The sequence below is a fragment of the Oenococcus oeni DSM 20252 = AWRIB129 genome (assembly GCF_000372485.1).
Taxonomy (GTDB): domain Bacteria; phylum Bacillota; class Bacilli; order Lactobacillales; family Lactobacillaceae; genus Oenococcus; species Oenococcus oeni.
In genome coordinates, this window is the sequence record NZ_AQVA01000010.1 from 1 (window position 1) to 57,671 (window position 57,671).

General features: G+C 38.7%; 55 protein-coding genes, 1 tRNA gene, 6 pseudogenes and 2 riboswitches. Of the genes and pseudogenes, 48 read left to right on the plus strand and 14 right to left on the minus strand.

Annotated features, from left to right (window positions below; all coding sequences use genetic code 11):
* Positions 1-11: 11 nt before the first annotated feature.
* The 5 genes and pseudogenes from A3G9_RS1000000109955 to A3G9_RS0107175 form a co-directional block, all read right to left on the minus strand.
* A protein-coding gene (locus tag A3G9_RS1000000109955) for an IS5 family transposase (RefSeq protein ID WP_094515910.1) occupies positions 12-799 on the minus strand; the annotation gives its coding sequence in 2 pieces (ribosomal slippage) (positions 12-532 and positions 532-799; 789 coding nt in all).
* Between the two features lie 350 nt (positions 800-1,149).
* A complete protein-coding gene (locus tag A3G9_RS0107155; protein WP_256207103.1) occupies positions 1,150-1,815 on the minus strand; it encodes an NAD(P)-dependent oxidoreductase in 666 nt (221 codons plus the stop codon).
* Positions 1,816-1,942: 127 nt separating this feature from the next.
* Positions 1,943-2,689, minus strand: a complete 747-nt coding sequence (locus tag A3G9_RS0107160) for an amino acid ABC transporter ATP-binding protein (RefSeq protein ID WP_002818620.1) — start codon at positions 2,687-2,689, stop codon at positions 1,943-1,945.
* A complete protein-coding gene (locus A3G9_RS0107165; protein ID WP_002820607.1) occupies positions 2,686-4,293 on the minus strand; it encodes an ABC transporter substrate-binding protein/permease in 1,608 nt (535 codons plus the stop codon). The genes A3G9_RS0107160 and A3G9_RS0107165 overlap by 4 nt, the downstream gene beginning before the upstream one ends.
* 105 nt (positions 4,294-4,398) lie before the next feature.
* Positions 4,399-4,568, minus strand: a riboswitch (Lysine riboswitch).
* Positions 4,569-4,656: 88 nt separating this feature from the next.
* Positions 4,657-5,616 (minus strand): annotated as a pseudogene (locus A3G9_RS0107175) (ketopantoate reductase family protein).
* A gap of 206 nt (positions 5,617-5,822) precedes the next feature.
* On the opposite strand from A3G9_RS0107175, the gene A3G9_RS0107180 reads away from it, so the two are divergent.
* On the plus strand, positions 5,823-6,719 hold the full coding sequence (locus A3G9_RS0107180; RefSeq protein WP_071444257.1) for a YczE/YyaS/YitT family protein: 897 nt from the start codon (positions 5,823-5,825) through the stop codon (positions 6,717-6,719).
* Between the two features lie 2 nt (positions 6,720-6,721).
* On the opposite strand, the gene A3G9_RS0107185 is transcribed toward A3G9_RS0107180, so the two are convergent.
* Positions 6,722-7,819 (minus strand): helix-turn-helix domain-containing protein, encoded by a 1,098-nt coding sequence (locus A3G9_RS0107185; protein ID WP_002817371.1) that lies wholly within the window; start codon positions 7,817-7,819, stop codon positions 6,722-6,724.
* A gap of 179 nt (positions 7,820-7,998) precedes the next feature.
* On the opposite strand from A3G9_RS0107185, the gene A3G9_RS0107190 reads away from it, so the two are divergent.
* The 3 genes from A3G9_RS0107190 to A3G9_RS0107200 all read left to right on the plus strand — a co-directional run bounded on the left by A3G9_RS0107190 (position 7,999) and on the right by A3G9_RS0107200 (position 10,965).
* The gene (locus A3G9_RS0107190; RefSeq protein ID WP_002817368.1) at positions 7,999-8,736 is read left to right on the plus strand and encodes a nitroreductase family protein; all 738 of its coding nucleotides are present in this window, start codon (positions 7,999-8,001) and stop codon (positions 8,734-8,736) included.
* 148 nt (positions 8,737-8,884) lie between these two features.
* Positions 8,885-9,880 (plus strand): YeiH family protein, encoded by a 996-nt coding sequence (locus A3G9_RS0107195; RefSeq protein ID WP_002818628.1) that lies wholly within the window; start codon positions 8,885-8,887, stop codon positions 9,878-9,880.
* Positions 9,881-10,116: 236 nt separating this feature from the next.
* Complete coding sequence (locus tag A3G9_RS0107200; protein ID WP_002818630.1) at positions 10,117-10,965, plus strand: oxidoreductase; 849 nt, start codon at positions 10,117-10,119, stop codon at positions 10,963-10,965.
* Positions 10,966-11,077: 112 nt separating this feature from the next.
* On the opposite strand, the gene A3G9_RS0107205 is transcribed toward A3G9_RS0107200, so the two are convergent.
* Positions 11,078-11,659, minus strand: coding sequence for a TetR/AcrR family transcriptional regulator (locus tag A3G9_RS0107205; protein WP_002818632.1), 582 nt, complete (start codon positions 11,657-11,659; stop codon positions 11,078-11,080).
* A gap of 161 nt (positions 11,660-11,820) precedes the next feature.
* On the opposite strand from A3G9_RS0107205, the gene A3G9_RS01000000109560 reads away from it, so the two are divergent.
* The 10 genes and pseudogenes from A3G9_RS01000000109560 to A3G9_RS0107270 all read left to right on the plus strand — a co-directional run bounded on the left by A3G9_RS01000000109560 (position 11,821) and on the right by A3G9_RS0107270 (position 21,885).
* Positions 11,821-13,485: an MFS transporter gene (locus tag A3G9_RS01000000109560; RefSeq protein WP_002821462.1), complete on the plus strand. Its 1,665-nt coding sequence runs from the start codon at positions 11,821-11,823 to the stop codon at positions 13,483-13,485.
* Entirely contained in the window at positions 13,479-13,664 is a 186-nt protein-coding gene (locus A3G9_RS1000000110510; protein WP_002818635.1) for a hypothetical protein, read from the plus strand. The genes A3G9_RS01000000109560 and A3G9_RS1000000110510 overlap by 7 nt, the downstream gene beginning before the upstream one ends.
* A complete protein-coding gene (locus tag A3G9_RS0107215) occupies positions 13,657-14,148 on the plus strand; it encodes an ABC transporter permease (protein ID WP_002817363.1) in 492 nt (163 codons plus the stop codon). Before A3G9_RS1000000110510 ends, A3G9_RS0107215 begins: the two co-directional genes overlap by 8 nt.
* Positions 14,148-14,757 (plus strand): annotated as a pseudogene (locus tag A3G9_RS1000000109975) (response regulator transcription factor). The gene A3G9_RS0107215 and the pseudogene A3G9_RS1000000109975 overlap by 1 nt, the downstream one beginning before the upstream one ends.
* Positions 14,758-15,140: 383 nt before the next feature.
* Positions 15,141-16,264 (plus strand): annotated as a pseudogene (locus A3G9_RS01000000109565) (5-methyltetrahydropteroyltriglutamate--homocysteine S-methyltransferase).
* Positions 16,265-16,267: 3 nt separating this feature from the next.
* Positions 16,268-17,377, plus strand: a pseudogene (locus tag A3G9_RS01000000109570) (trans-sulfuration enzyme family protein).
* Positions 17,374-18,510 (plus strand): trans-sulfuration enzyme family protein, encoded by a 1,137-nt coding sequence (locus tag A3G9_RS0107255; protein WP_002818646.1) that lies wholly within the window; start codon positions 17,374-17,376, stop codon positions 18,508-18,510. The pseudogene A3G9_RS01000000109570 and the gene A3G9_RS0107255 overlap by 4 nt, the downstream one beginning before the upstream one ends.
* Position 18,511: 1 nt before the next feature.
* The gene (locus A3G9_RS0107260) at positions 18,512-19,324 is read left to right on the plus strand and encodes a homoserine O-succinyltransferase (protein ID WP_002818647.1); all 813 of its coding nucleotides are present in this window, start codon (positions 18,512-18,514) and stop codon (positions 19,322-19,324) included.
* 93 nt (positions 19,325-19,417) lie between these two features.
* Complete coding sequence (locus A3G9_RS0107265) at positions 19,418-20,140, plus strand: YebC/PmpR family DNA-binding transcriptional regulator (protein WP_002818648.1); 723 nt, start codon at positions 19,418-19,420, stop codon at positions 20,138-20,140.
* A gap of 83 nt (positions 20,141-20,223) precedes the next feature.
* On the plus strand, positions 20,224-21,885 hold the full coding sequence (locus tag A3G9_RS0107270; protein ID WP_002817357.1) for a formate--tetrahydrofolate ligase: 1,662 nt from the start codon (positions 20,224-20,226) through the stop codon (positions 21,883-21,885).
* Between the two features lie 63 nt (positions 21,886-21,948).
* Here A3G9_RS0107270 and rpmF read toward each other — a convergent pair whose 3' ends face one another.
* Positions 21,949-22,131 (minus strand): 50S ribosomal protein L32, encoded by a 183-nt coding sequence (rpmF, locus tag A3G9_RS0107275; RefSeq protein ID WP_002817356.1) that lies wholly within the window; start codon positions 22,129-22,131, stop codon positions 21,949-21,951.
* Positions 22,132-22,250: 119 nt separating this feature from the next.
* A riboswitch (Lysine riboswitch) is annotated at positions 22,251-22,422 on the plus strand.
* A gap of 55 nt (positions 22,423-22,477) precedes the next feature.
* Here rpmF and lysA point away from each other — a divergent pair.
* The 9 genes from lysA (at position 22,478) to A3G9_RS0107320 (ending at position 31,422) form a co-directional block, all read left to right on the plus strand.
* Positions 22,478-23,761, plus strand: a complete 1,284-nt coding sequence (lysA, locus tag A3G9_RS0107280; protein ID WP_002818650.1) for a diaminopimelate decarboxylase — start codon at positions 22,478-22,480, stop codon at positions 23,759-23,761.
* A complete protein-coding gene (gene dapD, locus A3G9_RS0107285; RefSeq protein WP_002817353.1) occupies positions 23,754-24,455 on the plus strand; it encodes a 2,3,4,5-tetrahydropyridine-2,6-dicarboxylate N-acetyltransferase in 702 nt (233 codons plus the stop codon). The genes lysA and dapD overlap by 8 nt, the downstream gene beginning before the upstream one ends.
* A complete protein-coding gene (locus tag A3G9_RS0107290) occupies positions 24,455-25,603 on the plus strand; it encodes an N-acetyldiaminopimelate deacetylase (protein ID WP_002818652.1) in 1,149 nt (382 codons plus the stop codon). The genes dapD and A3G9_RS0107290 overlap by 1 nt, the downstream gene beginning before the upstream one ends.
* Complete coding sequence (gene dapA, locus A3G9_RS0107295; protein ID WP_002817351.1) at positions 25,600-26,478, plus strand: 4-hydroxy-tetrahydrodipicolinate synthase; 879 nt, start codon at positions 25,600-25,602, stop codon at positions 26,476-26,478. Before A3G9_RS0107290 ends, dapA begins: the two co-directional genes overlap by 4 nt.
* Positions 26,475-27,233 (plus strand): 4-hydroxy-tetrahydrodipicolinate reductase, encoded by a 759-nt coding sequence (dapB, locus tag A3G9_RS0107300; protein ID WP_002818653.1) that lies wholly within the window; start codon positions 26,475-26,477, stop codon positions 27,231-27,233. Before dapA ends, dapB begins: the two co-directional genes overlap by 4 nt.
* Positions 27,234-27,238: 5 nt before the next feature.
* Complete coding sequence (locus A3G9_RS0107305) at positions 27,239-28,339, plus strand: aspartate-semialdehyde dehydrogenase (RefSeq protein WP_002817349.1); 1,101 nt, start codon at positions 27,239-27,241, stop codon at positions 28,337-28,339.
* Positions 28,339-29,511: an aminotransferase class I/II-fold pyridoxal phosphate-dependent enzyme gene (locus A3G9_RS0107310; protein ID WP_002820601.1), complete on the plus strand. Its 1,173-nt coding sequence runs from the start codon at positions 28,339-28,341 to the stop codon at positions 29,509-29,511. Before A3G9_RS0107305 ends, A3G9_RS0107310 begins: the two co-directional genes overlap by 1 nt.
* A gap of 104 nt (positions 29,512-29,615) precedes the next feature.
* Positions 29,616-30,860: a serine hydroxymethyltransferase gene (gene glyA / locus A3G9_RS0107315; protein WP_002818655.1), complete on the plus strand. Its 1,245-nt coding sequence runs from the start codon at positions 29,616-29,618 to the stop codon at positions 30,858-30,860.
* Between the two features lie 13 nt (positions 30,861-30,873).
* Positions 30,874-31,422, plus strand: a complete 549-nt coding sequence (locus A3G9_RS0107320) for a 5-formyltetrahydrofolate cyclo-ligase (RefSeq protein WP_002817346.1) — start codon at positions 30,874-30,876, stop codon at positions 31,420-31,422.
* On the opposite strand, the gene A3G9_RS0107325 is transcribed toward A3G9_RS0107320, so the two are convergent.
* From A3G9_RS0107325 to A3G9_RS0107340, 4 genes are all read right to left on the minus strand, one after another.
* A complete protein-coding gene (locus A3G9_RS0107325) occupies positions 31,405-32,286 on the minus strand; it encodes a YitT family protein (RefSeq protein WP_002818662.1) in 882 nt (293 codons plus the stop codon). The genes A3G9_RS0107320 and A3G9_RS0107325 overlap by 18 nt on opposite strands.
* 26 nt (positions 32,287-32,312) lie before the next feature.
* A tRNA-Gly gene (locus A3G9_RS0107330) sits at positions 32,313-32,384 on the minus strand.
* A gap of 34 nt (positions 32,385-32,418) precedes the next feature.
* Positions 32,419-33,378 carry a thymidylate synthase gene (locus A3G9_RS0107335; RefSeq protein WP_002818663.1) on the minus strand — a complete coding sequence of 320 codons (960 nt, stop codon included), beginning with the start codon at positions 33,376-33,378 and terminating at the stop codon, positions 32,419-32,421.
* Positions 33,379-33,509: 131 nt separating this feature from the next.
* Positions 33,510-34,805 (minus strand): NCS2 family permease, encoded by a 1,296-nt coding sequence (locus A3G9_RS0107340; protein ID WP_002817343.1) that lies wholly within the window; start codon positions 34,803-34,805, stop codon positions 33,510-33,512.
* 114 nt (positions 34,806-34,919) lie between these two features.
* Between A3G9_RS0107340 and A3G9_RS0107345 the strand changes: the two genes are divergently transcribed.
* From A3G9_RS0107345 to A3G9_RS1000000110515, 13 genes are all read left to right on the plus strand, one after another.
* The gene (locus A3G9_RS0107345; RefSeq protein WP_002820598.1) at positions 34,920-35,534 is read left to right on the plus strand and encodes a metallophosphoesterase; all 615 of its coding nucleotides are present in this window, start codon (positions 34,920-34,922) and stop codon (positions 35,532-35,534) included.
* Positions 35,535-35,539: 5 nt separating this feature from the next.
* Positions 35,540-36,883 (plus strand): bifunctional metallophosphatase/5'-nucleotidase, encoded by a 1,344-nt coding sequence (locus A3G9_RS0107350; RefSeq protein ID WP_002817341.1) that lies wholly within the window; start codon positions 35,540-35,542, stop codon positions 36,881-36,883.
* Entirely contained in the window at positions 36,880-39,291 is a 2,412-nt protein-coding gene (gene priA, locus A3G9_RS0107355; protein ID WP_002818667.1) for a primosomal protein N', read from the plus strand. The genes A3G9_RS0107350 and priA overlap by 4 nt, the downstream gene beginning before the upstream one ends.
* Entirely contained in the window at positions 39,291-40,241 is a 951-nt protein-coding gene (gene fmt / locus A3G9_RS0107360; protein WP_002818668.1) for a methionyl-tRNA formyltransferase, read from the plus strand. Before priA ends, fmt begins: the two co-directional genes overlap by 1 nt.
* A 26-nt stretch (positions 40,242-40,267) precedes the next feature.
* Positions 40,268-41,011: a protein phosphatase 2C domain-containing protein gene (locus A3G9_RS0107365; RefSeq protein WP_002821464.1), complete on the plus strand. Its 744-nt coding sequence runs from the start codon at positions 40,268-40,270 to the stop codon at positions 41,009-41,011.
* Complete coding sequence (pknB, locus tag A3G9_RS0107370) at positions 41,011-42,855, plus strand: Stk1 family PASTA domain-containing Ser/Thr kinase (protein ID WP_002818671.1); 1,845 nt, start codon at positions 41,011-41,013, stop codon at positions 42,853-42,855. The genes A3G9_RS0107365 and pknB overlap by 1 nt, the downstream gene beginning before the upstream one ends.
* A gap of 47 nt (positions 42,856-42,902) precedes the next feature.
* Entirely contained in the window at positions 42,903-43,574 is a 672-nt protein-coding gene (gene rpe / locus A3G9_RS0107375) for a ribulose-phosphate 3-epimerase (protein WP_002817337.1), read from the plus strand.
* Positions 43,561-44,223, plus strand: a complete 663-nt coding sequence (locus A3G9_RS0107380; protein WP_002818672.1) for a thiamine diphosphokinase — start codon at positions 43,561-43,563, stop codon at positions 44,221-44,223. The genes rpe and A3G9_RS0107380 overlap by 14 nt, the downstream gene beginning before the upstream one ends.
* A 159-nt stretch (positions 44,224-44,382) precedes the next feature.
* Positions 44,383-45,573 carry an elongation factor Tu gene (gene tuf / locus A3G9_RS0107385; protein ID WP_002818673.1) on the plus strand — a complete coding sequence of 397 codons (1,191 nt, stop codon included), beginning with the start codon at positions 44,383-44,385 and terminating at the stop codon, positions 45,571-45,573.
* 131 nt (positions 45,574-45,704) lie between these two features.
* Positions 45,705-46,553, plus strand: a complete 849-nt coding sequence (locus A3G9_RS0107390; RefSeq protein ID WP_002818674.1) for a helix-turn-helix domain-containing protein — start codon at positions 45,705-45,707, stop codon at positions 46,551-46,553.
* Positions 46,554-46,630: 77 nt separating this feature from the next.
* Positions 46,631-47,926: a Y-family DNA polymerase gene (locus A3G9_RS0107395; RefSeq protein ID WP_002818675.1), complete on the plus strand. Its 1,296-nt coding sequence runs from the start codon at positions 46,631-46,633 to the stop codon at positions 47,924-47,926.
* On the plus strand, positions 47,919-48,296 hold the full coding sequence (locus A3G9_RS0107400) for a hypothetical protein (protein ID WP_002818676.1): 378 nt from the start codon (positions 47,919-47,921) through the stop codon (positions 48,294-48,296). The genes A3G9_RS0107395 and A3G9_RS0107400 overlap by 8 nt, the downstream gene beginning before the upstream one ends.
* A 241-nt stretch (positions 48,297-48,537) precedes the next feature.
* Complete coding sequence (locus A3G9_RS1000000110515; RefSeq protein ID WP_235043487.1) at positions 48,538-48,690, plus strand: hypothetical protein; 153 nt, start codon at positions 48,538-48,540, stop codon at positions 48,688-48,690.
* A gap of 63 nt (positions 48,691-48,753) precedes the next feature.
* Here the strand turns inward: A3G9_RS1000000110515 and A3G9_RS1000000110520 are convergent.
* Positions 48,754-48,942, minus strand: a pseudogene (locus A3G9_RS1000000110520) (prepilin peptidase); the annotation flags it as partial.
* A gap of 39 nt (positions 48,943-48,981) precedes the next feature.
* Here A3G9_RS1000000110520 and A3G9_RS0107410 point away from each other — a divergent pair.
* The 11 genes and pseudogenes from A3G9_RS0107410 (at position 48,982) to A3G9_RS0107460 (ending at position 55,079) form a co-directional block, all read left to right on the plus strand.
* Positions 48,982-49,899: a DUF3114 domain-containing protein gene (locus A3G9_RS0107410; protein WP_002818681.1), complete on the plus strand. Its 918-nt coding sequence runs from the start codon at positions 48,982-48,984 to the stop codon at positions 49,897-49,899.
* Between the two features lie 64 nt (positions 49,900-49,963).
* Positions 49,964-50,254, plus strand: a complete 291-nt coding sequence (gene rpsP / locus A3G9_RS0107415; protein WP_002821466.1) for a 30S ribosomal protein S16 — start codon at positions 49,964-49,966, stop codon at positions 50,252-50,254.
* A 40-nt stretch (positions 50,255-50,294) separates the two neighbouring features.
* Complete coding sequence (locus tag A3G9_RS0107420; RefSeq protein ID WP_002818684.1) at positions 50,295-50,798, plus strand: methylated-DNA--[protein]-cysteine S-methyltransferase; 504 nt, start codon at positions 50,295-50,297, stop codon at positions 50,796-50,798.
* Positions 50,795-51,295 carry a ribosome maturation factor RimM gene (gene rimM, locus A3G9_RS0107425; RefSeq protein ID WP_002818686.1) on the plus strand — a complete coding sequence of 167 codons (501 nt, stop codon included), beginning with the start codon at positions 50,795-50,797 and terminating at the stop codon, positions 51,293-51,295. The genes A3G9_RS0107420 and rimM overlap by 4 nt, the downstream gene beginning before the upstream one ends.
* Positions 51,285-52,034, plus strand: a complete 750-nt coding sequence (trmD, locus tag A3G9_RS0107430) for a tRNA (guanosine(37)-N1)-methyltransferase TrmD (RefSeq protein WP_002818687.1) — start codon at positions 51,285-51,287, stop codon at positions 52,032-52,034. The genes rimM and trmD overlap by 11 nt, the downstream gene beginning before the upstream one ends.
* A gap of 98 nt (positions 52,035-52,132) precedes the next feature.
* Complete coding sequence (gene rplS, locus A3G9_RS0107435; RefSeq protein WP_002818691.1) at positions 52,133-52,519, plus strand: 50S ribosomal protein L19; 387 nt, start codon at positions 52,133-52,135, stop codon at positions 52,517-52,519.
* A 147-nt stretch (positions 52,520-52,666) separates the two neighbouring features.
* Positions 52,667-53,178: pseudogene (locus tag A3G9_RS1000000110525) on the plus strand (YitT family protein); the annotation flags it as partial.
* A 24-nt stretch (positions 53,179-53,202) separates the two neighbouring features.
* On the plus strand, positions 53,203-53,367 hold the full coding sequence (locus A3G9_RS1000000110530) for a DUF2179 domain-containing protein (RefSeq protein WP_235043642.1): 165 nt from the start codon (positions 53,203-53,205) through the stop codon (positions 53,365-53,367).
* The gene (locus tag A3G9_RS1000000110535; RefSeq protein ID WP_018025281.1) at positions 53,342-53,494 is read left to right on the plus strand and encodes a DUF2179 domain-containing protein; all 153 of its coding nucleotides are present in this window, start codon (positions 53,342-53,344) and stop codon (positions 53,492-53,494) included. Before A3G9_RS1000000110530 ends, A3G9_RS1000000110535 begins: the two co-directional genes overlap by 26 nt.
* Positions 53,475-53,660 carry a 2-hydroxymuconate tautomerase gene (locus A3G9_RS0107455; RefSeq protein ID WP_002818695.1) on the plus strand — a complete coding sequence of 62 codons (186 nt, stop codon included), beginning with the start codon at positions 53,475-53,477 and terminating at the stop codon, positions 53,658-53,660. Before A3G9_RS1000000110535 ends, A3G9_RS0107455 begins: the two co-directional genes overlap by 20 nt.
* Before the next feature lie 225 nt (positions 53,661-53,885).
* A complete protein-coding gene (locus A3G9_RS0107460; RefSeq protein WP_002820592.1) occupies positions 53,886-55,079 on the plus strand; it encodes a LysM peptidoglycan-binding domain-containing C40 family peptidase in 1,194 nt (397 codons plus the stop codon).
* A 74-nt stretch (positions 55,080-55,153) separates the two neighbouring features.
* Here the strand turns inward: A3G9_RS0107460 and def are convergent, their stop codons facing one another.
* On the minus strand, positions 55,154-55,711 hold the full coding sequence (gene def, locus A3G9_RS0107465) for a peptide deformylase (protein WP_002821467.1): 558 nt from the start codon (positions 55,709-55,711) through the stop codon (positions 55,154-55,156).
* A gap of 108 nt (positions 55,712-55,819) precedes the next feature.
* Between def and typA the strand changes: the two genes are divergently transcribed.
* Positions 55,820-57,655: a translational GTPase TypA gene (typA, locus tag A3G9_RS0107470; RefSeq protein WP_002818698.1), complete on the plus strand. Its 1,836-nt coding sequence runs from the start codon at positions 55,820-55,822 to the stop codon at positions 57,653-57,655.
* Positions 57,656-57,671: the final 16 nt, after the last annotated feature.

Genomic DNA, 57,671 nt, shown 5'->3' on the forward strand with positions numbered 1-57,671 from the left:
TAAGAACCTGTCTAGTATCTTTTAAGAACTATCTTCAGGAAGGCCAATACAACCATTTGAAGACTGCTGTTAAGGGCACGTTCACAGTTTTTCCAAAGTCGCCGACATTTGTCTAGCCAACTCCATGAACGTTCAACGATCCATCGTTGCGGTAACACCGTGAACATATGCAACTCGTTGCGTTTAGCTACCGTCGTCTTAGCATTCAAAATGAGCTTCACCTGATCCGCAAAGTCATTGCCAGTGTAGCCACCATCAACCATGACATGCTGAACCAGCTCTAAATTTTGGCTAGCCAAACTAAACATAGCCAATGCACCTGAACGATCTGATACATTAGCTCGTGTCACGAGAATGGCTTGTGGTAAACCATTAATATCAACCGCCATATGACGCTTAATCCCTGAAATCTTTTTGCCGCCATCGTAGCCACTATTTTTCGTTAAATCAGTGGTTTTAACACTTTGAGCATCAACAATCACAAACGACGTTCGGGCCGATCGGCCCTGTGCAAAGCGATAGGAAGCAACAGTTTTTTTAAAAGCCTTTCTAATAGCGAATCAGCTGTCGGGTCTGGTTTATCTCGCCACATATCGTAATAGCGGTAGACAGTGTGCCATTCCGGGAAATCGTGCGGTAATTCACGCCATTGACACCCTGTAGTAAGCGAGTAAAGGATGGCATTGAATACGTCATAAAGATCATAACGACGCGGTCTTGTATGCTTGCGGAAGTTTTCTAAATCAGGTTGTATTAACGCAAATTGCGCTCGAGAAATATTGCTTGGATAATCTGGCATGACAAACTCCTCAGTCGGTTTTCCACAATTCTACCAGATTCAGCAGATACTAGACAGGTTCTTAAATAGACTGTGTCCATTAAATCTCTCCATAGAAATAAAATTAAGAGTCTTAAAAAGTAAAAAACTCTTTCTGATTAATCATCGAACTTTTAAAGAAAAATGTCAGGATATTTCTATAGAAAAGAGAAAGAAAATATCAATTAAAATGGTCTTTCTAAAAGATGGATGAACAATGAAGATGGAAAATCTTTTTAAGAGTACATATTCCGATCCCACAAATAATTAACTGAATTTTGACCGCTTTAAAAAATGGCGTATAATTCCGAGATTAAAATAATGATCTTTATTTAGTTAATTCCATCTGCAACCGTAAAACGCACTTGTCTGTGCACTGGTTTTTCAATTTCATCCAAAACTGCTTGCACCATTGTCCCAGAAGATGTTTCTGATTTTCCATTTTCGTTAAACAATAAATCTTCTTTTCCTTTTAAAACAGATTTGGCTTTGCCAGCATGGAATGAAGCAGCCGGGGAAATGCCAACCCAATTGACGTTGTCGACCTCTTTTAAGAAATTAAATTCTTTCAATTGATTTTGGGGGACAGCGATAAAAGATTTGTTTTTTGGATCTTTTTCCATATCTTTAACTAGCAAATGATGGTCAGTTCCGGTGTGAAGACTGCCGGCACCTAGGATAAATACTAGTCTTGGAGTTTCTGTTTCTCTAAAGAAGGAAATTAATTTTGCTGCCAGATCAACATGCAGGTAGGCTTTTTCTGGACGAACAGAAAAGGCGTTTACGATTACGTCGACCGATGATAATTCTTCTTTGCTCAACTGGAAGACATCCTTAACCAATAGTTTGATTCCTGGATTCATTTTTCTTAATTCTTTCAATCTGTCTTCCGAACGAGCGAGGGCAATTACTTTATGTCCTCGGTTACTTGCGGCTTGGACAATTTCCGAACCGGCCATTCCAGTTGCGCCGATGATTAAAATTTTCATCGTATTGATCTCACTTTCTTTTAATTTAAAATTTATTCTTACTTACATTAGTATAGTCGCTTTATTTTTCATCTTTTTTGCTCTGTTTTTAATTAAAAACAGTTCCTAAAAGGAACTGTTAATAATAAATCAAGTTTTAAATTCGATTAAGGTATCGTTTTAAAAACTCTTGGGTTCTTGGATTTTCCGGTTCACCAAAAATCTTTTCGGCGGTCCCTTTTTCGGCAATCACTCCGTTATCCATGAAAACGACATGGTCCGATACATCTCGCGCGAAACCCATTTCATGCGTTACAAGAATCATTGTTAATCCTGTATGAGCCAGATCCTTCATGATATCAAGTATTCCATCAACCATTTCCGGATCCAACGCACTAGTTGGTTCATCGAAAAGAATTAAGTCGGGCGACATTGCCAAAGAACGGGCAATTGCGACTCTTTGTTTTTGACCGCCAGATAATTGTGCTGGTTTTGCTTTAACATATGGGGCCATTCCAACACGCTCAAGTTGTTTTAAGGCCGCTTTTTTTGCCGAATCCCTGTCTTTTTTTAAAACCGTTGTCTGAGCAACAATGCAATTATCTAAAACATTTAGATTATTGAATAAATTGAATTGTTGAAAAACCATCCCAACCTTAGCTCGATACTGAATTCGGTCGAAGTTAGGATCGAGAATATTCTGTTGCTGATAAATTATTTGCCCACTAGTTGGCTCTTCTAAAAGATTCAAACAGCGCAGTAACGTTGATTTACCGGATCCTGAGGAACCGATAATTGTTAAAACTTCGCCATTTTCGATGTCTAGATCTATATCTTTTAAGACCTCGTGTTGACCAAAAGATTTTTTTAAATGATTAATTTTTAGGATATAATCTTTTTTCATTCTTCTTTTTCACTTCCTATTTTTGGTGTGTCAACTTGAAATTCGTTGGTCATTAAATCATAGTTTTTCGGTCCGTCAAGATGTTTTTCAATCATGCGGAAGATTCGTGTAATTGTGAAAGTCAATACTAAATAGATCAGTGAAATTGTGAGATAAGTGTGGAAGAATTGGAAATTTTGCCCGGCAATTGTCGATCCGGTGAAAAATAATTCGGAAACGGAAATTATACTGAGCACAGAAGTGTCTTTGATATTGACGATGAATTCATTTGTTACCGCGGGAATACTATTGCGAACTGCCTGTGGCAAAACAATTTTCTCCATTTGTTGGAAATGGGTCATTCCCAAAGCACTGGCTGCTTCGAACTGCCCTTGATCAATAGAAATTATTCCACCACGGATAATTTCGGCCAGATAGGCACCGGTATTGATTGAAACGATAATCAAAGCGGAAGTCGTTCTATCCAAATTAATATTAAAGGCCTGAGCGGCTCCATAATAAAAGACTGCGGCTTGGACAATCATTGGCGTTCCTCGGAAAATTTCAATATAAACCGATAAAAGCCAATTAACAAAGTTAATCAGATACCGTCTCGGTCTTTTTTTGGCTTTGGGAATCGTTCTAACAATCCCGATTAATAGGCCGATAATAAAGCCGACAACCGTTCCGACGATTGATAGTAGTAGTGTCATTCCAATACCACGAAGCAACATGTTTCCGTATTGTTTCCAAATATTAATAAACCAATTTCCTTGGGTTGTTGCCTGCGGTTGATTCAAAACGGCATCATGCATTAATTTAGTTCGAGTCTTAAGTGAAATACCACTCAAAATTTGATTAATCTTAGTTTCGTTTGGATCATTTTTTCTTAAGCCAATTGCTTCTTGAGATTCAGTTGAATTGAGTTTAAAACCTTTTTTTCCTGATAACTCAACATAAGTTGCGTTTGGATCGGCAACGGCCATGCTCAAACCTTCGGGAAGTTCGGCGACATACCCGTCGATTGTCTTCGATTCCAAGGCAACGCGCATTGAGGCAAAATCCTTCATTGCCGGTTCTTTGATGACACCTTTGATCTGCTTGATCAAACTATATTGGACAGTGCTCAGTTGAGCCGTTAGTTTAGCACCCTTGAAGTCACTTAAAGTTTTAGCTTTAGCGTATTTGCTGTTTTTATTGACAACGATAATCTGTTTGGAATTGTAGTAGGGTTTGGTGAAATCAATTGTTTTTTCTCTTTCAGGCGTAGGGGTCATCCCGGCAATGATTGCATCAATTTTTTTAGAAGTTAAAGCCGGCAAAAGTCCGTCCCACTCGGTTTTGACAACCACAACTCTTTTTCCTAGTTTTTTGGCAATTTTTTTGGCTATTTGAACATCGTAGCCATTTGCATAAAGGTTTGACCCTTGGATTGGGACAGCACCATGCTTTTTATTTTGTTGAGTCCAATTAAACGGTGGGTAGTTTGCCTCCATCCCGACTAAAAAGACTTTATCGTCTTTTTTTGCGGCCGCTGCTTTCTCGGTTGGAAACACCGAAAAAATAAGCAATATGCCAGCCAAAATACTTATTGAAAGCATCAATAGATATTTTCTTAAATGCATCTTTCTCTCCTCCAAATTCAATCCAACCAAATAAAAAACCTCCATTAATCGTTAACAGAGATTAATAGAGGTAAAAAGGCAATTTAAGTAAAGAAGATAAAATTCCCAATTAATAGCACTCCCCGGATTGACCGAGACAGTCCATGCGGTTTTTCCACATGTCCCAACAAAGATTATATGCATTTATAATCTCGTTTCGGCGATAACCCTTAGGACTGCTTCATCGTGAATACACACTCAGCAGTTTTTGTGATGATCGCGCCTCTATTTTATTGCGGTTATTAGATTTCGAAAAAAGTATATTATTCATTCGTTAACAAGTCAAATTCAAACTGAATTTCGAAAGTTGAATACCTATAAAAATTATTTTTTAAACTGACGCATTGCTTCTGCCAAATGCACCATATTTTGAACAATTCGTTGATTTTTGGCTTCGGTTCCTTCTCGATCAGCTAAATCAGCGATCCAACCGTTGATATAGTCGACCTCGGTTTTCCGTCCATTTGAAAAATCCTGATACATGGAAGGGTAGTGCAATGGATTGGCAATTTTTGAAACTTATTCAACTTGTGCTACCATTTCGTCCCGCGATTCAAGTAATTTGTAACCGGCTGCCTCGGCAGCATCATAAGCTTCGTCGATTAATGGACGAGCAATACCTTCCAGGAAATTATCATAAGAAAGCAGTTCTCCCATGCGCGATTGAAACATTGTTACGATTGAATTTTCAACCGAATTGAAGAAGACCTTCGTTAACAAGGTTCCCATAAAATTTTCTGTTATTTTTGGATTCAAATTTGCAGCCTGAAAATCTTTTTTAATTTTTTGAATCGTTTCTGAATCCTTTTCGGTTAAATTGGCGTATACCGATGTTCCGGCACCCTCAGCACCCATGAAATCAACATCTCCATAATCGTTTAGAACAGTTGCGATCATTGCGGTTCCGCCAATGATCCGATCATCGGAAAAATATTGCTGTAGTTTTTCGATATGCCCCATTCCATTCATTGCCGCAAGTGCCGTTTGATGTGTTTTAATTTTCGGAGCTAAGCGCTCGAGTGCATTCTGAAGTTGCATTTGTTTCATAAAGAAAATCCAAACATCGGGATTTCCTTGGTATTCCTCAGGTGAATAAACTCTAGTTTTGACTAAATGGCGGTTTTTGTGATCACGACTCTTCCAAACTTGATCGCCTTGAGCGTGAATTTTTTCAAGGCTGGCTTCTGTCGGTTCAATATAATCAACTTCGACTCCGGCATTGTATTGTAACAAGATACCATAGCGAAGGCCCATCGCTCCTGCACCGACAACTGCGTATTTCATAATTATTAATCTCCTTTAATATAAATTTCACATAGTATACAACTATGGAATATTATTAACAAGGAAATTCTTGAGAATATTTTTTAATAATATAAATTCCAAAATTTTTCATAAATAAGTTGCTTAAATCTTAAAATTTGGTTATTTAACATTTTTCTTGTAAAATAAATACTTTATTAGAAATGTTTTATAAACGTTTATTAAATATGAAAAAAACAAATTATCTTGAAATCTTCTTAAAAGTTGTTCTTTCTTTTATCGGTATTGCAATTCTTTCCGCTGGCGCAAGCTTCTGTCGTATTAGTGGTTTTGGTCTTGACCCATTTACATCGGTAAATTTGGGTATTGCAAATCATCTGGGAATTTCTTTAGGCACTTATCAGCTAACGATTAATTTCGTTATTTTGATTTTTGTCTTTTGGCTCGATAAGGGAAAAATTGGAATTGGAACAGTTTTAAATATGGTTGGCGTCGGATTTTTGATTGATATATTTACAAAACTGTTTATCAATCTCTGGGGAAAAGAAAGCAGCACCTGGATGAGTCTTGGTTATTTGATTATTGGTTTGATCCTCTTCACGCTTGGCAGTTCTTTATATATGTCGACCGATATGGGTGTTGCTCCTTATGACGCAATTGCACCGATTGCTACTAAAATTACTCATTTGAAATATAAAGTCTGTCGTGTAACTCAAGATATTTCTTTTATAATTGTTGGCTTCTTTGTTGGTGGCTCGGTTGGCTTGGCATCGATCATTATTGCATTTTTCACTGGTCCTCTAATTGTTTTTTGGAATCAGAAAATTAGTTTTCCGATTAATCATGCAATTTCGGAATTTGCTCGGCAGCCTTCGGGCAAAATAGTTTCTCATGGTTTCATCAATATTGCTCAGTTCACTTATCGCCTTGTTGCTCGCGGTTATGATCAAACAATTCAAATGCAGCAGCAGCTTTCCAAATACTCGAATGCAGAAATCGAAACTAAAAAGAAAGACGCTCACCATACGATTGAAAATAGTAGGAATCTTTTGTCAAATGCCGAGAAACAATTGAGCATGTTGAAAAAAGAGGAGCTCAAAAGAGGCAAGAGCAATGAACGATAATTTTAAATTGTATTATTGTTCTTTCTTTGGAAATTTTTTGGCGTGAAGCCGGTTATTTGTCTAAAAGTTTGCACAAAGTAGCTTTTGCTGCTGAATGATAAAAATTTAGAAATATCCTCTAGATTTAATATATTTGCCCGCAAAAGCTCTTTTGCTTTGCAAATTTTTTTGTTACGAATGTATTGGTTGATTGTGATCGAATATTTTGCTTCGAAAGCTTTGTTTAAAGTTTGTTTTGGAGTATTTAAAGCAGAAGAAATCCCACTTAAAGTTATTTTTTCACGAATATGATTCTGAATATAGTTGCTGGTTCTTTCCGAGATTGAGGAAACAGCTTTTTTTCGATGGTCCAGGAGCTGATTATAGAAAATCCAAACGATTTCTTGGATTACCTCTGTGAATAACGGCAGCGTCGGCCTGAGCTCGATCGCCTGGATTAGAGAATCTTCCAATTCATAAGCTTCTTTGGCTGGTAGCCCGGACATAACGACTGTTTGCGTTAGTGATGCGATAAAACTGATTAATGTATCTTTTTCGCCACGGATTAAGTTATTGTTTGCAAAGATTTCGCCAATAATTTGAACGTGAGTGAGTCCTCTAAGAGCTTCTTTGACGGACTTTCGATCAAGTTTTGAAATCGAATCCAGGATCAATGATTCGTTTTTAAAAAGTAATTCTGGCGAAATGACCGTCTTTTGGCTTGTTTGCCTGCCTATTGATGAATTTTGTTCAGTATTTTTGAAGGTTATAAAAGAATACGGACAATCCTGACCGGTATATAATTTGTAAACGAATTCACCGGTTTGGCGGACAGAGAGCAGGCTTTCAACTGAACTGAGATTGAAAGCTTTTATTTTTGAATTGTGCTTTATTTCGATGTAAATCAGAATATTTTTTGGGCAGGGAACTATCAAAGCATGTTCTGATTCGTGTTTGATTAGGGTGAAAGTATTCGTTTTCGCAAAAGCGAGTAACTTTATTATTAAAGCACGATTTCCATTGATATTATTTTTATTGACCAGATATAAATGATTGTTTTTCCATATGTAAATCTTTTGATTAATTATTTCTGAGAAAAGCTCCAAGTCTTTTACTTTCATTATCGAACCTCATAGGTTTCATTCTATCGGAGGATGGCCAATATTAAACATGTTCGAAACATGTTCGAAGATAGATAACCTCTTTTAATTTTATAAATTTTATTCTGTATTTTTTATTTTAAAGCTTTAGCATCTTTTAAAGTTTAAAATACTTATATTGAGTAAGTAAGGAGGAATTAATGAATGACCTTTTAAAAGTGATTCACAACCGTGCTTCGATTCGTAAATTTACCGGTGAACATATTCCGGAATCCGATATGGAACAGATTATGTCGGCAGCGCAGTCAGTGCCGAGTATTAATAATTATCAGCCAGTGACCTATGTTGAAATTACGGATCAATCAGTCAAAGATCAGGCCGCCGATTTGGTTAATATGCCCTATGTCGCCAGTTCGGATCGTTTTTTTGTGATTCTTGCCGATTATCATAAATTGCTGGTTGGTTTTGAAGGAAAAGAACGCGAAATAGCCCAAACTAATTTAAGTGCCTATAACATAGCCGAAGGGGCAGCTTTGTCTGCCGGCGTTTCGGCCTATGCGGCTATCATAGCAGCCGAATCTTTAGGCTACGGTGGTGTTACAATGGCCGGACCGGTTAGAGCCTTTCAAATTTATGAAAACTATTTGGATTTACCAGAAATGACTAAAGTTGTTTTCACATTGGCCTTGGGAGTTCCTGACGGACACCCGGGAGTTAAACCAAAACTGCCTTTGTCAACTTTTTGGCAAAAAGATTCTTATGATACGAATGTAATCGATCAAGGGATTGCTGATTATAACAAAACGATGCGTAGTTATTACGAGAGCAGAAATATCGATGAGAATTGGACGGAACATAACAAAAAAGCTTTAACGAAGGCTAAGGATACGACTGCTTTGACCGAATATGCCAAGAGAAAAGGTTTCAATCTAAAATAATTAGATCTTTTTTAAAAATCATCACTTTTGTTTTATGAGTGATGATTTTTATTTTTTATTTTTTTATTTATATTCTTAATAGTAAATATTAAAAACATTTATTTAACAAATTATTATTCCGTGATTAAATAGTATCATTGGGGTTTTGATGAAAATTAAAAAAAATATGATTAAAGGAATTCTTTTAACAACTATAGTGTCCTTTCTGGCAAAAATAGCGGCTGATTATCTGCCAAGTCTTGGCGGTGAAGCGATTGCGATGTTATTGGGGATTCTGATTGGAAACACGGTTTTCAAGGATGAAAAATGGATGCCCGGAATTAAATGGGCCGAAAAGTTCCCGATTGAAATCGGGATTGCTTTAATGGGACTCACGGTAACTTTACGAACCATCTCGTCTCTTAAAATTCAAGGAGTAATCTTCATCCTTTTTCAAATGATGGCTACGATTCTTTTCGTCCTTTGGGTTGGAAGACGTTTTATTAAGGTACCATCCGAATCTGCGATGCTGATGGCTAGTGGAAACGCTGTTTGTGGTTCAAGCGCGATCGCTGCTGTTGCTCCGGCAATCAGGGCAAGCGATGATCAACGCCGAACAGCGGTTGCAACTGTCTCTTTAAGTGGTGTCGTATTACTATTTCTTTTGCCTGTAATTGGTCCAAATATTTTTCATGGTAATAACTTGTTGATCGGTGCTTTAATCGGAGGAACTGTTCAATCAGTTGGCCAGGTGGTCGGAACCGCTTCTTTAGTAAATCAGGCAGTTGTTACCTATGCGACTTTGTTCAAAATGCTGAGAGTTATTCTTTTGTCTGTAGTTGTTTTTGTTTTTGCCCGTTTTGCTGATCGAACAAGGGCCGATGAAATTAAGACCGACAGTAAGAAAGTTGCAGTTCCTTGGTTTGTGATCGTTTTTATAATTTTTGTATTTATTAATTCTTTTTTTAATCTATCAAATACTGTTAACACGGGGGCTAAATCAATTGCTAATTTCTTTGGGATTGTTAATTTAGCCGGAATCGGTTTGAACCTTAAATGGCAAACGGTTAAAAATTCCGGACAAAAGTTTATGATTTACGGATTGGTTACAGTTTGTTTCCAAATTTTGTTTGCAGTTCTGATGATCAACGTTCTATTTGGATAAAATAAAAGAATCGGACAGGCAATGATTAAGTTTCCATTAAAGCAAATAAAGGAATTTCCAATTCCTAATTGTTCATAGAAGCGATAATAATTGTGTTTCTTACATATAATTAGTAAAATATCGACTGCCAAATTATTTTTTGTTCTTTTGAAATAGTCGTAACACTCAAATTGTAATAATTATCTTCATAAATCTCGAATATAATTTAGGTGCATACTTTAGAAAAGAGGCAGTTTATGTCGGAAAAAATATGGTTTGTTACTGGGACCAGTTCTGGCTTCGGTCAGGCATTGGTTAATGAATTAATCGCACAAAAACAAAAGATTGTTGCAACGGCCCGGCATCTTGATCAGATTGTTCACTGGCAAAAAGAATATAAAAATGTTTATACAACCAGTTTGGATGTGACTAATCATGATGATGTTGTTAGAGCAGTCAATGAAGCAATCAAGCATTTTGGAAAGATTGATATTCTAGTTAACAATGCCGGCTGGGGATATTTTGGTTCCGTAGAAGAATCAGATGAATCAACCGTTAGGGAAATGATGGATACAAATTTTTGGGGAGCTGCCGATGTGACACGTACGGTTTTACCATTTTTCCGTAAACAACGTTCTGGTCGGATTATCAATATAACTTCGGTTGGTGGACTAGTCAGCTCCCCGGCTTTTGGTTTTTATAATGCAAGCAAATTTGCCTTAGAAGGCTTGTCTTCTGCCTTGGCCAAAGAAGTCGCTCCTTTGGAGATCTATGTTACAAATATTGAACCCGGTCCTTACAGAACCAAATGGGCTGGCTCTTCACATAAAGCAGCTATTGAAACAATTGACGATTATCAAAAAACGGCTCATGCAAATGCTAATAATACCGAATCAATATCTGGAAAACAGGATGGATCTCCGGAATTAGCTGCCAAAGCCATTTTTAAATTGGCCAATATGACAGAACCACCATTCCATTTCTTAACCGGAATAAATGCTTATCAGCGCGGGACGGCACTTTATCAGGAAACTTTGACCGAATTTAAAAATAACGAAGCCGATAGTACTCATTTAAATTATGGGGATGAGGATTATTGGAAATAGTATTTAAGTTAAACTTTAAATTTACGCTCAATAGATATTGAGCGTTTTTTATTTGGCTGATTTTTTTCGGAACAAAATTATCTGTTAATTTATATTTGTTCTCCAGACTAATTTAATTTTTTTGTGGATTAAGACTGTCGGCCAACTGACGAGCAGCCAAAAGCATGAGATCTTTAATTTTTTCTGGTGCTTCAGGGCTATCTTGTCCCAGCCACAATCTTAGGATATTAGTGAAACCTCCCAACTGAAAAGCCATTACATAAGCAACTTGTTTGGGAGTTCCTTTAACATGCCAAGGAGCAGCAAATTGGTTGTAACGAGGAACTGCTTTTTTTTGCCAAATTTCATTCATATGATCGAAGAGACCCTGTTGAATCAATAAACGAATAATCGATCTTTGCTGCCACCAAAAATTCAAAAATATATCAAAAGTTGTATTAAGCATTGCTTCACCGATTTGTGGTTCCTGTTTCACTAGCTTTTGAAAATATTGATCAAATAATTGGTCGCACAAGTAATTAATAACCGCCTCTTTATTTTTAAAAGAATGATAGAAGGTTTTGCGAGAAAGTTCTGCCTTTTGAGCAATTTCAGTAATTGAAATATCCTGGTAATCTTTTGTCTTCATCAATTCAATTAGTGCTTCGCTTAACCATTGTTTAGATTGTTCAACCATTCGTTGCTTACCATTCATTCCGTTTCTCCCTGAAGATCAGTTACATATCATGGCAATCTGTATCACTTGTCAAGAAATGATTGTCTTTGCGATTAGCTTTGATTATACTAGAAAACGCATCAAAGGGTAACAAATGTATACAAAAGAAACATTTGTTACCGGAAAGAGGGGATTATTAAATGTCGCGTTTTGTTAAAGGCATCAGTTTTATTGGATTAACTATTGCCATGTTTATGGGAACATTGGATAGTACGATTGTTAACATTGCTTTGCCTAAAATTATGACGTATTTCAATGCGAGTCTTACCGATGCTAGCTGGGTGGCAACCATTTACACCTTGGCTTTAGCAGTCTTTATGATTACGGGATCTAAAATTGCTGACCGTTATGGACGCAAAAAAATTATGCTTTTGGGATTAGCATTATTTGGCGGTTTTTCAGCTGCCTGCATGCTGGCTAATTCGTTGACGGAATTGATTGTTTTTCGTTTTTTTCAAGGTTTAGGCGGTGCCATTATTACACCAATCGTTTTGCCAATGGGAATTGAAATTTTCGGCAAAGAAAAAATGTCCAAAGTTGCTAGTGTTGTGGGGGCAGTGACCGCTTTAGCGGCAGCCGGGGGTCCGCCAATCGGTGGAATAATTCTTGAATACGCTTCTTGGCGCTGGGTTTTTGGGATTAATGTGCCCTTAACAATCGTTTCATTCTTCATTGCTGCAGTTTGGATAAAAGAGTCTTATGACGAAACTTTGGCTGGTAAAATCGATTTACCCGGAACGTTACTTTTAACACTGAGTTTAGGCGGTCTGACTTTCGGTTTGCTGGAGGGTCGCCAGTACGGATGGAATTCCGGAATTATCTTAGGATCACTTGTTGTTGGCTTATTAGCTATTATTCTGTTTATTTTTGTGGAAACCAGGGTCAAAAATCCATTATTGGAATTAAAATTATTTCGTGAAAAAACTTTGACAGCTTCTAGTTTTGTTTATTTTTTAACTGGCTTTGCGTTGGTTAGTTCAACTCTTATACTGAATTACTTTTTACAGGATGTTTTGAACTATACAGCTCTGCACGCAGCATTGATCATTGTTCCGGTTTCCTTGACGATTATGGTAGCGATGCCGTTAGGGACTAAATTATTTGATCAGGTTGGGGCTGTGCCTGTCACTTTTATCGGTATATTAACAATGGCTATCAGCTTATTACTCTTATCTTTTATTAAAACAAATACTCCAAAAGATGTGATGGTTGTTTTTTTAATCATCAATGGAATTGGTTTTGGCTTTTCTTCAGTTTCTTTGGTAGCCTCTGTTAAACATCTTCCTAAAAATAAAAGTGGTATTGGATCAGGTATTGTTAATGCTGCTCGTCAGATTGGAACATGCTTAGGAATTGCTATTTTGGTAACAGTACTCAATAACAACGTTAATACTGCTAAACAGAATATCCACCAAAACGCAACTGGGATTATTAATCAAGAAAAATTGTCACCGCGCGTTAAAACTACGGCACGGCAGCAATTTAATAAAGTATTTGCAATTAGTGGCTCGACGAAGTTAACAAGCAAAAACAAAGAGGCGAATTTGAAGCGCGCTCTTAAAAGTGCTGCTAAATCAAAAAAAGATTTGCCCCAACCTAAAAGAGGGACTGATCTTTATCGGGCATATCAAGCTGAAAGCAAGCTAAATTCAGCAAATCAAATGATTGTAAAAAATAATCAAAAAATAGCAACCACTTTGGCTGTCCTTGGTAAAGAAAATGATGCCATGGCGAAAATAGCATCATCTTCCAAACAATTGAGCGAAGGAAATCAAAGGGTTGAGCAAGGACAAAAAAGTTGCTAATTGCTGTTAAACAATTAGCTCAAAAAGATACTTTATTGACGGCTTTGAAAAAGATTAAGCATGAAAAAAATAAGCAGCTTGCTCAAGCCTTCAGCCATACTTATCTTTTAGCTGCTTTGTTGGTTTTATTGTTCTCTCCAATTGCTTTTTTTACTGATTATAAACAGATAAATGATTAATCACGTTCTGTTTAGTTTACGTGAATTTATTTTCATGTTGTTTTGGCTTTTGTTTGCCAGCCTGCCGATCGCTTTAGTCGGTCTGATGATTTCGATGATTTCTAATGAAAATAATCGAGAAGTTTTTTCAAATTTATTAGCTTTTCCCTTGATTATTGTGAGCGGACTGTGGTGGCCGCTTGACCAAATGCCGATCTTTCTGCGCTGGATTGGCCACTTTTCTCCGGTTTATGTGCTTAACATTGGTGGACAAAGGTTGTCTGATGGTGAAAATATAAAAATTATTTGTATAGTTAATTTGTTTATTTGGTTTTTTATTATTAATTGCAAAGGCATCGGTTTCGATAAAGGGAAAGCGCGTTCAACGGTTCACGGGCTAACTGGTATCAAAGAAAGATTAGCTGCTGTAGGTGGAAAATTTAAAATTAAGAGTGGTCGGAACGGAACCGTTGCAACAATTGAATTATTCGACCAGGGAGATTAATAATGCGGGTATTTATAGCAGAAAATCAAACTATGCTGAAAACGGCTCTAACCGGTATTTTGAATCTTGAAGATGATATTGAGGTGATTGACAGCGCCGAAGATGGCCGAACAGCCTTGACGAAAATTCGTAATTTGCAGCCGGATATTGCAATTTTGGATATCTAAATGCCGAAAATGTCCGGACTTGATGTTGCCGAGGAACTTTTTCGGGATAAAAAATCAATAAGTAAGATTGTTATTTTGACGACTTTTGCCAAAGCCGACTACTTTCAACGGGCGGTCAATGCAAAAGTCAGCGGTTATTTGTTAAAGGGATAGTCCAAGTGACGAATTGATATCAGATTTGTATAAAATTATTGCCGGACATTCTATTTATGCGCCGGAACTGGTAACTAGTTTGATTAATTTTAAAAAAAATCCCTTGAGTAAACAAGAAAAAGATATTTTAAGATTAGTTGAAAAAGGGCTTACTACAAAAAAGGTCGCTGGTTAATTATTTTCAAGTGAAGGTACTGTTAGAAATTATATGTCGACAATTTTAGATAAGTTGCATGCAGTTAATCGAATTACTGCAATCCAGATTGCAAAAAAGTACGATTGGATTTAGTCCTACCGAATGCAAAGACAATCTTTTTTAAATATTCCATTGACATTTTTTCTCATTCATGTAGCATAGTTACCAATAACTATTGCATTGAGAAGATAAGTAATCCGTTAATAGTTCTAAGAAAGCCAGCGTTGATGGGAGTTGGCAGCGAAATACGGATGAAAATGGTCTTTGAGCAACGAGGGTGTGAGTGGTTTACCGCAAGCATTTTCCGGGTGCGCCCGTTATCGCGTCAGACTATAATCTGAGGATCATTTTCCAATATGACGTAGTCGTTAAGTACATTAAAGGTGACTTTTTTGTAAAAAGCGAGTGGCAACACGAATTATCGTCCCGCAATCAGTCTATTCTGGTTGCGGGATTTTTTATTTGGAGGGGGAAAAATGACTTTAGTAAAAAATAAAATTGGTTTTCAACATGTTGGTTCTTTTTTAAGGCCTCAAGCAATTAAGGTTGCTAAGAAAAAATTTGCTGATGGCGAAATATCGTATGTGATTTGCACGCTGTCGAGGACAGTGAAATAAAGAAACTGGTTCAAAAAGAGGCACAAGCAGGTCTTGATTATGTTACTGATGGGGAACTGCGGCGCAGTTATTGGCATTTAGATTTTTTCTGGGGCTTTGGTGGAGTTAAGCACGTCCATTACGGAGAAGGATACCTGTTTGCACACGAGGAAACGCGCGACGATACAGCGATTTTAAATGGAAAACTTTCATTTGATGCCACTAAACATCCGTTTATCAATGACTTTAAGTTTTTAAAAGAAACTGCTGAAGAGAATGGCGCGCAGGCTAAAGTCACAATTCCTGCTCCGGCACAATTTTATGCGGAGTTGGTTCGTGGGTCCAATTCAAAAACTATTCGTGATTTTTACGGTACCGATGAAGAATTGTTTTCCGACATTATCAAGGTTTATCATCAGGCGATTTTGGCTTTCTACCAAGCCGGTGCTCGTTTGCTTCAAATCGATGACTGTACTTGGGGGATGCTTGTTGATAAAAAGTTCTGGCAGACAATGGTCGGTGCTGGTTTCGATCCAGAAAAGTTAAAAGATATTTATTTGGATTTGAATAATGGAGCTATTGCCGATTTACCATCCGATTTGACAGTTAATACTCATATTTGCCGTGGCAACTACCACTCGGATTGGGCAGCGCAGGGTGGCTATGATTCGGTGGCCGATAAGTTGTTTGGCAAAGAAAATGTTTCAACCTATTTTTTGGAATACGATTCTGAACGGGCTGGGGGCTTTGAACCGCTGGCGAAGGTTTCTGGAGATAAGAACGTTGTACTTGGATTAATTACAAGCAAATCACCGATCTTAGAAGATCGCCAGTTGATTATCAACCGTATCCATCAAGCCGAGAAGTACTTGCCGCTTGATCGTTTATGGCTTTCGACCCAATGTGGTTTTGCATCAACTGAAGAAGGAAATAAGTTGACCGAAGCCGATGAATGGAAAAAATTGGCACTGGTTAAATCAATCATCGAGGAAGTTTGGGGATAGAAGTTGGCACATATCGATACAATTTTGGCTCAAGGCGGAAACGGCAGCGACGATCAAAAAACCGGAGCCGTAGTCGCACCGATCTACTTTTCAACTGCTTTTCGCCATCCTGGTTTAGGCGAATCGACTGGTTTTGATTATGCCCGTTTGCAAACACCGACATGGCAAATTTTGGAAAAACAGTTGGCGGAAATCGAATACGGCGATAATGCTTTTGCTGTTTCATCGGGAATGGCAGCTATCGATTTGCTGTTTTCGACTTTTTTGAAAAAAGGCGACAACTTCATCACTTCCGATGATTTATACGGTGGATCTTTTAGATATTTTGATGATTTGGTCGAAAAAAACGGCATTGATTATTCTCTTTGGGACGGTACTGATTTTAGTTATTTAAAGCAGAAAATCAGCCCTAAAACTCGTTTGATATGGCTTGAAACACCCAGCAATCCGACGATGAAGATTATTGATATTAAAAAAGTTGCTGATTTTGTTCATAAAATAGATTCAAAGATACTGGTCGCTGTTGATAACACTTTTCTCAGTCCAATTCTTCAAAATCCGATTAAATTAGGGGCTGATTTGGTTGTTCACTCTGCAACCAAGTATCTTGGCGGCCACAATGATATTTTGGCTGGAGTCGTTGTTAGTTCTCGTTCAGAACTGTCGAAAAGTCTTCAAGAAAATTTAATCACGAGAGGACAGGTTCTCGATCCTTTTTCCTGTTGGCTTTTGTTAAGATCGTTGAAAACACTGTCTTTACGGGTTTAAAGGCACAGCAGCTCAGCTCAATATATTGCAAAAGTATTAACGAAAATCAATGGAGTTGATAAAATTCTTTATCCCGGGCTTGGCGGAATGATTAGTTTCTATTTAAGCGATGGCTATGATACCGATAAATTCTTACAGGGTCTTAAATTGTTTTCTTTTGCTGAAAGTCTGGGAGGTGCGGAGAGTTTGATAACGATCCCAAGCATTCAAACTCATCACGACATGAGCCAGCAGCGTCGCAACGAATTGGGAATTACCGATAATCTTGTTCGCGTAAGTGTTGGCTTAGAAGACAAAGATGACTTATTAGACGATTTAAAACAAGTGATCAAAGGAGCCAAATGACAGAATCCGATTGGACAAAATTAATTAAATCAACTACTAAAATTGGTCCATTAAGCGGAGCGGTCAATACGCCGATTCAGTTTTCCAGTACTTTTCATCAATCGAATTTTGATCAGTTTGGCGAATCCGATTATGCACGTTCCGGTAATCCAACAAGAAAAGTTGCCGAATATGCCATTGCTGAATTAGAAAACGGTGAACGCGGATTTCTTTTTTCAACCGGGATGGCCGCCATCAGTTCAGTTTTATTGACTTTTGGACAAGGAGACCATTTGTTGGTCAGTAAAGAAGTTTATGGCGGAACCTACCGCTTGTTGAACGATATTCTGCCGCGTTTTGGAATAAACCATAGTTTTGTTGATTTTTCGGATTTGTCAGCGATTGAAAACTCAATCAAAAAAGAAACCAAGGCCGTTTATATCGAAACACCAAGTAATCCGACTTTGGCAGTTTCGGATATTAAAAAAATTAGTCGGCTTGCTCATCAAAATCATTTGATCGTGATTGCTGATAATACTTTTATGTCGCCATTTTTGCAAAAACCTTTGGAACTGGGAGCAGATATCGTTGTTCATTCAGCAACCAAGTTTTTGGCTGGTCATTCCGACTTAACAGCTGGGGGGGTTGTAACGAAAACTAAAGAGTTGGGTGATCAGGTTTACTTTGTTCAAAATGCGATTGGAGCGACATTGGGAGTTACAGATGCGTGGCTGCTTTTACGATCGATTAAAACTTTAGGAGTTCGAATTCAAAGAGAAGCAGCCAGCGCCCAGGCAATTGCCGAATGGTTTGAGAAATCAGGGAAAAAAGTCTTTTATCCAGGTTTGCCGAGTAATCCTGGATACGAAATCCACAAATCGCAGGCAAAATCCGGTGGTGCAGTCTTATCGGTTGATTTAGGCTCAAAGGAGGCTGCCAGGAAATTTGTTGAAAAAATCAAGATTCCTGTATTTTCGGTCAGTTTAGGTGGAGTGGAAACAATTGTCAGTTATCCGCCGAAAATGAGTCATGCTGAATTATCGGCCGATGATCTGGCTGCCGATGGTATCACACCAGGTCTTTTGAGAATTTCAGTCGGCCTGGAAAATGCCGACGATTTAATTGATGATTTTAATCAAGCATTGGAGGATTAAAATGATGGTTGGTGTTCGTAGCGGTTTTTTAAAAACAGATCATATCGCTTCAGAGGCAAAAGAAATTTTGATTTTGAATTTAATGCCTGATCGGCGACACGTCGAAAAGAATTTTTTTGATTTGTTTAATTCAACCAAAAGAAAACTCAATCTGACTTTTATTGTCCCGGCTACTCATAAGATAAAACATGACTCCCTGGCGGTTAGACAAGTTTATAAAACTTTTGCCGATATTAAAGACAATTATTACGATGCTTTATTGGTGACCGGTGCTCCATTGGAATTTATCGATTTTTCTCAAATAGATTATTTTCCGGAATTTTTGGAAATTCTGAAATGGCGCAAAAAACATGTCGCTTTTTCGACTTTCGAGTGCTGGTCGGCGATGGCTCTTTCAAGAATAGAATATCATCTGGATTACAGTCTCGAAAGAAAAAAGGTTTCTGGTATTTACGAAACGCCTGTATATAGTCTTCTAAAAGGCACCAAGACGATTCAAGTTCCCCAATCCCGCTATTTTAAAATTAACGGTCTTGCTAAGAGCTGGCAGGTAATTACTAATGACAAAGACGGTTCGTTAATTTCTTTTGATCGAACAAATCGAACTTTTATAATTACCGGTCATCCGGAATACGATCGAGAAACACTGGCTAATGAATATACTCGTGATTTAAAAAGAGGTCTGTCGATCGATGAACCACGTAATTATTTCGATAAAAACAAAATTCCTCAAAAAACCTGGTCAAGAAATTCTACGCTTTTATATTCGACTTGGCTTGATCTTGCGGAAAACTGCAAATTGAGACAATTTTAAAATAGTTGCATAATACAAATACTGACAAACTTGCCTATTTCAGTGAAAAATCGTAAAATTGAACAGTATTTTTATTATTTGAAGGAGTATAAAATGTCAGGTCATAGTAAATGGCACAACATCCAAGGCCGCAAGAATGCTCAGGATGCTAAGCGTGGAAAAATTTTCCAAAAAATAAGTCACGATTTGTATGTTGCAGCTAAGGCTGGCGGTGCTGATCCATCTGCTAATGCCAGTCTTCGTTTGGTTATGGACAAGGCCAAAGCCGCCAACATGCCAAAGGATAACGTTCAACGTGCTTTGGATAAAGCAACGGGTGCCGGCGATGTTAAGTTCGAAGAAGCAACTTATGAAGGTTACGCTCCTGGTGGCATAGCTGTTTTAGTCGAAACGTCGACCGATAATATTAATCGGACTGTTTCCAATGTAAGAAATTCTTTTAATCATCATGGTGGTTCATTGGGAACAAGCGGATCGGTTAGTTTTCAATTCGATCGCCGGGGCCATTTTGTGATTGACCGTCAATCACACCCGGATATTACTGAGGATCAAGTAATGGAGGATGCAATTGAAGCTGGAGCTGAAGATGTGCAGACTTCCGACGACGCATTTGAGATTTTTAGTCAACCGGCAGACTTCGCTGCGGTTGAGGGTGCTTTGACTGATAAAGGATATGACTTAGCTGAGTCGGAAATTACAATGATTCCTCAAAACCCGGTTGAAGTCCCTGAAGCTGATCAGGAAAAATTTGAGAAATTAATCGACGAGCTGGAAGATAACGATGATGTTTTAGCTGTCTATACCACTGCTGATTAATAATTTAAAGTATCTGTATACCAATTGCAGATACTTTTTTGTTATTCTTTGTTATCTTTTAACAATTTGCTAAAATTGTACACATGAAATCAGATATTGAAATTGATCATAGTATCAAAGCGCTTCCGATTACAGAAATTGGCAAGCAGATTGGTTTATCGGATTCTCAACTGATACCTTATGGGCATGATAAGGCAAAAATTGATGCGTACAGCATTGCAAATATGCCCCGGCAGGGTAAATTGGTTCTTGTCACGTCAATTAATCCAACTCCCGCCGGCGAAGGAAAAACAACTGTCACAATCGGTCTGGTCGATGCGATTAATCGTTTGGGAAAATCTGCGATTGGTGCTCTTCGGGAACCTTCGATGGGGCCGGTTTTTGGTCTCAAAGGCGGTGCGACCGGCGGCGGTTATGCCCAGGTTATTCCAATGGAAGATATTAATTTGCATTTTACCGGCGATATACATGCTGTCTCGGCAGCTCATAATCTGCTTGCAGCTGTGATCGATAATCATTTACATCAGGGGAATGAATTAAAAATCGATCCTGAAAATATTTATTGGCGCCGGGTACTCGATATGAATGATCGCGCTCTTCGCCAAATTACCCTTGGAAAAGGTCGAGTTAATGGTCCGGAACGAAATTCCGGCTTTGATATTACTGCCAGTTCTGAAATTATGGCTGTTTTGACTCTTTCAAAGAATCTTTTTGATTTGAAAAAACGTTTGAGCCGAATCGTAGTAGCCTTGGATGTCCAGGGAAAGCCGGTTACAGTTGCAGATCTAAAAGTGGCTGGCGCGTTAACTGCGATCCTAAAGGATGCGATTAACCCGAATCTGGTTCAATCGCTAGAACATTCTCCTTTTATTATTCATGGCGGACCTTTTGCGAACATTGCCCAAGGAACTAATTCAGTTGTTGCAACGGATGCTGCTCTCAAGCTGGCTGATTTTGCCGTGACGGAAGCAGGTTTTGGTTCAGACCTTGGCGGGGAAAAGTTCATGGATGTTAAAGTTCCTGTTTTGGGTAAAGAACCTGATGCTGTCGTAATTGTTGCCACCGTTAAGGCTCTGAAGTTTCATGGTGGGGTGGCGCTCGATCATTTGTCGGATAAGAATGTCGATGCTGTTAGAAACGGATTGGATAATTTGAATAGGCATTTAGAAGCGATGACACATTACGGCAAACCGGTTGTTGTTGCTTTGAACAAATTCCTTGATGACGATATGGAAGAAATTCAGCTGATCAAGAATTTCGTTGAAGGTGAAAAGAAACTACAATTTGAGATTGTCACTAGTTTTGTTGATGGGTTTGAAGGGTCTTTGGATTTAGCCAAAAAGGTTATTGAAGCGACCGACAATCAACGATTCTTTATGCCACTTTATCAGGCCGATGATTCCATTGAAAATAAAATTCAAACAATTGTCGAAAAGATATATGGCGGCAAGGATTTCGAATTATCTGATCGTGCTAAAAAAGACTTAGCCGAAGTCAAAGAAAACGGCTGGGGCAAGTTACCTGTTGTGATCGCCAAAACGCCCAACAGCCTGACCGATGATAGCAAGATTCATGGCGCACCGACTGGCTTCACGATCCATATTCGCCGCTTTATTCCGAAAATCGGCGCTGGTTTTATTGTTGCGATGGCAGGCAAAGTTTTGATGATGCCTGGTTTAGGAAAAAATCCAGCTGCCGAAAAAATTGATGTAGATGAGAACGGCAAGATTAGTGGGTTAAGTTAATATTTGTAGGCTGCAACTAATTTAAGAGTAAAAAAACGATCAATTAAGATCGTTTTTTTATAATCACTTTTGCTTTGGCGCCGCAACAACTTGACGACCCTTGTAAAGTCCTTTTGGTGAAACATGATGTGCTACCGTGTATTCACCAGTCGTCTTATCAAGAACGATATTTGGAACTTCCAAAGCGATATGTCCGCGGCGGTTGCGCTTATGTGACTTTGAATTTTTATTTGATATAACAGCCATGAAGTGCTCCTTTATTTAATAACTATATAAGTTTCCCAAAAATACCCTTGAAAGTCAAGCGAAAGCTTAAATAAACTGTCATTTAACAAGTTTTATTCTTATGATACACTTAATCTATCATCCGTAATAGAGGTGCAAATGACATCATTAGTTTATTAGATAGTCCCTGCTAGGATCTAATAAATGAAAGGGGATTTTGCCGAAATCGATTGTATGAGCAGATACTTATCGATTGAGTCGTGGTTTAATAAATCACGGATTGTCACAGAGATGTGGAGTGCTAGGACGGACAAACGAGTAAGCGTAAGCCTCCGTTTGTTTTGTTTAGCAAACGGAGGTTTTTATTATGCAAATAAAAAATAATCAACTATATATTGGCGGTGTTTCAGCAGACCAAATCGCCCAACAATTTGGAACGCCGGTCTATGTTTACGATGTTGGCCAAATTCGTTCAATTATCAGCGACATGAAAGAAGCTTTTGATGCTGAAAAGCTTAACTACCAAATTAGTTATGCCAGCAAAGCTTTCTCGACAGTCGCAATTTACGACGTCTTAAAGCATGAGATAATTCATTGCGATGCGGTTTCTGGAGGTGAAATAGCAACGATCGCCAAAGCCGGCTTTCCGATGAAGAATGTTTCTTTTAATGGCAATAATAAATCCGCCGATGAATTGATGATGGCGATCGACTATAAAATCGGCACAATTATTGTTGATAATTTTCATGAACTGGATTTGTTGAATGAAATTCTTAGCGAAAGAAAAATATCTCAAAATGTTCTGATGCGGATAAGCCCGGGAATTTCTGCCCATACACATAAATTTATCTCAACTGGACAGCAGGACAGCAAATTTGGCTTTGATTTGGCTTCTGGTCAGGCGAAAAAAGCTTTTGATAAAATTCAGGCTTCCGAATATCTCAATTTATTGGGCTTGCATGCTCATATTGGTTCACAAATTTTTGAAAGCAGTGGTTATTCAAAACTAGTTGATTTGTTGATTAAAACCGCAAGCAAATGGCATTTTCAAGCAGAAATAATTGATGTGGGCGGTGGTTTCGGCATCAAATATACTGACGCGGACGACCCGATTCCAAATGCTGAATTTATTCATTTGATCTGTCAAACGGCTAAAGCTTCCAGTCGAAAATATCATGCTAAATTACCAGAAATTTGGGTCGAACCCGGGCGCTCTATTGTCGGCCCGGCCGGTTATTCACTTTATACAATTGGTGGTCGCAAAGATATTCCTGGTATTCGTTCCTATCTGTCGGTTGATGGCGGAATGGGGGACAATATTCGTCCAGCGCTTTATCAAGCAGAATACAAAGCTGTTCTGGTCGACCAAGTCGATCTCCCTAGTGAACAGGTTGTCCGAATAGCCGGAAAATATTGTGAGTCAGGAGATGTCCTAATTCAAAAGCAGGAATTGCCCAAAACTTATCCCGGAGATTTACTGGCTGTTTTGGCAACCGGAGCTTATGGCTATTCGATGGCCTCCAATTATAATAGAAATCCACGCCCGGCGGTTGTTTTTGCGGAAAAAGGCAAGGCGAAATTAGTTGTTAAACGAGAGACTTATGAAGATATAACCCATCTTGATTTAAATTACGAGGTAGAAAATGACTGAATTAGACGCACAAAAAATAATCGATTTTATTGCTAACTCAAAAAAACAAACAGCAGTTAAAGTTACTTATAAAGGTCATTTGAATGGCCGAATTCCTACTAGTATCCAAAATTTTTCCAATTCCGATTTTGGAATCCTTTACGGCGATTGGAGTGATATTAAGCCGCTATTGTCCGGTCTTAACAAAAAAGATTATTTAATTGAAAACAATGCCCGTAATTCGGCGGTTCCTTTGCTCAATATTAAAGATATCAATGCGCGAATAGAACCGGGGGCAATTATCCGCGATCAGGTAAAAATAGCAGATAATGCTGTCATCATGATGGGAGCTGTGATCAATATCGGGGCCGAAATAGGAGAGGCGACAATGATTGATATGGGTGCTGTTTTGGGTGGCCGGGCAATTGTTGGCAAACATTCTCATATTGGCGCCGGAGCAGTTTTGGCTGGCGTTGTCGAACCAGCCTCTGCGCAGCCTGTCCGTGTTGGTGACAATGTTTTAATCGGAGCCAATGCGGTTATTATCGAGGGAGTTCAAATTGGCGATGGTGCGGTTGTCGGTGCCGGAGCGGTTGTCATTAACGATGTGCCTGCTCATACGGTTGTGGCTGGCGTTCCTGCTAAAGTTATTAAACAAATCGATGAAAAGACAGAAAATAAAACAGCCCTCATTGATGCCTTAAGGAGCCTTTGATGCTTAGTGACGAGCAGTTAATCAAAATTCGCCGGCATCTTCATGCTAATCCGGAAATCGGTATGCAGGAAGTAAAAACGCATCAGTTTTTGCTGGAACAGATTGCAAAATTTCCGCAAGAAAATTTGACAATTGAAACGATTTCAGAAATACCAACGGCGCTTTTAGTTCGGATCGCTGGATCAGATCCAAAGAGGACAATTGCTTTGCGGACTGATATGGATGCTTTGCCGATTCAAGAAGAGACTGGTTTGGATTTTGCCAGTAAAAACGATCATGTTATGCATGCCTGTGGCCACGATATTCATATGACAGTCGCGCTTGGTATTCTCTCTTATTTCGCCGAGCATCAGCCAAAAGATAATTTATTAGTATTTTTCCAGCCGGCCGAGGAAAACGAATTCGGTGGCAAGCGTTTCTATGACGCCGGTGGTTTTCAGGGTGAATATCTTCCTGACGAATTTTATGCTCTGCATGTTAACCCACAGCTGCCGGCTGGCCAGATCGCCAGTCGCAAAGGGACGCTCTTTGCCGGTTCAAATGAACTGCGTATCAGTTTTATCGGCAAGTCCGGCCATGCCGCTTATCCACAAAATGCTAAGGATTCAATTGTTGCAGCAGCGAATTTTGTTACGAATGTTCAGACGGTGGTCTCTCGGAATGTCGATCCTATTGAAGGTGGTGTCGTCACGATTGGTAAATTTAATGCTGGAAAAGCGATGAATATTATTGCCGGAAAGGCAGACATTGAGGGGACAATCCGCAGCTTTACCCAATCTGGCATGGAAATTATGACAAAACATATACGCATGATTGCCGAGGGCATTGCTGGCGCCTTTGGCCAGGAATTGAAGATTAATTTTCGTCAGGGCGGTTATATGCCGGTCGTTAATGATGAACGAACGACAAACTTTTTTATCGATTATATGAAAAATGCCGATGGAGTTGATTTCAAAATTGTCCAACCGGCGATGATTGCTGAAGATTTTGGTTTTCTTTCGAATCAATTTGAGGGAACAATGTGTTGGTTGGGTGTTAACGACCCTAAGCACAGTTTGCATTCTGACCATTTAAATCCGGATGAATCAGCAATCACAAAGGGCGTTGAGGCCATAAAGGGCTTTTTGATAGCGAGGATGCAAAAATGACAAATTTACTAGAAAATACAAATTTATTGACAGCAATTATCACGCCGTTTGATAAAAACAATCGGATTGATTTTCAGGTTTATCGTCGTCTGATTGATTCGCAAATTTCAGATGGAGTAAAAGGCTTCGTTATCTCTGGTACTACCGGTGAAGCACCGACTTTGAGCCACGATGAGAAAATTGAGTTATTTAAAAGAACAGTTGATTTTGTGTCTGGAAGAGCGAAAGTGATTGTCGGCACTGGTTCCAATAATACAAAGGAAACTATCGAATTTACAAAAGAGGCGGGCCGGATTAACGGAATCGATGCAGCGTTGATCGTCACGCCTTATTATAATAAGCCTGACCAGGCCGGCATGATTGCTCATTTTTCAACTATTGCTGACGAGAGCCCGCTTCCAATTGTTATTTATAATATTCCCGGTCGAAGTATATCTGCTTTAACGGTCGAATCGCTTTTAAAGTTGGCCGATCATCCAAATATTATCGCTGTTAAACAGTGCAATTCCGATTATGATATGTCTGAATTAATCGAGCACGCTCCAAAAGATTTTCTCGTTTATACCGGAGAAGACGGGCAATCATTTTTAAATTATGCTCTTGGCGGCGCAGGGACAATTTCGGTTGCTTCACATTTTTATGCCAAGGAATTTGCTGATATGTTTTCCGCAATTGATAATGGAGATTTTAAAAAAGCAGCCGGAGATTTCCGTTTCATTAATCCGAGAGTTAAGGCACTTTTCAGTTATCCTTCGCCGGCCCCGGTAAAAGCTGTTTTTAAGCGTTCGGGAATTGATGTTGGAATTCCCCGCTTGCCGATTCTTCCTTTGGACAAGGCACAGACTGATGGAATTATGCAGGTGTTAAAGCTATGAAATCAATTTTACTGGCTGGTGCTTTTGGAAAAATGGGTCGAGAGATCCAGAAGCTAATTGCCGAACATAAGGATTGGTCTTTAGACGCAATTTTGGTTCATGAACATTTTCCGGAAAATTATTCCGGCAGGGCGAAAATTTTCCGGCAATTAAGTGAAATAAATCAACATTATGATCTTTGGATCGATGTAACGAAGCCGGATTCGGTCTTTGAAAATGCTGTCTGGGCGATTGAACATAATACTTCACTGATTATTGGTACTAGTGGTCTAAAAAACGATCAAATTACAAAGTTAAAGTCGCTTGCCGATAAGAATTCCGTTAGCGGCATTATTGCTCCTAATTTTAGTATTTCGGCGGTTTTAATGATGTATTTTTCCGGTATTGCGGCGAGATTTATGCCAAATGTTTCGATCGAAGAAATTCATCATCCGGATAAGCTTGATGCTCCCAGTGGAACAGCCAGAATAACCGCCGGAATTTTGGCAGATAATGGGGCCAGCACGAAAACTGTTTCAACGTCAGCTGACGGCGATAAAAATATTATTGAAAAGGTTCTAATTACTTCCAAGCGAAAAAAAGACTATGTCGCCTATCAATCAGTGGATTTCGTTAATGAATATGAAACTTTATCGATATCACAGAATAGTTTGGACCGTAAGTCTTTTATGCCTGGCGTTGAATTAGCAATCAAAAAAGCTAACCAACAGCAAGGTTTAGTTGTAGGATTAGATAAAATAATGGGGTTGAAATAAGTTAAATGGTCAAAGAATACAATGTAGCAATTCTAGGTGCGAGTGGCGCAGTCGGTACAAGAATGCGCGAACAATTGGAACAATCGACAATTCCGGTCAAGTCACTGAAACTGTTGGCTTCCAATCGTTCGGCAGGTAAAAAAAGTACTTTCAGAGGAAAAGAATACACGATTGAAGAAACTAAACCGGAATCTTTTGACGGTATTGATCTGGTCTTATCTTCAGCCGGAGGATCGGTTTCCAAACGCTTTTTACCGGAAGCAGTTCGGCGTGGCGCAGTTGCAGTTGACAACACTTCATATTTTCGAATGGACAAAAACGTTCCATTAGTTGTTCCTGAAGTTAATTCCGGGGTTTTAAAGAATCATCATGGGATAATTTCCAATCCAAATTGTTCCACGATTCAAATGGTTGTTGCCTTGAAACCCATTTTTGATGCTTTCGGTCTAAAACAGGTAATCGTTTCGACTTATCAGGCAGCTTCCGGAGCTGGTCAATCTGCTTGGAATGAATTGGAAAGGGAAAGTTCCGAGTATTTAAAAGATCAAAAAATGCAGGCAAAAATTTTGCCTGTTAAGGGGGCTGAAAAGCATTATCCACTTGCATTTAATCTTTTACCACAAATCGATGTTTTTGAAGACGACGCTTATACTCACGAAGAATGGAAGATGATTCACGAAACGAAAAAAATTTTTTTTGATGACATGAATTCGTCTAAAATTAAAGTTACAGCTACAACTGTTCGTGTCCCTGTTCCGGTTGGCCATGGCGAGACAGTCTACTTTCAAGTTGAAAAGGCTAATGAAGCTTCTGCTGAAGCAATTCAAAATGCGGTTGCCGATGGTGCTGGTTTGGTTTTGCAGGATGACCCTTCACAACAACTTTATCCGCAGCCGATCAATGCGGCGGGCAAACGAGAAACATTCGTTGGCCGGATTCGTCCGGACTTAGAAAATGATGGCAGCTACTGGATGTGGGTTGTTTCCGACAATCTTTTAAAAGGGGCAGCTTGGAATGCCGTGCAGATTGCCGAAGAACTTGTTAAAAAAGATCTTGTACGTGTTGCGGATCCGGAAAAATCATACGAAATGTATAAGGAGAACTAATGCCAGAATTAAAAGAGGGCGTCATTAATAGTGTTCGATCGGATGTTAGAAACATTACGACCAATAAAATTCGTGCTGTTGATATGGAATTCCGCAAAATTGACGGACTACTTCGTTTAACATTGGGTGAGCCCGACTTCAATGCTCCGGAATTAGTTAAGAAGGCGATGATTAAATCGATTGAAGATAATGAATCGCATTATTCAACTGCGCGTGGATCAATTGAATTTTTAAAAGCGGCAGCTGATTTTTTAAAGCGTAATTACGATTTAAATTACGATCCGAGGACCGAAATTTTGTCGACAGTTGGATCGACCGAAGCGATTTTTTCAAGTTTATCAACGATTTTAGAAGAAGGTGATGAACTTTTGGCACCTTCGCCGGCCTATCCTCTTTATGAACAGCTTGCTCATGTTAACCATACGAAAATGGTTTATATTCCGACCAATGATACGAATTTTGTTTTAACTCCCTCTAAACTGCAGAATGCAATCGAGCAGCATCCACGGGCAAAGGCAATCGTTTTGACCTACCCAAACAATCCGACTGGTGTCGATTATTCTGTTGAACAGCTAAAAGAGCTTGCCACTGTAATTGCCAAGACTAATTTATTAGTTGTTTCCGACGAGATTTATTCAACGCTTAATTATGTCGGAAAACATGTTTCGATTGCTTCATTGCTTCCGGAACAGACGATTGTTTTAAATGGTGTATCCAAATCCCATGCGATGACAGGAGACAGAATTGGTTTTGTTGCAGCGCCAAGGGATTTAATCTCTCAAATTGTTAAAATTCATCAATTTGCAATCACGGCCGTTTCAAATCCAGCTATGGCCGGTGCAGTGGCTGCCCTGAATCAAGGGGATGCTCTGACTGAAAAAATGCGTCAGGAATATATGAAACGGCGTAATTATTTGATTCCGGAATTCAAAAAAATCGGTTTTGATGTAGCAGCCCCGGATGGTGCTTTTTACCTTTTTTTGAAAATTCCTGCCGATCAAAACCAGGATGATTTTGCTTTTGCCAGGGAACTTGCCCATAAAGCTCTCGTCGGATTAATTCCCGGCTCTTGCTTTGGCCCTGGAGGAGAAGGATATCTGCGTTTGAGTTACGCTGCTTCTGAAGAGACTCTCCATGAAGCTTTGAGACGTTTACAAAATTATTTGGCATAATTATTTGCTGTTTTTTAATTACATTTTTCTGTCAGTTTTCTTGACCAATTAAATTCTATTTAATCTCTCAAATGCTAAACTGAAAAGGATTTTAAGGAGTAGTGATGACAAAAAATTTTTTGGATCCTCAATTGGCAAAAGCTGTTTCGGGCGAGGAAGAACGGCAGCGGCATAACATTGAATTGGTTGCTTCCGAGAATTTTGTCTCAAAAGCTGTCCGCCAAGCACAGGGCAGTGTTTTGACGAATAAATATTCTGAAGGTTATCCGGGGAAACGCTATTATGGCGGTAATGAATATATCGATATTGCCGAAAATTTAGCGATTGAACGAGCAAAGGAACTGTTTGGTGTTAGTTATGCTAATGTTCAGCCGCATTCCGGTTCCAGCGCGAATTTTGAAGCATATATGGCTTTTCTGCATCCTGGCGATAAAATCCTTGGAATGAACTTGGATTCCGGGGGCCATTTAACTCATGGAGCCAGTGTTAGTTTTTCAGGCAAAATGTACGAAGCTCAGTCTTATAAAGTTGATTCAGAGACTGAATTACTTGATTATGATGCGATTTTAAAACAGGCAAAAGAATTTAAGCCTAATTTAATTATTGCCGGCGCTTCGGCTTATTCCCGAACGATCGATTTTCAGGCTTTTCGTGATATAGCTGATGAAGTCAATGCTTATTTGATGGTTGATATTGCTCATATTGCTGGTTTAATTGCGGCTGGATTGCATCCAAGCCCGGTTGGATTGGCTGATATCATTACAACAACTACCCATAAAACTCTTCGAGGACCTCGCGGCGGTATGATTTTGGCTGACGAAAAATATGCTAAGAGGATTAATTCGGCCGTTTTCCCGGGATCACAAGGTGGCCCTTTGGATCACGTGGTTGCGGCCAAGGCAGCGGCCTTTTATGAAGATTTGCAGCCTGATTTCAAGACTTATTCTGCTCAGATCATCAAGAACGCGAAAACAATGGCCGATGCTTTTTCCAAAGAGCCGGATGTGCGTGTTGTTTCCGGTGGTACTGACAATCATATGTTCACTCTCGATTTAACCAAGACTGGTTTAAATGGCCGACAAGTTCAAGATTTGTTGGATTCTGTTTCTATTACTCTTAATCGCGAGGCCCTTCCGAACGAGAAACGTTCGCCCTTTGTCACTTCCGGTGTTCGAATTGGTACTCCAGCCATGACTACCAAGGGCTTAAAAGAAAACGAAATGCTGCAAATCGAACACTTGATTATGCGGGCTATTCACGCTCATGATGACAAAAATGAATTAACAAAGATTAAGCGGGATGTTTTTGATTTGATGGATAAATTTCCTTTTGATTCCAATCCCTTCTGAATATTTTTAAACTATGAATATTATCGAAGAAAAACAAAAATTACGTCGACAGCAAAAAAAGCGTTTAGACAGTTATGACCCAGATGATAAGAAAGATCAATCGATTCTTCTCTATCAGGCTCTTTTTGAAAGCAATGATTGGCTAAATTCGGAAACGATCGCTGTAACTCTTAGTTTGCCTTTGGAATTAAATACAAAGCCAATCGTTAAACAGGCGTGGGAATTAGACAAAAGGGTTCTTGTTCCGAAGATTATCGATAAAAAAATGATTTTTGTTGAATTTGACGAAACAAGTAAACTTGCCCCGGGGAAATTTCATACTTTGGAACCTGAAACTTCTGTTGAGATCCCTAAAGAAGAAATTGAACTGATGATTGTTCCTGGATTGGCTTTTACGAAGTCTGGCAAAAGATTAGGCTTTGGTGCTGGTTTTTATGATCGTTACTTGGCTGATTATTCCGGCCGAACGGTTTCTTTGGTCTTGAAAGATCAGTTATTGGAAAATATACCAAATGATAAATTAGACATTCGCATAAAAAAAATTCTAACGCCCAAAGATTGAGCGTTTTTTTCTTAAGTAAGTAAAGCCTTCGCCCAACTGTTCGGAAACTATTCTAATGGAAACAAAAGCTTTAGGATCTATTTCTTCGATAATTTCTCTGACCTGACGGACTTCCGATGGGTCGACAACAACATATACTGCTTTACCGGGAGTTCTTTTATAAGCGCCTTCGATATTTATATATGTTGAGCCTCTTTCGAGATCTTTCATGATTTTGTCGGCGATTTCAGCTGGTTGACTGGAAAAAATCATGAATTCACGGGCGGAGTAACCGCCATCCTGAATAAAATTAATCACATTGGCGGAAACAAAAGACATAATCAATGTATACATCATTTCTGCAAAATTTAGGTAAATCAGGGACATCGCCAAGACGATTGCATCAATTGCAAACAAAGATTTTCCCATCGTAACACCAAATTTTTGTTCGATGATTCTGGCAATAATATCCGATCCACCGGTAGTTGACCCAAAACGAAAGACCAATCCAAGTCCAATTCCAATCAACAGGCCGGCTAACAAAGCTGATATCAGCTTGTCATGATCAAGATTTATTAAAATCGGGAATTTTTGAAAAAGCCATAGCCAAAAAGATAATAGGATAATACAATAAAAAGTCGATAGAATTTGTCTTTTTCCTAATTTTAAAAAGCCGATTATTAAGATAGGTACGTTAAAAATAATATTTGTGATCGCTGGATTAATCGAAAACAAAGCGCGAAAAATCAACGTAATTCCGGTTACACCGCCCTCAGCCAATTTATTGGGAATATTAACGTAAATTAAAGCAAACGCATAAAAAGCGCAGCCGATCGTATAAGCAACAAAATTTAATGGTTTAATCTGCTTGAAAAAAGAAGTCATGTCCTAAGTATATGACATGAGGCTTAAGCGAACAGCGGGGATCGGACCCGTGACCTCCACCTTGGGAAGGTGGCGTTCTACCACTGAACTATGTTCGCATACAGCGGAAAAAAGTTTCCGCAAATCATTATATCAAACAGCGATCGGAGCTTTAATTACATCTTCGTGAATATAATTCTCAAGTTTAATATCGCTCATTTCATAATCGAAAATTGACTTCACGTCTGGATTAAGCTTCAGAGTCGGAAGTTTATGTGTTGGTTTTGACAACTGCTCTTTAATTTGGTCAACGTGGTTATTGTAAATATGGGCATCACCAATCGTATGAATAAATTCACCGACTTCTAATCCGGTTTGTGCGGCAACCATTGAAAGCAGAAGCGAGTAACTGGCGATGTTAAAGGGTACTCCCAAAAAATAATCGGCCGATCTTTGGTACATTTGTAGGCTAATTTTTCCGTCTACTACATAAAATTGACTCATAACATGACATGAAGGCAGAGTGGCAAACGGCGTTGTTTCGGGATCCCAAGCTGTTAAAATTAAACGACGGGAGTTGGGATTAACTTTAATTTCATTGATTAAACGGGTTATTTGGTCTACGCTGCCATCGTCGTTGGCATCCGGCCAATGACGCCAAAGCTTTCCGTAAACATCCCCGATTGTTCCGAATTTTTTGCTGAATTCGTCATCGTTTAAAATTCGATCAACAAAGATTTTCTTTTGCTCTTTATACTGTTCGGCGAAAATTGGATCTTTTTGCGTGCGCAAACCAAAATCAGTCATATCGGGGCCTTTATACTCATTGCTTTCGACCCATTTTTTAAAGGGCCATTCGTCCCAAATATGATTGTGGTGTTGCAGGAGAAAACGAATATTATTGTCACCGCGCAAGAACCACAATAATTCCGATTTAATTCGTCCAAATGCGACTTTTTTACTGGTCAGCAAAGGAAACCCCTCAGAGAGATCAAAACGCATTTGCGCACCAAAAATCGAGTGTGTTCCAGTCTTGGTCCGATCCATTTTCGAGGCCCCGGTTTCCAAAATACGTCGGGCAAGGTTTAGGTATTGTTCTTCATTTCGGCTCATGAATAATATGTTAATGATATTTTTGTTTCCACGCAAGCGTGTTCGGAAATTAGAAATAAAATAGATTTATAAATTCAAAATATATAAAAAAAACTCGTCAAAGACGAACTTTTTTAAGATATTCCTTTAAATTAAACTAAAATTAGAAAACCGACAAAGACAATTCCTAGGCCATACATGACCGGCGTGACCTCCTTGGCCCGACCGGTTAAGATCATCAACAATGGATAGGTGATAAAACCAAGTGAAATGCCATCTGAAATACTGTAAGTTAACGGCATGCCGATCGCAATCAATAAAGCAGAGGCAGCAACTGGAAAATCCTTCCAGTCGATGTCTGCCAAATTCGAAGCCATCAATACACCAACTAAAATTAAAGCTGGAGCAGTGACCTGGTCAGTGACAACCGCCAACAACGGACTGAAAATCAATGAAAAAAGAAATAAAATTCCAACGAAAATTGCAGTTAGACCGGTTCTTCCACCGACAGCAATTCCGGCAGAAGATTCGATATAAGCAGAAGTTGGCGAGGTCCCCAAGATTGGCGCGATTAACATTCCAACCGAGTCCGACATCAAGGCTTCCCCGACTCGAGGCAGTTCGCCCTTTTTATTCAGAAATCCGGCGTTTTTAGCCAAACCAACCAAGGTTCCGGCTGTATCAAAGAAAGTAACCAGTAGAAAAGTAAATACTGCGATCCATAATTGAAAAGTATTGATATCTCCAAGGTGCGACAAGGCTTTTCCAAAAGTCGGCGCCAAAGACGGGGCTGCAGAAACGACCGCCTTGGGCAAAGCGATTAATCCGGTTAGGATACCGACAACTGTCGTACCAACCATACCTAAGAAAATAGCAGCTGGAACGCGCCTAGCGTATAAAATAAAAGTCAAAAGAACTCCAAAAATTGTTAGCAAAGTTGTTGGTGTCCCAAAGTTTCCCAAGGTAACCATTGTGTCTTTTGACGAAGCAACAATTCCGCCGTCCTGGAAACCGATAAAAGCAATGAATAAACCGATTCCAGCAGCAATTGCAGCCTTTAAGTCATGTGGAATTGAGTTAATAACGATTTCACGAATTTTAAAGATTGTTAAGATGAAGAACAAAACTCCAGCAATGAAAACAGCCGCCAGAGCAGTTTGCCAAGGAACCTTCATGCCAACAACAACCGTATAGGCGAAGAAAGCATTGATTCCCAGCCCGGGTGCAATCGCAAACGGGTACTTAGCTACTATTCCCATAAAGATAGTTGAAATTGCCGTAATTAACCCCGTTGCGACAAAGACAGCACCTTTATTCATTCCAGCAACGCCAAGCACGCTTGGGTTAACGAAAAGAATATAGGCCATCGAGACGAAAGTGGTCAGTCCGGCAACAAATTCCCGACCAATCGTCGTATTATTCTTTTTTAGTTCGAAATATTGATCCATTTTCCCTCCAGAAGGGATTATTAACCACTAAAACACGAACATTTAAATTATTTTTTTCACATTATCAACAGATAATAAAATAGAAATTTACTTGCAGATTGATAAGATTAATGTATGAAGTTTGTCACATCGGATACACATTTTTTTGATGCAGGTTTAATGAACCATCCTAATTTTGCTCCGGCTCGACAAAATTTTTTTCAAGTCGAGGATATGAATCAGGCAATCATTGATGCTTGGAATAAGGTTGTTTCGCCAATCGATACCGTATATCATTGTGGGGATATAGGTATTTTTTATAAGCATGGCAGTAAGGAAGAGATGCTGAAAATATTAAAGCAACTGCATGGAAACATTATTTTTGTTAAAGGGAATCATGACAGCCAGGATTTTTTTAAGTATCTGGCAGCCAATAATTATCGAATTGAAAATCAACAACTTAAATTCAGTTTTCACTATGTTGGTGCATATTTCAAGTATGATCATCGCCAATATTTTTTGACTCATTACCCTCTGATTTTCGGTATCACGCCTAATAGCATTAATTTACATGGCCACATTCATCACAATTCGGTAGATATTAAAGAAAATATCAATGTTGGGATCGATTCTGCAGATTTTGATTATTTTCCAACTGACCGACAGCCGGATTTTGGAGCGCCTTTATCAATGAAGCAGATTGAATATCTAGTTAATGCTAAGAAAAACGACTTTGCTAAAAGAGCTTAATACATATGACGCATGAATTTGTAACAATCTTGCATACTAATGATCTTCACAGCCATGTCGAACATTGGCCGAGGATCGCCAATTGGATTAAAACCCGTCGAGCGCAATTACAAGCTGCTGGTCATTTTGTTTTAACTTTCGATGTTGGAGATTTTATTGATCGCTACGATGCTAATACTCAAGCTACTTGGGGCAAAGCGAATGTTGAACTTCTAAACGACTGTACTTTTGACGGAGTCACAATTGGCAATAATGAAGGTCTTGGCCTCCCGCGTGATCGAATGGAAGACATTTATTCGGAACGCAGGTTTGCTGTTTTACTAGCAAATATTTTTGAAAATGATCATGGTTTGCCTAAATGGGCAGAAGAATATCGAGTTTTTGTAACTCCGAAAGGAACTCGAATTTCGGCTTTTGGCCTGACGGCCGCTTACGATCTTACTTATCCATTGCTCGACTGGTTGCCGGCACAACCGGTTGAAACACTCGAAAAATTATCCGACCGGGTTATTGCACAATCCGATATTAGAATTTTGTTGTCACATTTGGGTTTGCCGACAGATCAATCCTTGGCGCGGCGTTTTAAAGAAATATCGGTAATTTTAGGCGCTCACACGCATCATTTACTGCCCAAAGGTCAGATGGTCGAAAATACTTTGTTGGCCGCCGCTGGTAAATATGGTGAAAACGTTGGCGAAGTTGATCTGGAAATTGATGAAAAGCATCAAGTCGTAAGCGAAAGGGCTCATACGATTAAATTTGACAATCTTCCGGAAGTCGAGTCTGCTTCTGCCTTTTTGGAAAATTGGCGTGAATCCGGTCGAAACATTCTCGAAAACCAAATTATTAGCAATTTGCCGACAGATCGTTCGACTTTGCAACAAATAGATGATTGTGCCGATGCTTTGATGGAGAAATTTCAAACAAAAATTGCCATGATATCCAGCGGTATGTTTTTAGATGAGCTGCCGGCTGGCCAATTAAACGCTTTTCAGCTTTTAAAGGATCTGCCGCATACAATTCATCCAATGAAAATCGATATCCTTGGTTCTGATTTATTGAAGTTATTTGATGAAATAAATTTGCAGCACGATCATCTTTTAAATCAACATATTAATGGTTCCGGATTCCGCGGGGATAAATTTGGCGAAATAAAATTTTATGGTCTTCATGAAAAACAAGTTGATCCAAAGCAACATTATGAAATTGCCAGTTTGGACCATTATTATTTTTTGCCTTGGTTCCATTCTTTACAGTCAGCCGACGTTTCTTTTGATTTTAAAAATATCTTGCGAGAATTAACGGCTGGCTATTATCGTGAAAAATACAGCCATCAGGAGGCCGTTTGAGAACTGCTTCTGTAATTGTAGATTTACCAACCCGTCAAACCAATCAGCCCTTTACTTATTTAATTCCGGATGATTTGCTTGATTTTAACTTGCTCGGCCATCGTGTCCGGGTTCCTTTTGGCAAACGGAATTTAATGGGATATGTTGTTGCAGTTGGTCAAAGCGAACGGAGTGATTTTCAGTTAAAAAAAATTGAATCGATTATTGACGAAAAACCGGTTCTTAATTCTGAAATGTTGAAATTATCCGAATGGCTGTCAAACTATGTTTTTTCTTATCGCGTTCAAGTAATTCAAACGATTTTGCCGAATGCTTTTAAACCAAAATATTTGAAGGGCTTGAAAATCGTTGATCAAGTTCCGGAAAAAATAAAAGAAAATATTTTTCTCAATAATCAGGAAATTGAATTTTTGCCGAAAAATTATACTTCCGAACAAATTAAAGTGATCAATAGCTTGATTAGACAAGGAAAAATTGTTCAAACGACTACGATTCAGAAAAAGAATAAAGGCAAAAAAGTCAAAGTCCTTTCCAATAATTTGAACGATAATGATATTGCAACAAATCTAAATAAAAAATCTCTGAGTGATTCACAGAAAAAGCTTTTAATTTTTTTGTCCGGTCATCGGGATGGTTTTTTTCAGGTAAAGGAGTTAGCCGAAATTTTGGATATTTCCAAATCGACTATTTTGACAGCTGAAAAAAAATCCTGGCTTAAAAAAAGCGAAGTTAGGATGACGAGGAACCCGGTAAAAAAAATTGCCGTTACAAAGACTAATGCAGTCGAGCTGAATTCCGATCAGAAGAAAGTTTTTAATTCAGTCGAAAGCGCAATCACTAAAAACGAAAACAAAACTTTTCTTCTTGAAGGAATTACCGGGTCTGGAAAGACAGAGGTTTATCTTCAACTAATCGAAAAGACAATTGCCCAAGGGAAAACGGCCTTGCTCCTTGTTCCGGAAATCGCTTTAACCCCCCAAATGATTCGCCTGGTAAAATCCCGTTTTCTTGATTCGGTCGCTTTGCTTCATTCCGGATTATCCGATGGCGAACGTTTGGATCAGTGGGAAGAAATTCGCGATGGAAAAATCAAGATTGTAATTGGTACGCGTTCGGCGGTTTTTTCGCCGCTAACCAATATCGGTTTAATCATTATGGATGAAGAACACGAAACGAATTATAAGCAGGAAGGCAATCCCCGCTATCATGCTCGCGATATTGCTTTGTGGCGGGCAAAATATCATCAAGCGGTCACTTTACTGGGCTCTGCCACTCCGAGTTTGGAATCACGTGCAAGAGCTCAAAAAGGGATTTTTAAGTTATTAACGATGAATCACCGAGCAGTTAGCGGGGCGAAACTTCCGGATGTTTCAATCGTTGATATGCGCGAAGTATGGCAAAAAGAGCATGCTGATAACGACTTTAGCCCCACTTTGCTTAAAAAGATCGAAGAACGTAAAGAAAACCACGAACAAACGATTCTCTTATTAAATCGTCGAGGATTTTCTTCTTTCGTCATGTGCCGTAATTGTGGCTATGTTCCTCGCTGCCCGAATTGCAATCTATCTTTGACTTTACATATGGACAGCCACTCTTTGAAATGCCATTATTGCGGTTACGAGGAAGCGATTCCTAAAAAATGCCCGGTTTGCGGAAGCCCACAGATTCGTTACGTTGGCACCGGGACGGAAAAAATCGAAACTAAACTAAATAGTTTAGTCAATGGAATTCGGGTTGCTCGTTTGGATCAGGACACTACGAAGAGAAAGGGCAGCCTTGAAAAAATTCTTAGAGATTTTGGGAAAGGAAATTACGACGTTCTGCTCGGTACGCAAATGGTTGCCAAAGGTTTGGATTTTCCCGATGTGACCCTAGTTGGTGTGATTAACGCTGACATCGGCTTGAATTTACCGGATTTTCGGTCTGGAGAAAAAACTTTTCAATTACTAACACAGGTAGCCGGCCGATCGGGAAGAGCCGGAAAAACCGGGGAGGTAATCATTCAGACTTTTAACCCAGATAATTACGCGATTAAATTAGCTGCCGACCAAAATTACGAAGGATTCTATAAAACAGAAATGTCGATTCGCCATATTGCCGACTATTCACCATATTATTACACGATTCAAGTTGGAATTGACGGACCTGATCAATTTCCGGCCAGTCGGGCGATCGATGAAGTTGCGGAATTTATTAAACCGAAATTGGCTAAAGAAACAATTGTTCTCGGGCCCACGCCAAAAGCTATTGCCAAGTTACGTAATCGCTATTATTTTCAAATAATTTTGAAATACAAAAAAGATCCTAATATCGAATCCACTTTAAGTGAGCTTCAAACTGTGTTTGGAGAAAAATTGCCAAAAGATATTTACTTGAGTATTGATCGTGATCCGGTATCATTTATTTAATGACTAATTCAGTGATATTTTTTGGGACTTCTGATTTCAGTAGAGCTGTTTTGCAGGGATTGATTGCCGATGATGATTTTGAAGTAATCGCCGTTGTCAGCCAGCCGGATCGTCCGGTTGGCCGAAAAAAACTTTTGCAGCCTACAAAAATCAAACAATTGGCTTTAGAGTATCGAATCCCGATTTTTCAACCGGAAAAACTTTCCCGATCAGAAGAAATGGATCGACTGATTTCTATGCAGGCCGATTTTTTGGTGACAGCGGCTTTCGGCCAATTTGTCCCCTCTAAATTATTGAAATCCGCTAAAATTGCCTCGATTAATGTTCATGCCAGTCTGCTGCCAAAATATCGCGGGGCTGCGCCGATTAATTGGGCCTTGATTAACGGTGACAAAGAGACCGGCGTTTCAATTATGTATATGGTAAAGGAAATGGATGCTGGCGATATTATCAGTGTTAAAAAAATGCCGATTAAAGAAAACGATAATGCCGGTTCTTTGTTTGAAAAGCTGGCGGTTGTCGGTCGTGATCTGCTCTTAAAAACGATGCCAAAAATGGTTAGCGGCGATATTTCTCCAATTCAGCAGGACGAAGAAAAAATCACTTTGGCACCAAAAATCGATTATAAGTTGACTGAGCTGGATTTTTATCATCAGAAAGCTGAAAAAATTGTTGATTTAATTCGCGGCCTATCACCGAAACCGGGAGCCAGCCTCCAAATTGCCGATGAGAAAATTAAGGTTTTTAAAGCAAAAATCGGACCCTGTCAAGGTGAAGTTGGTTCGATTGCAATTAAATCCAAACACGATCTTGCAATCACGGCAGCTGACGGCCGAACGGTTTTTTTGCAGAAAATTCAACCGATTGGTAAAAAAATAATGGATGTTTCTTCCTTTTTGAATGGCGCCGGGCAAAAGCTTCATGTCGGTAACATGGCAAATAGGATATAATATTACGTTAGTGTTACGGATATCTTATGCAAATCGCCTATTTAAGTGATATTGGAACTAGAAAAAAAGAAAACCAGGACTTTGTCGGGATTTTCACGAATAAAAGTCAGTATAAATTGGCCATTGTCGCTGATGGGGTTACCAGTGAAAAAGGTGGTGATATCGCCGCAGAGATGGTTGTCAATAATTTTGGTTTTGGCTGGCGCCAGACTGATATTTCTTCAATCGAAGAAGCGAAGACCTGGATTTCTAAGAAGGCCCGTGAAGAGAATAGCCGAATTTTAATGGCTGGGAAACGTTTTGATGATTTGTCCCAAATGGCAACCACGATGGTTTTAACGGTTGCCATTAATAATGACGTTTTGATTGGCAATTTAGGCGACTCGAGAGCTTATATCTTTGATGGTAAAATTCTAAAACAACTTTCATTCGATCATTCCTTTGGTAATGAATTAATTCAAAATGGACAAATTTCAAAGGAAAATGTCAATAATGTTCCTCACCATCAAAGCATTACGCGTTATTTTGGTTTGAATGCGCAAACCGAAATGTCTTTTGCTGTCGACAAGGTAAAAAACAACGATATTATCATGCTTGCAACGGATGGCTTGACTAAGCAGGTTAAAGAATCGGATATTTTGCATGTTATTAAGTCAAAGCACAAATCTCTCAGCGAAATGGTGGCTCGGCTGATCAATATGGCTAACGAACAAAGCGGTTTCGATAACGTCACGGTTCTGTTGATGTCGCAATTTTTGGAGGATAATTGATGAATCCTGGATCAACATTTGCAAACAGATATCGAATCATTCGGCCACTCGGTGAAGGGGGGATGGCTAATGTTTATTTAGCTGTCGATACAAAGAACAACCAGCAGGTTGCTATCAAGGTTCTTCGATTGGATCTCCAAAATAATCCAGATTTTGTTCGTCGTTTTCAAAGAGAAGCTCAGGCCGCTGCTCAGCTGCTTCATCCAAATATTGTTAAAGTTCTCGATGCTGGTTCTTTTGATGGCGTGCAGTATTTAACGATGGAATACGTCGATGGGATGGATTTAAAGAAATACATCTCTCAGTATTATCCGGTTCCATACGCACAAGTCGTCAATATTATGGAACAGGTCTTGTCTGCCGTGTCAATGGCGCATAACCACGGGATTGTCCATCGTGACTTAAAGCCACAAAACATTCTTGTCGGCAAGGACGGATCAATTAAAATCGTTGATTTCGGGATTGCAATCGCTCGAAGCGAATTTGGGATGACCCAGACAAACGCCGTCCTGGGATCGGTTCATTATTTGAGTCCCGAACAAACGCGTGGTGGCATGGCGACCAACAAATCCGATATATACGCTTTGGGTGTGATTTTATTTGAAATGTTGACTGGCCAAGTTCCTTATAAAGGCGAGACCGTGGTCTCGATCGCTATGAAACATTCTTCCGAACAGATGCCTTCTGCTAAAGATATTGATCCAAATATTCCCCAGGCTCTTGAGAATGTTATTTTACGTGCAACTGCTAAGAATCCTGATAATCGTTATCTGACGGCTGAGGATATGGCTAACGATTTGAGAACCAGTCTTTCTCCCCGTCGGGCTAATGAAGCAAAACTTCCGCCTTTTACCGACGATCAGGCTGAGACAAGGACGATTCCAATCGACGATCTTAAATCACAGGTCGCCAGCGGCATTCAACGTCTTGACCCGGTTTATACTCCCTTGAAGGACAATCCAGATTCGACTTCAGACTCAAAAAAAGTTGTCCCTGGCAAGAAGAAAAAAAGAAAGCATAAGATTTGGCCTTGGATTTTAGCTGGTCTTTTGGCGATTGGTTTTGGGGTTATTTTGGTGGCAATGTTTTGGCCTGGTAGAGTTCAGGTCCCCGATACGGCAAATTACAAACTCAGTGTCGCCGAAAAATTAATTCGTGAAAATGATCTTGAGGTTGGCAGTATTAGCGAAACGACTTCTCGAAAAGTCAAGAAGGGTCGAGTTATTAAATCCGATCCTAAAATTGGATCGCACGTTGCTAAAAATACCAAAATTGATTTAATTGTTTCCAATGGGGCTAAAAAACTAACTTTTGGCGATTATGTTGGTTCTAATTACAGCGATGTCGCCAGCGTTTTGAGGAACCAGGGTTATAAAGTCAAGAAGGTCGAAAAATATTCTAATTCTGTTTCCAGTGGACAGATAATCAAACAATCGGTTGACGCCGATAAGAAAGTCGATCCTTACGAAACAACTGTTAAATTTACGGTTTCCAAAGGTGCCCAAAAAATAACCGTGCCAACATTCGACAGTTTGTCCGAAGCACAGTCTTGGGCTGATCAAAATGGTATTACTTTAAAAATTGCCTATAGTCAATCGTCCGACACCGATACCGGCTATGTTATTAGTCAGAATCCAAATGGCGGGACGGAGATTTCTTCTTCGACTGTTGTTCATATCCTGGTGGCTCAAAGAGTCGATAATTCTTCAAGCAGTTCTTCTTCGGCTGTACCGTCGTCAAGTTCCAGCATGAGCTCTTCGTCAAATGGAAGCAGCAGTAGCAGCAGTAATAGCAGTAGCAGCAGTAGCAGCAGTATTTCTAGCAGTTCTTCTCCTCAAAAATAGTATTTCTGAGAGGTGTTTTATTATATATTTGTAATAAGGAGATAAATATGAGTGTAATTGTGGCACCGTCCATTCTGGCGGCGGATTATTTAAATTTAGGCGAACAGATTAAATTGGTTGAGGGGGCCGGGGCTAAATATTTACATATCGATATAATGGATGGCGATTTTGTCCCTAGCATTTCTTATGGCCCACAGTGGGTCAAACAAATTAAAGCGAGCGGCAGCAAGCTGGTCTTGGATGTCCATTTAATGGTTAATCATCCGGAAAAGTTAATTGATTCGTTTGTTTCGGCTGGTGCCGATATTATTGGCGTTCACGTTGAGGCTACAGCACATATTCATCGCGCTTTGCAAATGATTAAAAATGCCGGAGTTCATCCAGAAGTAGTTATTAATCCAGGAACGCCGGTTTCGGCTATTTTACCAATTTTATATATGGTTGATCAGGTTTTGGTCATGACTGTTAATCCCGGATTCGGCGGCCAAAAGTTTTTGCCTGAAGAAATTTCTAAAATTTCCGAACTTCATGAATATAAAAAAGAGCATGGACTTGATTTCGATATTGAAATTGATGGTGGAGTTAATAATCAAACACTGGTAAAAGCTTACGAAGCAGGTGCAACTGTTGCAGTTGCCGGATCTTATGTATATGATAAAGTCGATCCAGCTGCTAAAGTTAAAAAACTGCTCGAGGTTACCAACTTTGAAGTCGATTAATATTCTTGCCGGCGGACCAGAGAATAATTTTCCAAAAAATTTTGCTGATTTTCTCACAGATGAAAATGAGTGGATTGGTGTCGATGCCGGTGCTTTTTATTTATTAAAGCATGGTGTTAAAGATATCACGGCAATTGGGGATTTTGATTCTTTGACGAGAGAGGAACTTTTTTTTGTAAAAGACAAAGTTGATCCGAAACATTTTTCTCAGGCCAAACCGGAAAAAGATTTCACGGATACCGAACTAGCTTTGCGTTGGATTGAAGAAAAACTGGATTATCGAAAATACGATTCGATTAATATTTTTGGCGCAACAGGTTCTCGTCTTGACCACGAATTTAACAATTTTTTGAATTTATTTTTGCCTGAATATAAAAATATATTGGATAAGGTTGAAATTTTCGATTTGGAAAATGTTGTTAGTTTTTTTAACCCCGGAGATTATCTTTTAGAAAACAAGTATAAAAAGAAATATCTCGGTTTTGTTGTTTTAAATAATATTGTAAATTTTTCAATTCATGGAGCAAAATATGATTTGTCAAATTTCTCTTCGAAAATCGATCGAGTTTTTGCTTCGAATGAATTTTTAGATAATCAAAACATCGAAATTCATTTTGATGCAGGAAATGTTATGGCTATTTATAGTTAAAAGAAAGCTAAAGACTTGATATATTTTGTTTTTCAGGCTTACTTTTGTATAATAGTTAAGGCTTTTTACTTTTAGTGCAATTGCCATAAAGTATAAGCTTAAAATTTTAAGCCTACATCATTATTTTTTTGATGAACTATTAAAATGGAGGAAACCAAATTGGCTGAAAAGGAACATTACGAAAGAACTAAGCCGCACGTTAATATTGGTACTATCGGTCATGTTGATCATGGTAAAACCACTTTAACGGCTGCTATCACTAAGGTATTGTCTGAAAAGGGCCTTGCGCAAGCTCAAGATTATGCCTCAATTGATGCCGCTCCTGAAGAGCGTGAACGTGGAATCACCATCAATACTGCCCACGTTGAATATGAAACTGATAAGCGTCACTATGCACACATCGATGCACCAGGTCACGCCGACTATGTTAAAAATATGATCACTGGAGCCGCACAAATGGATGGAGCCATCCTTGTTGTTGCTGCTACTGATGGTCCTATGCCACAGACTCGTGAACATATTTTGCTTGCCCGTCAAGTTGGTGTTAACTATATTGTTGTCTTCTTAAATAAGACTGACCTTGTTGATGATCCAGAATTAATCGATCTTGTTGAGATGGAAGTTCGTGAACTTTTGTCTGAATATGATTTTCCTGGAGATGATATTCCTATTATTCGCGGTTCTGCTTTGAAGGCTCTTCAAGGCGATCCGGAACAGGAAAAAGTTATCTTGCACTTAATGGATGTTATCGATGAATACATCCCAACTCCAGTTCGTGATGTTGATAAGCCATTCTTGATGCCTGTCGAAGATGTCTTCACTATCACTGGACGTGGTACTGTTGCGTCTGGACGTATCGATCGTGGAACTGTCAAGATTAACGATCCAGTTGAAATTGTTGGTTTGAAGGATGAAGTTAAAAACACTGTTGTTACCGGTGTTGAAATGTTCCGGAAGACTTTGGATCTTGGTGAAGCCGGAGATAATATCGGAGCTCTGCTTCGTGGAATTGATCGCGATGGTGTTGAACGTGGACAAGTTTTGGCAAAGCCAGGTTCAATTCAGACCCATAAAAAGTTTAAGGGTGAAGTTTATATCCTTACTAAGGAAGAAGGTGGACGTCATACTCCATTCTTCACTAACTATCGTCCTCAATTCTATTTCCACACGACTGATGTTACCGGTGTCGTAGAATTGCCTGAAGGTGTTGAAATGGTTATGCCTGGTGATCACGTCACATTTACTGTTGAATTGATGAAACCAGTCGCTATCGAAAAAGGTTTGAAATTCACTATCCGTGAAGGTGGCCACACTGTTGGTGCCGGAACTGTCTCTGAAATTGATGACTAATTCTAATTAAAATCGTCTTGCTTTACGGCATGGGCGATTTTTTTATTTTTAGGCCGAAAAATGACAAACGATTGACTTTATCTTTTTATCTTGTTAAGATAATTAAAATTATTACTCTGAGGTAGCGTATTTTGAAATTAACCATTGATGGCAATTTGTTTAGAAACAGAAGAAAAGAACTAAAAATGACTCAGGTGGAGCTTGCATCGAACCTAACTTCTCAAACAGTTGTTTGTTCTTTAGAACACGGCGTGATACCTAAATTAGAAGTTTTGGCGGAAATAATGCAGCGTTTGTCTTTATCCCTTGAGGATGTTTTTCCTAATAGTCCTTTTTGTTTAAGTAAACTTGATGAATTGAAAATCAAGTTAGATAACGAGAATTATCGACAGGTTTGGTCGGGATTAGAAAAGATTAAAAAAACAGCTTTGGTATCTTCGGTAGAAAAACAGAAATTTTATTATTTATCGGCATCCTCGGCTTTTCATGATGGTCGAATTGAAGATGCCGATTTTGCTTGTTATGAATTGCTTGGTTTTTCCGAAAAAGAAAAATTGTGGTTTTTTGACGCTCTGGCCAATACGATTAAAGCGCAAATTTGGCAACTTAAGGAAGATTATTCAAAGGCGGAAAATTGTTTTAAAAGAGTAATCAAGATTTTAAATGATTATCCTTACGAGAAAGAGACAGTTCCTTCGATGATTAGCTATATTAGAATTTATCAAGCCCTTGCGGAGCATTTTTTGCTGCTTGAAAATTTTAAGCGTGCCGCTTCTTATATTGACAAGGCCTTAAAAATATTATCTGAAGAAAAATCCACTTGGCACCTTGGTGAATTGCTGTTGCTTAAATCGAAAATTGCTGACGAGAGTGGTTTAAATGAACAAAAAGAAAAATTGATTTTAACGGCCGAACAACTATATGAGTTTGGTAAGAGCCCTCAACTAGGTCGAATGCTCAATAAAAGCAAGTCCAATTAATCAGACATTTTATTATTTTTTTAGTTTTTTTATTTTGCTTGACATACGAACACATGTTCGTATTATTTTATATGTAGATGCCTAATTATTTTGACAATGAAGATCATCGAGTGATTTTTGCTATTGACAGCAAATCTTTTTATGCCAGTGTCGAGGCTCGCTCTTTGGGTTACGATCCTTTGCATGTTGCTTTGATAGTAATTTCGACGGGACCAAATGTTGGCGGTGGTGGTTTGATTTTAGCGACTAGCCCATTAGCGAAAAAGTCTTATGGCCTCAAATCAAATGTCAGTCGTTTGCGCGACATGCCAAAAAATGCCGATAAATTAATAATGACATCGCCACACATGAATCTTTATATTTACATCAATACGAAAATCAATAACATTTATCGAAGATATGTCGATGAAAAAAATTTGCATATTTATTCAATCGATGAAAGCTTTTTGGATATGACTAGTACATGGAAATTGTTTGGCAATAGCAAGAAACAAATTGCCAAACAAATTCAAAAAGAAGTTTTGGATGAGACGGGCATTTATACAACGATTGGAATTGGAGAAAACCTAACTCAGGCTAAGATTGCAATGGATGTATATGCAAAGAATAACGATAGCCGTCTTGGAGAAATAAATTATGCATCGATTAAAGAACGATTATGGCCAATCAAAAATTTAAATTCCGTTTGGAGCATCGGTAATAAAACTGCCAAAAAATTGCAAAAAATTGGAATAAACTCTTTGGATGATTTGGCCCACTATGATCCTTATAAATTAGAAAAAAAATTTGGAGTTATCGGCGGACAACTATATCTTTTGTCTTGGGGAATCGATCGGGCAGTTATTAGTCAGAAAGCATATCCAAAAGAAAAATCTTATGGAAACTCACAGGTTTTGCCGAGGAATTATACTAAAGCCGATGAAATCGAGGTTGTTTTAAGGGAAATTTCCGATCAGGTTGCTGCTCGTATTAGGAAACACCATTTTCAGACCGGTCTGGTTCATGTTTGGGTTGGCAATGAGTATACAAATGGCGGATTTTCTAAACAAAATAAAATTACACCAACTAATGAAAGCAAAATTTTAAATCAGATTGTGGTTGATATTTTTCATGCTAATTGGAAAGGTGACAAGATTCGTAATATTTCTGTTTACTTTGGTAATTTAATTCCGGACAATAGTCAACAATTTGACTTGTTCAGAACTTCCGAACAACAAATTGAAGAGCGAAAATTGGATCGGATTACCGATTCTTTACGTTTAAAGTTTGGTTTTTCAAAGCTAGTCAAAGCTTCATCGATTTTACCTGGTGGTACCGCCATTGAAAGAGCTGGCTTGGTTGGTGGACATAATGGAGGAAATAGCTATGAATAGCAAATATCCGAATTACGATCCGAAAATTCGTGATCGTTTTATCCGTTGTTTTCAAGATCGCGGCATGTTGAAATGGGGAGGTTTTTATTTATCTGATCATACCAGGGTTATTGAAAAATCGGCTAAATATCGGGCGGAAAAACAATCTCGATATTTAAAAGAACAAATGAATTTTCACAAGATTTCAGAAGTACTTTTTAGAGCCTTTTCAAATGAACGAGAAGTTGAAATTCAACTAGCCGATGAAAATCAAGAACACGGAATTGCAAAAACAATTGTTGGTTTTGTTGAAGGCTATGATCGAGATGGAATTATTGTTGCAAATAATTTTTTCTCCCTTGATGATATTTGGCGTTGCGAGTTGGTTTAGGATTAAATTGCATCATACAAATAACGTTGAAAGAAAAAATCCAATTGCCAAAAAGGGAATAAAAGCAAGACTATGTTTTTTACGAAGTAAAAATATCAGAATTGTTAGACAACTGGTAATTAGTATCGATACGCTGAATTGAAAAACCGGTAGAGCTATATATATGAGCAAAATTACCGGCAAATCACCATTTCCTAATGCTTTTCTATAGTATATGAAAAACAGCAATAAGCTTGTTAATATGAACAAACCGATTACTTTTTCGCTTGGAAAATTTACGATGAATTCAAAAAATATAATTGGGTACAGTATGACTGGTATGATCGTAGATGTCTTCACAACTAAGAAACAAAAGCAAACAATAAATAATTACGAAATGGTAATTATCTTTTGAGTTCATAAAACAGATAGCAAATAAAAACTCTATTAAGGGGTAATAAACCGAAATTGAATTTTTGCAATAGCGACATTTGCCCATTGATAGCAGCCAACCAATAATCGGGACTAGAGCAATCAATGGGAGTCGTCTGCCACAATAATCACAGCAGGATAGACCTCCAAGCTGCTTTCGACGATTAATTCGGTAGGCTAGACAAATAATAAAAGATGCTGAACAACTTCCCAAAATAAAACAAATAAATTCCACATTTTTTTATACGTATTTTTATAATTAGTTATGAATAATATGGAAAGTAATTTTAAAATCGGCGATGAGGAATTCTTTAAAGCTTGGTCTTCTATGAAAATTTCCGATCAAAAATCAGCTGAAAAAATTTTAAAGTGGCTTTTTCATATTGCTGATTTTAAGACCGGGGAAGATATTCGCAATTTAAAGATTACAGATATTTTTTCCTCTGATTTGTCACCAAAAAATTTCTTTTGGCGCGACTTTGCTCATCTGGTTCAAACGGCTTTTCCTAAGGGTCTTGTTGATGAAAACTTATCTGAAAGTGAAATCGATTTAGCCAAAAGAACGCATCAATTCAGATATCTAATTGATGAGCAAATGGTTTTTTATGTTAGGCGATCGTTCAGGCTTAAAGAACTTAGATTGAACGATTCTCAGAAACTGGCAGCTTATCTAAGCTCTTTTCCGGAGACGAAAAAATTTAACTTAAATTTATTGGCTGAAAATAAAAAAGATTTTTATTGGGCGATTGAAAGTGCTCGTTTGCATGAAAAAATTTCTTTGAAAGATCTGGCCAATCGGAGAAATTTTCGAATATTCAGACCTAATTTAAAAATAGTGATTGATTTTCATATTGAATTTGTTTTAGATTCCCAAGGAAATTTTCTGTATATACTTGGATCTGGCAATAACGGTCCAATTAACGGTGCTTCTTACAATTTTGCTGATTATAATGATTCCAAAATTAGTTTGGGCAGATCTTGTAATCACGAAAATAGTCGTCATTTCAATCTTGATATCGAACCAATTAAATATTATGACCCGCTTTTCCGATCAGAATTATTAAAGAATTATCGAGCGCCCACTTTAAAAGAATTTAAAAGAAGTCCTTTTTTTCATCACAGTATCGAATATCAAAGCAAAAGGGCGGCATTAAAATTTGAGAGAATGGTTAATAAAAGCTCTGTCAAGTAAAAATACTTGACAAGTATTTTTATAAAGTATATATTATGACAGTAATATTTTTTAGGAGAAATATATGTCAGTTAAAATTCGTTTACATCTGATGGGTACTAAGAAGCGTCCATTTTATCGTATTGTTGTCGCTGATTCACGTGCTCGTCGCGATGGCCGTTTTATTGAAGAAGTTGGTTACTATAATCCAATTACAAAACCGGCTGAAATCAAGTTGAATGATGACCAGATCTTTAATTGGTTAATGAAGGGCGCTCAACCAACAAATACTGTTCGTAATTTTCTTTCAGATGCTGGCTTGATGAAAAAACTTCACGAAGCGAAACTTGCCGCTAAAAAGGAAAGCAAAAAATAATTTCCGTCGTTTCTGACGGTTTTTTTGTATTATTTGATAGATGAAAGTAAATTATCGTCAACAAATAAACTACAGCTCGATTAATTTTCTCGACTGGAAATTCTCATTTTTTTCTTCTGATAAAGGTTTAATTTTTACTACTTTTCAAGATGATCCGATTGCTGATTTTTCCAAGTGGTCCGGAATTTCAAAATTAGTCAATAGAGAGAATCCTAAAATCAGTTCTGCTTTTTTGGATTATTTTTCTGGGAGAAGTAGCAGTCCAAAAATTTCTATTGACTGGAATTTCTGGCAATTCTCGAATTTTCAGATACTCATTTTAAAAAAATTGCTGGAGATTGATAAACCTGTTAGTTATAGCGAATTTGCAAGGCGAATTGGTAATCAAAAGGCGGTTCGAGCTGTTGCAACAGCTGTTGGCAAAAATCCATTTGAAGTGGTTGTTCCTTGTCATCGAATAATTACTAAATCCGGGAAAATTGGTAAATATCGTGATGGTTCGAACATTAAAGCTGCTTTGCTTCAACTGGAGAAACAATTATGAAAGAATTACGAATCGGCAGGGTCATCAATACTCACGGAATAGCGGGTGAGTTAAAAATTGATTTCAATACTGATTTCCCCGAACAACGTTTTGCTAAAAATTCCGAACTGCTGATTGCCGGGGAAAAGTTAGTCGTTCAATCCAGCCGTCCTTTTAAACAATTCTGGTTGGTAAAATTTTCAGATCATGAAAATATAAATTTGGTTGAGAAATATAAGGGAGAAGATATTTTTATCAATGAGCGAAAAGAGCCCCGATTATCCGAAGGAGAGTTTCTTGTTTCTCAAATTATTGGTTTAAAAGTGATTGATGAAAAAGGAAATTCGATTGGCGAAATAGCTGATTCTTTTCATACCGGTGCAAATGACGTTTGGACGATCAAGAAAAGCAATGGCAAAGAGATTTTGATCCCTTATATTGATCAAGTGGTCAAAAAAGTCGATCTTCAAACCTCGACTGTCACAATTGAATTGTTGGAGGGGCTTGATGAAGATTGATGTTTTAAGTATTTTTCCGGACATGTTTGATCCTTTACGCCAATCAATGATCGGCAAAGCGATTGAAAAAGGCTTAATTGATTTTAAAGTAACCGATTTTCGCGAATTTACGACCAATAAGCAAAGACACGTTGATGACGTCGTTTATGGCGGAGGAGCCGGAATGCTCTTAATGCCTCAACCGATTTTTGATGCGATGGAGGAAGTTAAAAAAGAGAATAATGGCGATAAGGGTCATGTGATTCTCGTCGATCCGGCTGGTCGGAAATTTGACCATCATGTGGCAAAAAAATTGTCCACATATAATCATTTAACTTTTATTTCCGGACACTATGAAGGCTATGATAATCGAATCCGCAATTTGGTCGATGAAGAGATTAGCCTGGGTGATTATGTTTTAACCGGCGGGGAATTAGCAAGTATGGTGATTATTGATGCAACCGTTCGTTTTTTGGATAATGTTTTGGGAAATTCCGAATCGGCAGCAGACGATAGTTTTCAAAACGGTTTATTAGAAGAGCCTCAATATACTCGCCCGGCAAATTTTCGCGGAATACAGGTTCCGGAGGTTTTAACTAACGGAGATCATGAAAAGATTCGTAAATGGCGTTTAAAGGAGTCTTTGCGGAAAACCTTCTTGCGACGTCCGGACTTATTAGAGAAAAGAAGTTTCAATAAAGAAGAACTTGATTTTCTCGATGACATAAAATATGAAGAATCACTTGATTCTGATCAGTGAAAACTGATACAATATTTTTTGGCTATTTTTTGCCAATTACTGACATTGCGCTGTTGTACCAAGGTATTGAATATCAATGTTTTCGTTGGGAGTATAAAATGAAACAGAATCAAGTACTAGAAAAATTGACGCAATCACAATTACGCTCAGACATTCCCGATTTTCGTCCGGGAGATAATGTCAGAGTTTATGCTCGAATCGTTGAGGGTGAACGCGAACGTGTCCAATTATTTGAAGGCGTAGTTGTTAAACGCAAGGGATTTGGAATATCAGCTAGTTATACCGTTAGAAAAGTTTCTTCCGGTGTTGGCGTTGAACGTACCTTTCCATTAAATTCTCCACGTGTTGATAAAATCGAAGTTACTCGTCATGGTCATGTACGTCGCGCTAAATTGTATTACTTGCGTGCACTTCGTGGTAAGGCTGCTCGTATCAAGGAAAGTCTTAATACCAAGGCGACTAATAAGAAAACTCAAACAAAGTGATTTTAGAAACGGACTGATTCAACGGTCTGTTTTTTTCTCGGAAAATAAATAATGACAATTAAAAAAATTCAAAATTCCTTTCCACAATTAGTGGTCCAATTATTTATTCTAATTTTTACGGCTTTATTAGAAGTAATTGCTATGAATATGTTTTTGAATCCAAATCATATTTTTACCGGTGGTTTTAACGGAATCTCGCAGTTGCTTTCAATAGCGAGTAAACATTTATTTGGTTTTCAAATAAATACCGGTATTTTTATACTGCTGACAAGCGTTGTAATTGGTTTTTTGGGTGGAAAATGGTCGGTTTGCGTTTCACGATTTTAAGCACGGCCAATTCTGTTCTAACGTCTTTGTTTATTGTCTATTTTCCCGTTATCAATATCGCCAAAAGTGTTTTGCTTGCTTCGCTTTTTTCGGGTGTGTTAATGGGTTTGGCGACTGGTTTGTCGATGCGTTTCGGTCTCTCTACTGGCGGAATGGATATTATCGCAATGATTGTCCAAAAAAAGACCGGACGATCTGTCGGTGTTATTAGTAATACAATTAATGCTTCAATTGTTTTGATTGCCGGTATTTTTATTGGCTGGCCGAATGCTTTATATACTTTAATCGGAATTTTTGCTACAGGCCAGGTTATAGATGCAATTTATACCGGTCAACGAAAATTAACCACCTTGATTGTGACGGAGAAAGCCGACCTTTTAACTAAAGCATTACAGGACGAATTGGTTCGTGGAATCACAATTCTTCCTTCGACGGGAGCTTTTTCTCATCATGAGTCTTCTACTTTATTCATGGTGATTAATCGTGTTGAACTTTATGAAATGGAAAGATATTGCTCGTGAAAATGATCCACATGCTTTTATTGATATATTGAGTACTGTTTCAGTTAGTGGACTATGGCTTGATCCCGATCGCCAAGCTGATATTAAAAAAGGAAAGGTAAAAATCGATGCCGGAAATTCAAATTGATATGCTAAAAGGACGTTCTCATGAACAAATTAAACAAATTGTAAAGGACATTACCGCTGTAATGGTTAAAGATACCAAGGCTAAACCTGAAGCGGTTCATATAGTAGTTCGCGAATTTGAAGCGAATCATTACGCTTTGGGCGGTGTGCTTAAGTCGGATATGTAATCTTTTTGTAATATATACAAAGCACTATTTTTTAATAAAGTAGTGTTTTTTTAAACAAAATGTAAATTTGTAATATGCAACTCAATTTTTTTCAACCGTGTGTTCGTAAAAATTGAAATTTTTTTAAAAAAATTCAAACGTATGTTTGAGAGAGGCGAGAAAAAAATGTAATCTCGCTGCAACCCAAAACGCCCTCAAAGCGTCTAAAATTAATAGGCGTACGAGGTGGAAATGAAAAAATCTTCTTTAAAATCAAAAGCATTGATTACGGCGATTTCTGCATTGGGCGTCACCGGAACGGCTGCGGTAACAGCCCAAGCTAAATCGTATACGGTTAAAAGCGGTGATACGTTGTGGAGCTTGGCCAATGATAACAACACTTCTGTTAACGCTTTAGCATCGGAAAACAAAATTTCCGATCCGAATTTGATTATTACAGGGGACACATTGGTACTTCCTGATGACGATGCAACGACCACACCGGCGCAAAAAACTGCTGAAAGCAGCGCGGCTTCATCTTCAGCTAGTCAAGCCTCAAGTTCTACTTCTGTTGCAAGCGGCAACTACACTGTTCAAGCAGGTGACTCTCTTTGGTCGATTGCTCAAAAAACAGGTGCTGATGTTAATCAATTAGTTGCTAATAATGGCGGCAAAAGTCTAATTCAGATTGGACAAATAATTCAAATTCCAACGAGCACAACTTCTTCGGCCGCTAGCGATTCTGTGAATGATGTTGCAAGTTCGTCTGCTTCGGTCGTTTCCAGCTCTGCTGCTGTTTCTTCGGCCGCTTCTGCTGCTGTTAGTTCCGCTCCTTCCAGCGCATCGGTCGTCAGCTCTTCTGCTGTGGTTTCTTCGGTCGCTTCTGCTGTAAGTTCGTCTGCTTCGGCTGCTGTTAGTTCCGCTTCATCGGTGGCGAGTTCGTCTGCTTCGGTCGCTTCCAGTTATTCAGCCGCTGCTAAAGCTGCCTCCACGTCTTCTTTGAGCAAAACCAACGTCACAACCACTACTGCTTCTCAAGTCAGTCAGACCAGTACGACTTCTACTTCTACTTCGACTGCTCAGGCTGTTGTTAACTTAGCGATTCAATTGTCCAAAGAAAATATTCCTTATGTTTGGGGTGGCAGTACAACTGCCGGGTTTGATTGTTCCGGATTAGTCTCGTATGTATACCAACATGCTGCAGGGATTACTCTCCCTCATTACACAGTTTCTCAAGAAAGTTATGTTTCAAAGCATTCTGTATCCCAGGCAAAGCCTGGAGACCTCCTGTTCTGGGGCAGCGCGGGGGCGACATATCACGTTGCTATCTATATCGGAAATAATCAATATGTAGCTGCACCGGAACCAGGTATGAATGTTGAAGTTGAAACGATTTCTTCATACTTCATGCCAAGTTTTGCAGGAACGGTTATTAAGTAATTTAATATTTTAGCCACATTAAAAAACGAGTTTCCAAATGGAACTCGTTTTTAATTTGCCAATATAATAATAAATTACTTAATTAAGACAACATCTTCAGAAACTGCCCAAGGATCTAATTCATTGATGTGATCGTAGTACATAATTCCCTTTAAGTGATCGATTTCATGTTGAAAAACAATCGCTGGATAATCTTTTAATCGAATCGAATGGTGCTCGCCGTTTTCATCATCGTAGTCGACAGTAATCTTATCGGCTCTGAGGACGATTCCGGGGGTATCTTCGTCTTTTGACAAACATCCCTCTCCGGCTTCCAGTGCTGCTCTTTTCATTGATTCACGGGTAATTTTTGGATTATAAACGATTCCGCGGAAATACGGTTTCGAATCTTCTTCAGGATTCAAAGAAGGGATTAGCAAAGCTGTCATCTGCAAAGACTTATTAACTTGCGGACCAGCGAGGCCGACACCCGGACGTAAATGATAGGTTTCGTTTTTTTCTTTATCCTGAGAAACCTCAAGAAATTCAAGCATCCGATGACCAAGTTTTTTTATTTCTAAATCAAGCGGAAAAGTAACTGGTTTGGCTTTCGCACGCAAAACCGGATTACCATCACGTGTAATATCTTCCATTAGTATCATAATTTTATTGTATACCAGGCTAGCCAAGCGGCTATTTTTCGTGTATTATAAACTATCAGTGGCTGCATAAGCAGCTTTTTGTTTGTAAAGGAATTATGAATGGCAAAAACGAGAGAAGATATTAGAAATATTGCGATTATCGCCCATGTTGATCATGGTAAGACTACTTTGGTTAACGAAATGCTGAAACAATCAGATACTTTTGATTCACATACGCAAATTGCTGATCGAGCAATGGATACGAATCCAATTGAAAAAGAACGTGGAATTACCATTCTTTCAAAAACGACAGCAATCAGAGTTGGCAATAAACAGATTAACATCGTCGATACACCGGGCCATGCCGATTTTGGCGGTGAAGTTGAACGTATCATGACGATGGTTGACGGTGTTTTGCTTGTCGTTGATGCTTTTGAAGGAACGATGCCACAAACACGCTTTGTTTTAAAAAAAGCTTTTGAACAACATTTGACTCCAATTGTAATCATTAATAAAGTTGATCGTCCCGGTGCTCGTCCACAAGAAGTGGTCGATGAGGTTTTGGATTTGTTTATTGAATTGGGTGCTGACGATGAGATGCTTGATTTCCCAGTTATCTATGCATCCGCAATGAATGGGACAAGCAGCTACTCGGCTGATATAAGCAAACAAGAACATACAATGAAGCCTATTTTTGATACGGTCTTTAAAACAATCCCGGCTCCAATCGATAATTCTGACGAACCAATGCAGTTCCAAGTTGCTATGCTTGATTACAATGACTTTGTTGGTCGTATCGGAATTGGCCGTGTTGTTCGCGGAACAATCAAAGTCGGCGATAATGTTACTGTTCTAAAACTTGATGGTTCACATAAAGATTTTCGTGTGACGAAATTAATGGGTTTTTTGGGCTTGAAACGAATTGATATAAATCAGGCCGAAGCAGGAGATTTGATTGCTGTTTCCGGAATGGAAGAAATTAATGTCGGTGAAACAGTTGCTGCTTCCAGCCACCCTGACGCTCTGCCTCCGCTGAGAATCGATCCACCAACTTTGCAGATGATTTTTAGAACCAATGATTCGCCCTTTGCCGGTCGGGAAGGAAAATTCGTAACCGCCCGTCAATTGGAAGATCGGTTGAAGCAGGAGCTTCATACAGACGTTTCACTACGAGTAGAAGATACGAAAACACCTGGTGTCTGGACTGTTTCCGGTCGTGGAGAACTACACCTTTCAATTTTGATCGATACATTGCGCCGAGAAGGATTTGAGTTGCAGGCTGGTCGTCCAAAGGTTATTTATCGTGAGATCGACGGAACGCGTTGCGAACCGTTTGAAGATGTACAAATCGATACGCCTGAAGAATATACTGGTTCAATTATTCAATCTTTGTCGGAACGCAAAGGAGAGTTATTGAATATGGAACCACAGGGTAACGGTCAGACGCGTTTACACTTTGTTGCCCCTTCACGCGGCCTGATTGGTTATTCTAGCGAGTTTTTGAGTTCTACTCGTGGATATGGTATCTATAACCATACATTCTTGGATTATCGCCCGGTTATTACCGGATGGAACCCGGGTCGTCGTAATGGTACTTTGGTTGCAATTGGTCAGGGAACGGTTACGACTTATGCAATCATGCAGGTTGAGGATCGCGGTACTATTTTTGTTGATCCCGGCACCGAGGTTTACGAGGGTATGATTGTTGGTGAAAATTCCCGTGAAAATGATATCTCAGTTAACATTACCCGTATGAAAGCGCAAAGTAACGTCCGTTCTTCAAATAAAGACCAAACGGCTATTATCAAGACGCCAACTCATTTGACTCTTGAAGAGTCGATCGAGTTCTTGAATGATGACGAATTAGTCGAGGTTACCCCTGAAAATACCCGTCTTCGCAAGATAATTCTGAAGACCAATGAACGTGAAAAAGTAGCTCGTCATCGAAATAATTAATTTTTTATTTTTAATA

Bases quoted from the DNA above. Each gene is read 5' to 3' on its own strand.
- A3G9_RS0107270 (WP_002817357.1), top strand. From the start codon at position 20,224: ATGAAATCAGATATTGAAATTGATCATAGTATCAAAGCGCTTCCGATT.
- A3G9_RS0107255 (WP_002818646.1), top strand. From the start codon at position 17,374: ATGACAGAATCCGATTGGACAAAATTAATTAAATCAACTACTAAAATT.
- glyA (WP_002818655.1), top strand. From the start codon at position 29,616: ATGACAAAAAATTTTTTGGATCCTCAATTGGCAAAAGCTGTTTCGGGC.
- A3G9_RS0107190 (WP_002817368.1), top strand. From the start codon at position 7,999: ATGAATGACCTTTTAAAAGTGATTCACAACCGTGCTTCGATTCGTAAA.
- def (WP_002821467.1), bottom strand. From the start codon at position 55,711: ATGGAAGATATTACACGTGATGGTAATCCGGTTTTGCGTGCGAAAGCC.
- A3G9_RS01000000109560 (WP_002821462.1), top strand. From the start codon at position 11,821: ATGTCGCGTTTTGTTAAAGGCATCAGTTTTATTGGATTAACTATTGCC.
- A3G9_RS0107215 (WP_002817363.1), top strand. From the start codon at position 13,657: ATGATTAATCACGTTCTGTTTAGTTTACGTGAATTTATTTTCATGTTG.
- A3G9_RS0107335 (WP_002818663.1), bottom strand. From the start codon at position 33,378: ATGAGCCGAAATGAAGAACAATACCTAAACCTTGCCCGACGTATTTTG.
- rplS (WP_002818691.1), top strand. From the start codon at position 52,133: ATGAAACAGAATCAAGTACTAGAAAAATTGACGCAATCACAATTACGC.
- A3G9_RS0107320 (WP_002817346.1), top strand. From the start codon at position 30,874: ATGAATATTATCGAAGAAAAACAAAAATTACGTCGACAGCAAAAAAAG.
- A3G9_RS0107185 (WP_002817371.1), bottom strand. From the start codon at position 7,819: ATGAAAGTAAAAGACTTGGAGCTTTTCTCAGAAATAATTAATCAAAAG.
- rpsP (WP_002821466.1), top strand. From the start codon at position 49,964: ATGTCAGTTAAAATTCGTTTACATCTGATGGGTACTAAGAAGCGTCCA.
- dapA (WP_002817351.1), top strand. From the start codon at position 25,600: ATGACAAATTTACTAGAAAATACAAATTTATTGACAGCAATTATCACG.
- A3G9_RS0107260 (WP_002818647.1), top strand. From the start codon at position 18,512: ATGATGGTTGGTGTTCGTAGCGGTTTTTTAAAAACAGATCATATCGCT.
- A3G9_RS0107400 (WP_002818676.1), top strand. From the start codon at position 47,919: ATGAATAGCAAATATCCGAATTACGATCCGAAAATTCGTGATCGTTTT.
- A3G9_RS1000000110515 (WP_235043487.1), top strand. From the start codon at position 48,538: ATGAACAAACCGATTACTTTTTCGCTTGGAAAATTTACGATGAATTCA.
- fmt (WP_002818668.1), top strand. From the start codon at position 39,291: ATGACTAATTCAGTGATATTTTTTGGGACTTCTGATTTCAGTAGAGCT.
- A3G9_RS1000000110535 (WP_018025281.1), top strand. From the start codon at position 53,342: ATGAAATGGAAAGATATTGCTCGTGAAAATGATCCACATGCTTTTATT.
- dapB (WP_002818653.1), top strand. From the start codon at position 26,475: ATGAAATCAATTTTACTGGCTGGTGCTTTTGGAAAAATGGGTCGAGAG.
- A3G9_RS0107290 (WP_002818652.1), top strand. From the start codon at position 24,455: ATGCTTAGTGACGAGCAGTTAATCAAAATTCGCCGGCATCTTCATGCT.
- A3G9_RS0107305 (WP_002817349.1), top strand. From the start codon at position 27,239: ATGGTCAAAGAATACAATGTAGCAATTCTAGGTGCGAGTGGCGCAGTC.
- A3G9_RS0107340 (WP_002817343.1), bottom strand. From the start codon at position 34,805: ATGGATCAATATTTCGAACTAAAAAAGAATAATACGACGATTGGTCGG.
- dapD (WP_002817353.1), top strand. From the start codon at position 23,754: ATGACTGAATTAGACGCACAAAAAATAATCGATTTTATTGCTAACTCA.
- A3G9_RS0107365 (WP_002821464.1), top strand. From the start codon at position 40,268: ATGCAAATCGCCTATTTAAGTGATATTGGAACTAGAAAAAAAGAAAAC.
- pknB (WP_002818671.1), top strand. From the start codon at position 41,011: ATGAATCCTGGATCAACATTTGCAAACAGATATCGAATCATTCGGCCA.
- A3G9_RS0107205 (WP_002818632.1), bottom strand. From the start codon at position 11,659: ATGAATGGTAAGCAACGAATGGTTGAACAATCTAAACAATGGTTAAGC.
- lysA (WP_002818650.1), top strand. From the start codon at position 22,478: ATGCAAATAAAAAATAATCAACTATATATTGGCGGTGTTTCAGCAGAC.
- A3G9_RS0107350 (WP_002817341.1), top strand. From the start codon at position 35,540: ATGACGCATGAATTTGTAACAATCTTGCATACTAATGATCTTCACAGC.
- A3G9_RS0107160 (WP_002818620.1), bottom strand. From the start codon at position 2,689: ATGAAAAAAGATTATATCCTAAAAATTAATCATTTAAAAAAATCTTTT.
- A3G9_RS0107345 (WP_002820598.1), top strand. From the start codon at position 34,920: ATGAAGTTTGTCACATCGGATACACATTTTTTTGATGCAGGTTTAATG.
- A3G9_RS0107420 (WP_002818684.1), top strand. From the start codon at position 50,295: ATGAAAGTAAATTATCGTCAACAAATAAACTACAGCTCGATTAATTTT.
- A3G9_RS0107410 (WP_002818681.1), top strand. From the start codon at position 48,982: ATGGAAAGTAATTTTAAAATCGGCGATGAGGAATTCTTTAAAGCTTGG.
- rpmF (WP_002817356.1), bottom strand. From the start codon at position 22,131: ATGGCTGTTATATCAAATAAAAATTCAAAGTCACATAAGCGCAACCGC.
- A3G9_RS0107455 (WP_002818695.1), top strand. From the start codon at position 53,475: ATGCCGGAAATTCAAATTGATATGCTAAAAGGACGTTCTCATGAACAA.
- A3G9_RS0107165 (WP_002820607.1), bottom strand. From the start codon at position 4,293: ATGCATTTAAGAAAATATCTATTGATGCTTTCAATAAGTATTTTGGCT.
- A3G9_RS0107265 (WP_002818648.1), top strand. From the start codon at position 19,418: ATGTCAGGTCATAGTAAATGGCACAACATCCAAGGCCGCAAGAATGCT.
- typA (WP_002818698.1), top strand. From the start codon at position 55,820: ATGGCAAAAACGAGAGAAGATATTAGAAATATTGCGATTATCGCCCAT.
- trmD (WP_002818687.1), top strand. From the start codon at position 51,285: ATGAAGATTGATGTTTTAAGTATTTTTCCGGACATGTTTGATCCTTTA.
- A3G9_RS0107200 (WP_002818630.1), top strand. From the start codon at position 10,117: ATGTCGGAAAAAATATGGTTTGTTACTGGGACCAGTTCTGGCTTCGGT.
- A3G9_RS0107310 (WP_002820601.1), top strand. From the start codon at position 28,339: ATGCCAGAATTAAAAGAGGGCGTCATTAATAGTGTTCGATCGGATGTT.
- A3G9_RS0107180 (WP_071444257.1), top strand. From the start codon at position 5,823: ATGAAAAAAACAAATTATCTTGAAATCTTCTTAAAAGTTGTTCTTTCT.
- A3G9_RS0107195 (WP_002818628.1), top strand. From the start codon at position 8,885: ATGAAAATTAAAAAAAATATGATTAAAGGAATTCTTTTAACAACTATA.
- A3G9_RS0107325 (WP_002818662.1), bottom strand. From the start codon at position 32,286: ATGACTTCTTTTTTCAAGCAGATTAAACCATTAAATTTTGTTGCTTAT.
- rpe (WP_002817337.1), top strand. From the start codon at position 42,903: ATGAGTGTAATTGTGGCACCGTCCATTCTGGCGGCGGATTATTTAAAT.
- A3G9_RS0107395 (WP_002818675.1), top strand. From the start codon at position 46,631: ATGCCTAATTATTTTGACAATGAAGATCATCGAGTGATTTTTGCTATT.
- rimM (WP_002818686.1), top strand. From the start codon at position 50,795: ATGAAAGAATTACGAATCGGCAGGGTCATCAATACTCACGGAATAGCG.